We start from the raw sequence: 57,671 nt of genomic DNA on the forward strand, positions 1-57,671 counted from the left end.
GCTTGGATAGACATCCGACCTGCCACTTCTGACATTGGTGCTAACAGTGGCAAACGACCCATATTATCTGTTACAGTCTCATAGGCTATACAGACAGCTTTGCTCTTGATTAGCTCATCAGTTTGTGGAAAATCTGGTGCTAGGTGTAAATAAGTAAATAAAATTTGCCCTTCGCGGAGCATTGCTCTCTCTACTGCTTGGGGTTCTTTTACTTTTACAATCATGTCTGCTTGCGCAAATACGTCAGCAGCATGAGGGAGAATGGATGCGCCGACAGCGATGTAATCATCGTCTGAAAAACCAATGCCGGCACCTGCATTGGTCTCAACTAAAACTTGGTGACCATGTGAGATGAGTTCTCTCACGCTAGCTGGGATCATACCAACACGATATTCGTGATTCTTGATTTCCTTAGGTACGCCAATGATCATCCTGTATCCTCTTTCTATAATGGTTGTATTAACTGTTAGTAGGGTGTTATTGTCGAATTAATAACTAGTATAGTTATAGATTTGTAAAATTTGGCACCAAATATTAAAAAGTTGTAGTATATTTTTTTGCAAGGAAGTAATAAGGTGGAATAAAAAATGGCAGACAACTATAAAAAGCCGTCCAAGGAACTAGACCGTATCGACCGCAACATTCTTAATGAGCTGCAGAAAGACGGTCGTATTTCAAACGTTGAGCTTTCAAAACGTGTGGGACTTTCTCCAACGCCATGTTTGGAGCGTGTACGTCGCTTAGAGCGTCAGGGTTATATCACAGGGTATACTGCATTATTGAATCCGCAGTTCCTGGATGCATCACTATTAGTATTCGTTGAGATTACGCTAAACCGTGGTGCGCCGGATGTGTTTGAGCAGTTTAACTCAGCTGTTCAAAAGCTAGACGACATACAAGAGTGTCATCTTGTTTCAGGTGACTTTGACTATCTTCTTAAAACCCGTGTATCAGATATGGGTGCTTACCGCCGACTATTGGGCGATACGTTACTACGTCTACCTGGCGTAAATGACACTCGCACATACGTTGTTATGGAAGAAGTGAAACAATCTAACCAGCTTGTGATCAAAACTCGTTAATTTCTTGCAAAGAAAGCGGTATATGCTTCCGCTTTCGCCAGAGAGTAATTGGGTTTTTCTCCTTGATATGGTTAAATCAATTTACCGAGCGGCTTGATGCCGCTCGGAATGTTTTGCAATTTCCTATTTCATTTCCATATTCAAGTTGATTTATGTTCAAAGAGAACGCAAAGAAAGTCGAAACCATTATCAAAACCAGTGAAGAGCCCCAGTCTTCACGCTTAAATGGCTTCCAACGCTTAAAAGAGTGCTGCTTTATCGTTGGCGTTCTTAGCTCGGTATTGCTTGCGGTTGCACTATTTACCTTCAGTCCGGCCGATCCTTCTTGGTCCCAAACCGCATGGGGAGGGGATATCGATAATGCTGGTGGCTTTTTCGGCGCTTGGCTAGCCGATACTCTATTCTTCACATTTGGCTCTCTCGCTTACCCAATCCCTTTCTTGCTAGCGGCGGCTGCATGGGTGATTTGCCGTAAACGAGGAGAAGATGAGCCAATTGATTTCATGCTATGGGGTACAAGGCTGCTCGGTCTTGTCGTCCTTATTATGACCAGTTGCGGTCTTGCCGATATTAATTTTGATGACATTTGGTATTTTTCATCCGGAGGTGTGGTCGGGGATGTGTTGTCTAGCCTCGCTTTACCTACATTGAATGTACTCGGTACCACATTGGTACTGCTGTTCTTGTGGGGAGCGGGCTTTACGCTCTTCACTGGCATCTCATGGCTTAACATCGTGGAATGGCTTGGTGATCGTGCGTTAGCACTAATTGCCGCGCTTGCAAATAAGGCAAGAGGTTCAGAGCAGGAAGTTTTAGAACCTCAGCTTGATGAGTTTGTAGAAGATAAAGTCTCTACGCCTAAACATAATGTAGACCATGAAATTGATGATGAGCCGCTTCCTCATTTAACGGCGTACGATGTCGATGAACCGAAAGAGCCGGCGCCAGCGCATGAGTATCCTATTTATATGCCGCAAGCTAAACCTGATAAGCCTGCGGAACAGGCGATGGTAGAACCGACGCCACCACAACGCAAGGCTACGGTTAATGCTGCGCCAGTTTATTCTGAACCTGAGCCTCAAATACAACCTATCCATACGGTTAACACGGATAACGTTGATCCGCTCTTGGAACGCACCAAGCAACTGAATGTTACGATAGAAGAGCTTGAAGCAGCGGCGCAACAAGCAGATGACTGGGGAACTGAAGAACAGGCAGCCCCATCATTTGCAAACACTTACTCTTCCTATGTAGAGCCACATACAGCTACAGAAGAACCGATCAGTGTTGAACCAGATTATGCGGAGTACGAACAATTTGAAGCAGAGCAAGTACAGCAGCCAAGTATAGAGCATCCTGTACATGAAGAGCCTGCAATTGATTCTGCTGTATTAGATAGCATCACGGCTCAAACAGAGTCGAGCCAACATATTGAGCCTACGATCTCTGACTTTGATGTGTTAGATGATGAAGACGAAGTGGAGTCTCAGCCTGCACAGCAAGTACAGCCAACAACGCCTCATCAGCAAGCAGCAACACCTTCAACAACATTTGAACCTGCACCTCAAAAAGTGGAAGTAGAAGAGATCCAAGACAACGACCAAGACGTTACAGCATTCCAAGATATGGTTTCCAATGCGCAAGCCAAAGTCGCTGCAACACAGAACCCATTTTTGGTACAGAAAGAAGAAAACTTGCCAGTTCCGGAAGAGCCACTCCCAACGCTCGAGTTGCTTTATCATCCAGAAAAACGTGAAAACTTTATCGACCGTGATGCGCTAGAGCAGGTCGCTCGATTGGTAGAGAGCAAACTCGCTGACTACAAAATCAAAGCCGATGTGGTTGGTATTTATCCTGGTCCAGTGATCACTCGTTTTGAGCTTGATTTGGCGCCGGGGGTGAAAGTAAGTCGTATTTCTGGTCTTTCAACTGACTTAGCGCGTGCATTGTCTGCGATGGCGGTACGTGTTGTGGAAGTAATCCCTGGCAAGCCTTACATCGGTTTGGAACTGCCAAACATGAGTCGTCAGACGGTCTATTTATCTGATGTCATCAGTAGCCCTCAGTTTGAGCAAGCAACGTCACCAACAACGGTTGTGTTAGGTCAAGACATTGCGGGCGAAGCTGTGGTGGCAGATCTTGCGAAGATGCCACACGTGCTAGTAGCAGGTACAACAGGTTCTGGTAAGTCGGTAGGTGTGAACGTGATGATTTTGAGCATGCTGTATAAAGCAGGCCCAGAAGATGTACGCTTCATCATGATTGACCCGAAAATGCTAGAGCTTTCTATTTATGAAGGTATCCCTCATCTTCTTTCTGAAGTTGTGACTGATATGAAAGACGCATCAAATGCTCTACGTTGGTGTGTGGGCGAGATGGAACGTCGTTACAAATTGATGTCGGCATTAGGTGTACGTAATGTGAAGGGCTTCAACGAAAAACTGAAGATGGCAGCAGAAGCGGGCCACCCAATCCATGACCCGTTCTGGCAAGAAGGCGACAGCATGGATACTGAACCGCCATTGCTAGAAAAGCTGCCTTACATCGTCGTTGTTGTTGACGAATTTGCTGACCTAATGATGGTGGTCGGTAAGAAAGTTGAAGAACTGATTGCTCGCTTGGCGCAAAAAGCGCGTGCGGCAGGTATTCACTTAATTCTTGCGACTCAGCGTCCATCGGTTGATGTTATTACCGGTCTAATTAAAGCGAACATTCCAACTCGTGTTGCGTTTACGGTATCGACTAAAACGGACTCTCGTACAATCCTAGATCAAGGCGGCGCAGAATCACTACTTGGTATGGGTGATATGTTGTATCTACCGCCGGGGTCAAGTCATACAACTCGTGTTCACGGTGCATTTGCATCAGATGATGATGTTCATGCTGTTGTAAACAACTGGAAAGCGCGTGGTAAACCGAACTACATTGAAGAGATCATCAGTGGAGATCAAACTCCAGAAAGTCTATTGCCAGGTGAGCAAATGGAAGCGGATGAAGATGTAGACCCGCTCTTCGATCAAGTTGTTGAGCACGTGGTTCAATCACGTCGAGGTTCGGTTTCCGGTGTTCAGCGCCGATTTAAGATAGGTTACAACCGTGCCGCCCGTATTGTAGAGCAGCTTGAGGCGCAGGGCATCGTAAGTGCTCCGGGTCATAACGGTAACCGTGAAGTACTGGCACCTGCGCCACCAAAAGATTAATGAACTTGTGTTACTCACCTCAGTCCAACTGAGGTGAGTGGTTCTAATAATAGGTATCTGAATGAAAAAACTATTTTCAGCGAAACTTTTCTCCGCGCTTGTTTTAAGCTTTTCCCTCTTCTCTACTGCACACGCCGCGTCTCCCAAAGATGAACTAAACAAACGCCTTTCTATGAATGATGGCTTCAGTGCGGATTTCTCTCAGCAAGTTATCAGCCCAGAAGGCGAAACGGTGATGGAAGGAGAAGGTACGGTCGAAATCGTTCGCCCAAGCCTGTTCCGTTGGAGCACTACATTCCCAGATGAAAACCTTCTGGTTTCTGACGGTAAAACATTGTGGTACTACAGCCCATTCATCGAGCAAGTGAGTATCTACTGGCAAGAGCAAGCAACAGAGCAAACGCCATTTGTTTTGCTAACGCGTAATCGCGCAAGTGATTGGGATAACTACAAGATTTCTCAAAAAGGTGATGAGTTCATCCTCATTCCTACTGCAGTAGACTCCACACAAGGTCAATTCCAGATTAATATTGATGCTAAAGGTGTGGTGAAAGGCTTCAATGTGGTTGAGCAAGACGGTCAAAAAGGTTTGTTCACCTTTAATAACGTGAAGCTGGGTAAACCAAAAGCAGACAGATTCACATTCACAATTCCAAAAGGTGTGGAAGTGGATGACCAAAGGAATTAATTGGTAGTGAGTAATTACACATTAGATTTCTCGGGGGACGAAGATTTTCGTCCCCTTGCTGCTCGTATGAGACCGGAAACGATCGAGCAATACATCGGACAGCAACACATTTTAGGTCCCGGTAAGCCACTGCGCCGTGCGCTAGAGGCGGGTCACATTCACTCGATGATCCTTTGGGGACCACCAGGCACAGGCAAAACCACATTAGCAGAAGTGGCTGCAAACTATGCCAATGCTGAAGTTGAGCGCGTGTCTGCCGTGACGTCTGGTGTGAAAGAAATCCGTGCAGCAATCGAGAAAGCACGTGAGAATAAAATGGCGGGTCGCCGCACCATCTTATTTGTGGATGAGGTACATCGCTTTAACAAATCTCAACAAGACGCGTTTTTGCCGCATATTGAAGATGGCACGGTTACCTTTATTGGAGCGACGACAGAAAACCCATCGTTTGAGCTAAACAACGCATTGCTGTCACGTGCACGTGTATACAAGCTAACGTCTCTCGACAAAGATGAAATCTCGTTGGCGTTGAACCAAGCCATTAGCGATAAAGAACGTGGGCTGGGTAATACACCTGCACACTTCGCTGATAACGTATTAGACCGCCTAGCAGAACTGGTAAACGGTGATGCTCGTATGTCTCTCAATTACCTTGAGCTGCTCTACGACATGGCAGAAGACAATGCGCAGGGTGAAAAAGAGATCACGCTTAAGTTGCTTGCGGAAGTAGCAGGGGAGAAGGTCTCTCGCTTCGATAACAAAGGTGACATCTGGTACGACTTAATCTCTGCGGTTCACAAATCAATTCGTGGCTCAAACCCGGATGCTGCGCTGTATTGGTCTGCGCGTATGATTGCTGCTGGTTGTGACCCTTTGTATATTGCTCGACGCTTATTGGCGATCGCTTCTGAAGATGTAGGTAATGCTGACCCTCGCGCAATGCAAGTGGCGCTGTCTGCTTGGGATTGCTTTACCCGAGTTGGTCCAGCAGAAGGTGAACGTGCGATTGCACAGGCGATCGTGTATTTAGCGTGTGCGCCAAAAAGTAATGCGGTATACGTGGCGTGGAAACAAGCGCTCACTGACGCTCATAACTTACCTGAATATGAAGTGCCGCATCACCTTCGAAATGCACCAACCAGTTTGATGAATGACATGGGTTATGGGGCAGAGTATCGTTATGCTCACGATGAGCCTGGCGCTTACGCTGCGGGTGAGCAATATTTGCCACCTGAAATGGGCGCTCGTAGGTACTATGAGCCGACAAATCGTGGTCTAGAGACCAAAATCGGCGAAAAGTTAGATTACTTGGCTACTTTAGACGCAAATAGCCCACAAAAGCGCTATGAAAAGTAGGCGTTTTTGGATACATTTGTTCAGTAAATTTTTTTAACGCGTACGCTTGGAAAGTGCGCGTGATTTCACAACAAAAAGCATAGGATTAACAATGCTGGATTCTAAATTACTTCGTACAGAGCTGGATGAAACAGCTGCTAAACTGGCGCGTCGTGGCTTTAAGCTAGACGTAGATACTATTCGCAAACTTGAAGAACAACGTAAGTCCATTCAAGTAGAAGTAGAAAATTTACAATCCACGCGTAACTCCATCTCCAAGCAAATCGGCCAAAAAATGGCGGCTGGCGACAAAGAAGGCGCAGAAGAAATCAAGAAACAAATCGGTACTCTAGGTAGCGATCTTGATGCGAAGAAAGTTGAACTTGAGCAAGTAATGGCTCAACTAGACGAATTCACGCTTTCTGTACCAAACATCCCAGCAGATGAAGTGCCAGATGGCAAAGATGAAAACGACAACGTAGAAATCTCTCGTTGGGGTGAGCCAAAGTCTTACGACTTTGAATTGAAAGATCACGTTGACCTAGGCGAAATGGGTGACGGTCTAGACTTCGCAAGTGCTGTTAAGATCACTGGCGCACGTTTCATCGTGATGAAAGGCCAATTCGCTCGCCTACACCGTGCAATCGCTCAGTTCATGCTGGATCTTCACACTGAAGAGCACGGCTACACAGAAATGTACGTACCTTACCTAGTAAACTCTGACAGCCTATTCGGTACTGGTCAGCTTCCTAAGTTCGGTAAAGACCTTTTCCACACTGAGCCGCTAGTAGAAAAAGTAAACGACGAAGAGCCACGTAAACTGTCTCTAATCCCTACTGCAGAAGTGCCTGTAACGAACCTAGTTCGTGACACGATTTCTGACGAAGCGGATCTACCAATTAAGATGACAGCTCACACGCCATGTTTCCGTTCAGAAGCAGGTTCTTACGGTCGTGATACTCGTGGTCTGATTCGTATGCACCAGTTCGACAAAGTTGAGCTAGTACAAATTACTAAGCCAGAAGATTCAATGAACGCACTAGAAGAGCTAACAGGTCACGCTGAGAAAGTTCTACAGCTTCTGGAGCTTCCTTACCGTAAAGTGGTTCTATGTACAGGTGACATGGGCTTCGGCGCTCGTAAGACTTACGACCTAGAAGTTTGGGTTCCTGCTCAAGAAACTTACCGTGAAATCTCTTCATGTTCTAACATGTGGGACTTCCAAGCTCGTCGTATGCAAGCGCGTTTCCGTCGTAAAGGTGAGAAGAAACCTGAGCTTGTACACACGCTAAACGGTTCTGGTCTTGCTGTAGGTCGTACAATGGTTGCTATCCTAGAAAACAACCAAGAAGCAGACGGCCGCATTGCAATCCCTACAGTACTTCAGAAGTACATGGCGGGCGCAACGCACATCGGTTAATTCGTTAACCACTAGAACACCAAAACCCAGCCTTAGTGCTGGGTTTTTTGTTATCTGCGTCGAGTGAAAATACGTTGTTATGTAAATGTAGGATGAGGTATTGCATAGTTAGCCTAAATTATTAAAACCAGTCCCTAATGATATTTTTCTAAGCTTCATTGAGCATGACAAGCTCCTCCAAAATATAAAGAGGAGGTACTTTCATGGCTTCAATAAGAATAAGCGGCTCTGTTGGCTTGGGTGGTAAAAATGTGGATGCTGATATTCGTACGGTACAAAGGTCTATTAACCAATTGCTTGGTTCTTTAAAGGGAGTAAAGGAACTTAAAGTGGATGGGAAACTAGGCTCTAGACCGGAAAACTCCAAAACTGTCGGCGCAATTAAAGCTTTTCAGAAAAACCTTGTTGGGATGGCTCGGCCAGATGGAAGGATAGATGTGAATGGAAGAAGCCATCGTAAGCTGAATGATTACTTAAAACGAACACCTGAGACTGCGGTGGCATATACGTTACCTTTGGTTGGCTCAAGAGATGCGTTGACGGACTTGGATTATCGCAAAGTAGCTGAAACCCTTGAATGCGAAGTCGCTGCTATTAAAGCTGTAGCGGAAGTTGAGAGCCGAGGAGAAGCCTACTTTAGCAATGGTAAGCCAAAGATTTTGTTTGAGGCTCATATATTTTCGAGACTCACTTCAAGAGCCTACGATAACAGTCATCCAAGTATTTCAAGTCGGCATTGGAATCGAAGTCTGTATGTTGGTGGTATCTCAGAATACGTACGTTTAAATAAAGCGATTGAACTGAATTCAAATGCAGCAATCCGCTCCGCATCTTGGGGACGTTTCCAAATTATGGGCTTTAATTTCAAGTTAGCTGGTCATGTTACCGCTGAATCCTTTGTTAAAGCTGTATTCGAGTCAGAGAAGAAACAACTTGAGGCTTTTGTTACGTTTATCCAAAAGTCTGGCTTAGGTGAACATATAAGAGATAAAAATTGGGCTGCCTTTGCTCGTGGTTACAATGGTTCTGAGTATCAGAAAAATCAATACGACGTCAAATTAGAAAAGGCTTACAAAAAATATGCTTCGATTAAAAATGCTGCGTAACATTTCTTTGCTTGGACTTATTTTTAGTTCATCTGCTTGTGCTTCCAGCCACACTAATACTGCGCTATTTAAGTGTGATGCTTCACATCCTAACCGTCTAGAAATATCAATAGAAAATATAAACAGTCAGGTTCTACTGTCGGAGCTTAACTTAGGGGGGAGCAGTATTGAAAGAACCTTAGCTGTAAAGGACTTTAAATTAGACCAGTATCATCGAGCGTTGGTAGATGAGAAGTCACTGGAATTTAGTATTGGTGAGCGCGTCATATTAGTCAGTGAGTACTTTAGCGAGGAGTTTGGTGAGGTAGAGAAAATACTCAGTGTTACTTTGAGAGAGCCTGAGCAAACGCAGTACTTTGAATGTGAGGAAGGGAGTATGAGTAACCTTGCATTGCTTTTCCATGAGAGTGCCGAATAATCGATTACAGAGTAATTATTACTAAAACGTAATAGTGTTTTCGAATTTATCCTAATTATCTTGTTATTTGTAATCGATATAATCATCCACCTTACCACGGTAAGTAGATTTTCTCATTCAAGTAACGAGGAGGGCTTATGGCCGTAGGGTGGGCAAACGACGATAGCGTCAGCCAACAAATTCAAAACACAATAGACGACGAGATTTCCCGTGTTCGTGGCAGTATCATAAAGGGTGAGAGCGCCCATTACTGCGATGAGTGTGGTGATGAGATTCCAGAAGCGCGTCGTCTTGCAATGAAAGGCGTTCGTTTGTGTATCGAATGTCAGTCAACAATCGAATTGGTATCTCAACGCCAAGCATTGTTCAATCGACGAACGAGTAAAGACAGTCAACTTCGATAGCTTTACTGCTCAAATAAATAACGAGACGGTTTGAGTCTCATACTCAAACCGTTTTCGTATTGAATTGAACTATGAAGCGAAGCAGTCTCTACGTTGCAACGCCGCATCAATCGCGTTAACTAGCTTCTCAATATCTTCCGGCTTGCTGATGAACGGCGGCATCATATAAATCAGTTTGCCAAATGGACGAATCCACACTCCGTGTTCAACAAACAAGGCTTGGATGGTTTCCATATTCACAGGGCGATGCGTCTCCACTACGCCAATGGCACCTAACCAACGGGTGTTCTTCACCAACTCGTATTCTTCAAGTTTTGGTAGTAACTCAGAAAACATCGTTTCAATTTGTTGGGTTTGTTGTTGCCAGTTACCTTGCTCAATCAATTCCAAACTTGCAGTGGCAACAGCACAGGCAAGTGGGTTACCCATAAAGGTTGGGCCATGCATAAAACAACCTGCATCACCGCCACAAACGGTATCCGCAACGTGTTTGCTCGCCAGAGTTGCAGAGAGGGTCATGTAGCCGCCAGTGAGTGCTTTCCCGACACACAGAATGTCTGGTTGAATATCTGCATGTTCGCAGGCAAACAATTTGCCTGTGCGTCCAAAACCAGTAGCGATCTCATCTGCAATCAATAACAAACCGTATTTGTCACAAAGCCTACGCACGCCTTTGAGAAACTCTGGATGGTAGATACGCATGCCACCTGCGCCTTGAACGATAGGCTCTAGGATCACCGCAGCAAGTTCTTTATGGTGCGTCTCAATCTTGTGCTCGAAGTCAGTAAGATCTTCTGGATCCCATTCATCCCAATAACCACAAGTTGGTGACTCCGCAAAGATATGCTCAGGCAAAAAGCCTTTGTAAAGAGAGTGCATTGAGTTATCAGGATCGGTAACCGACATGGCCGCAAAGGTGTCGCCGTGATAACCGTGTCGCAAAGTAAGAAACTTCGGTCGACGTTCGCCTTTTGCATGCCAATATTGCAGCGCCATTTTTAAGCTGACTTCTACGGCAACGGAGCCTGAATCGGCAAGGAATACATGTTCAAGATTACTTGGTGCTAGGGACAGTAGCTTCTTACACAAACTGATTGCTGGCTGGTGGGTAATCCCGCCAAACATCACGTGAGAGACTTGATCGATTTGCTGGTGAGCGGCTTGATTTAAATGCGGATGGTTGTAGCCGTGGATCGTCGACCACCAAGAAGACATGCCGTCGACCAGCTCAGTACCATCTTCCAATTTAATGTGCACACCATTTGCCGATGCCACTGGGTAGCAGGTCAGAGGTGTCAATGTAGAAGTGTAAGGATGCCAGATATGCTGGCGGTCGAAGGCGAGATCCATGTGCGATTCCAATAGTAATTGAGGTTAAAAAATAAACAGGTGTAAACTTTGCTCTTTTGTGTTGTGTTGACAGTTTATCGAGACTCAGTAGACTGTCAACACAACAACAAAAGTGACTAAAGGAATACACGTGGAAGTTCGTCATAACTGGACGCATGCTGAAGTGCGCGATCTCATGGAAAAACCATTCATGGATCTCCTATTCGAAGCGCAGCTTGTACATCGTCAATATCAACAAACCAACCATGTTCAAGTAAGCACGCTTCTGTCGATTAAGACAGGTGCTTGTCCAGAAGATTGTAAGTACTGTCCTCAGAGTGCTCGTTACACCACAGACATCGAAAAAGAGCGTCTGATGGAAGTAGAACGCGTACTCGATGCTGCGCAAAAAGCCAAAAATGCTGGTTCTACTCGATTCTGTATGGGCGCAGCATGGAAAAACCCGAAAGAGCGTGACATGCCACATTTGACCGACATGATCAAAGGCGTGAAGGGCATGGGTTTAGAAACGTGTATGACATTAGGCATGTTGACGCCAGATCAAGCAAAGCAATTGGCAACCGCAGGTCTGGATTACTACAACCACAACCTAGATACCTCACCTGAATTTTACGGCAACATCATTACCACACGTACTTACCAAGACCGTTTAGATACTTTGTCTCACGTTCGTGATGCTGGCATGAAGATTTGTTCCGGTGGCATCATCGGCATGGGTGAAAGTGCTAACGACCGAGCTGGTTTGTTGGTTGAATTGGCTAACTTACCGGTACACCCTGAAAGCGTTCCAATCAACATGCTCGTGAAGGTAAAGGGGACACCACTGGAAGAAGTGGATGATGTTGAGCCTTTCGATTTCATTCGCCTGATTGCGATTGCACGAATCATGATGCCTCAATCAGCCGTTCGTTTATCCGCTGGCCGTGAAAACATGAACGAACAAATGCAAGCGTTGTGTTTTATGGCGGGTGCAAACTCCGTTTTCTATGGCTGCAAGCTTCTGACCACGCCAAACCCTTCTGAAGACAAAGACATGATGCTGTTCAACAAGCTCGGTATTAACAGCCAAGAGGTGTCTCAAAAGCCTGATGAAATCGAAGAAAACGAGTTACTCGATCGCGTCGTAGAGCGCGTTGCTGCCCGTCCGACAAAAGACGACCTTTTCTACGATGCCAGCGTTTAAATCTCGTATCGAGTCCGCCCTTGCTGAGCGTAAAACGCAAGGGTTGAATCGTTCTATGAATGTGGTGTTTGCCGGTAACCAGTCCGTTTTGGAACACGAAGGTAGACGCTACATTAATTTCTCAAGTAATGATTATTTGGGATTGGCTAATGACCAAGCGCTTGTTCGGGCTTGGCAGCAAGGTTTAAGCGTATATGGTAGTGGCAGTGGAGCATCACCGATGGTGACTGGCTTTAGTGCCGCGCACAGCAATTTAGAAGCCGCACTGACCGAATGGTTGGGTTACGACAGAGCAATTCTGTTTGGTTCTGGATTCAGTGCTAATCAAGCCTTGTTGTTCACCTTGTTGGAAAAATCAGACGTATTGATCCAAGACCGTTTGAATCATGCTTCATTGATGGAAGCGGGGGCGTTGTCACCAGCTAAGATGAAGCGCTTCAAACACAATGACATCGAGCACCTAAAGTCGCTGATTAATAGCGAAGACAACCATCTAGTTGTGACTGAAGGGGTATTCAGCATGGACGGCGACTGTGCGCCGCTTAGCGATATAGCTGAAGTCACTCGTAGTCATGATGCTTGGTTTGCTGTCGATGACGCTCATGGTATTGGCGTTCTTGGTCAATCCGGTGGTGGTTCTTGTGAGTTGGCAACGTTTAAACCCGAGATACTGATCGTTACTTTCGGCAAAGCGTTTGGTATGTCTGGCGCGGCTATTTTATGTGACCACGCAACGGGGGACTTTTTAACTCAGTTTGCTCGTCACCATGTGTATTCCACAGCGATGCCTCCGGCACAAGCCTATGCGCTAACGCATGCGGTTTCTATCGTTCAAGAGCAGTCTTGGCGACGTGAAAAGCTTTCAGAGCTTAGTGAAGTGTATCGAGACTGCCTCAGCGATCTGGAGGGCTTTGTTGAGACTCAGACTTCGATTAAGCCGTTTGTGATTGGTGAATCTGAACTGGCTTTGCAGGTTGCGAGCGCTTGTCGCCAAAACGGCATTTGGGTTACCGCTATTCGACCACCGACGGTGCCTAAAGGGACGTCTCGCCTTCGAATCACACTCACTGCCAATCACACCAACGAACAAGTTAAAACGCTTTCAATGGCATTGAAGCAAGCATTAGGAGCGCTGTAATGGATAATGCAACTACCGCATTAGCGCAAACGCTCGCGTTAGAGAGCTTCCATCAAGATAAAGACGCGATTGCCTCTTCGTTTGGTAAAGCAGCAGAAACATACGATAAACATGCGGCTTTTCAACGTGATGTCGGGCATCAGCTGCTTGATAAACTTCCTGAAAACTTGACGGGAAAACGTGTATTGGATTTAGGTTGTGGCACGGGTTATTTCTCCCAACTACTTCAACAACGCGGTGCGGAAGTAGTCTGCGGCGATATCTCTCAAGCCATGTTAGATAAAGCAGAGCAGCGTTGTGGTGCAGTACGAATGCATTACCAAGTTGCTGATGCTGAAAACTTACCATTTGACGATGATAGCTTCGATTACGTGTTTTCAAGTTTAGCGCTGCAATGGTGTACAGATTTAAGTTACCCACTAAAAGAAGTGCGCCGCGTGCTAAAAAATGGTGGGAAAGCGTGGTTCTCTACACTGGTTGATGGATCACTGTATGAGCTGCGTGCATCATGGGAAAAAATTGATGCATATCAACACGTCAATAACTTTCTAACGCTCAATCAGGTAAAAATTGCGTTAGCGCAATCTCGATGTGACAGCCATCAACTAGACTTGACCACCATCACAGTTTGGTACGACTCTGCATTTTCAGTTATGCGTGACCTCAAAGGTATAGGTGCAAATCACGTAAGCGGGCGCTCACACGGTTTAACTAGTCGCGAGACTTTGTTAAAAGTTGAGCATGCGTACCAAGCGTTTAAAAACGATCAAGGTCTTCTACCTGCAAGTTATCAGGTTTGTTTTGGAGTAATACATCTATGATTGATGCTTTTTTTATTGCTGGTACGGATACTGATGTTGGAAAGACGGTAGCGTCTAAAGCCATTTTGCAAGCGATCGCCGCAAAAGGACTAAACACTATTGGTTATAAGCCAGTGGCAGCAGGGAGTGACAAGACTGAAGCCGGATGGCGTAACTCTGATGCTTTACACTTACAAGACGTCGCAACACTCGATGTGGCCTATGATGATGTGAACCCATACGCTTTAGAGTTGCCTGCTTCTCCCCACATTGCAGCGAAGCATGAACATGTCGAAATAAGTTACGATGTTCTGAGTCAAAAACTGGCTCAACATAAGCAGCAAGCCGATGTTGTTCTCGTTGAAGGTGCTGGAGGCTGGCGTGTGCCAGTATCCGATACGGACTGTTTATCTACATGGGTAAAAGAAGAGCAGTTACCTGTTGTACTGGTGGTTGGCATTAAATTAGGCTGTTTGAGCCACGCTTTACTCACAGCGGAGAGTATTAAAGCGGATGGTTTGAATCTTGTTGGCTGGGTGGCAAACCGCGTCAACCCAGGCACAGAGCACTACGCTGACATTATCGAGATGCTAGAAGCACGTATCGATGCACCTAAGCTTGGGGAAATTCCATATATTCCAAGTGCTAAACGCAAAGAGCTAGGCAAGTACATTAATGTAGAGCCGTTGCTAAACACTGACTAATGGTGTTTAGGATAAAAGACTAAAAAACCCAAAGGGCTGCGCAATGCAGCCCTTTCTTGTTGGTGTAACCTAAAAAGTCAGATTACTTATCTTGGCTGAGCCCCATCAATGCTTGTTGTGTTTCTGCAACACGCTGAGACATATGATGATCGGTTGAAATACCAAGTTGTTGCTTTGCCTCGTCCTCTGAGATGCCTAGGTGACAACGTAGTAAATCAATAGCCATTTGATAGTCGTTAGTTTCTACCATGGTTTTTCCCTCAATACATGGAGTTTTTGAGCTCACCCAATGCACTTTTTGCAATGTACTTAGAGTGGCTCTGTTTTGTTCATCTCATTCGAATTTAGCATGTCCATGTAGCCGCACAATAAGACCAAAGTCTATAGCAGAGCTAACGTACTGTTTTTGGTCTATTAAAAAATTTCTAGCTAAGTTGCTAAGAGGTGATAGATTTAACACCAAGATCATCTATCAATAGATGATGGGTAGCTCAGAGCTTATTTTATCATTTTGATAAATGTATATGAACGGAGGTTCCAGCTCCTACCAAAGCATGTTTTGAAATCGCTTGAATCAAATATTTCAGTCCCGAAAACAAATGTTGCAATTTATTGCTTAACCTTGTTTTTATCGCGGATAGACTATATCTATAACGCACGGAACATGAAAATCAACGGAATTGGCTTTTATAGCGATTACCATTTGTTCCTTATAACAATCCGTTTTAAAAAAACGATAAGCTTCCTCGGAGAAAAGTAATGAAGCGAATTATGTTATTCCTAGCAACTAACCTAGCTGTCGTGCTAGTGCTTAGTGTTGTTCTGAATATTGTTTACGCTGTAACTGGAATGCAACCAGGCAGTCTGTCAGGTTTACTTGTAATGGCTGCTGTATTTGGTTTTGGTGGCGCATTTATTTCGTTGATGATGTCAAAGGGTATGGCGCTACGCTCGGTTGGTGGTATGGTCATTGAAAGCCCGCGCAACGAAACGGAGCATTGGTTAGTCGAAACTGTGGGTCGTCAAGCTCAACAAGTGGGTATTGGTATGCCAACGGTGGCTATTTATGATTCACCAGATATCAATGCATTTGCGACTGGTGCAAAACGAGATGACTCTCTTGTCGCAGTTTCTACTGGTCTTTTACACAATATGACTCGTGATGAGGCAGAGGCAGTACTTGCACACGAAGTGAGCCATATTGCAAATGGTGATATGGTCACGATGACGTTGATGCAAGGTGTCGTGAACACGTTTGTTATCTTCCTATCACGCTTTATTGCCAATATTGTGGCATCGAACGATGATGAAGAAGGCCAAGGTACAAATATGATGGTTTACTTTGGCGTATCCATGGTGCTTGAACTGGTATTTGGTTTCCTAGCTAGCTTCTTGACTATGTGGTACAGCCGTCATCGCGAATTCCACGCGGACGCAGGTGCTGCGTGCCTCGTTGGCAAAGAAAAAATGATTGCGGCTCTAGAGCGTTTGAAGGTGAGTCATGAATCTCAACTGGATGGCACCATGATGGCATTTGGTATCAACGGCAAGCAGTCGCTGACTGAGCTACTAATGAGCCACCCTCCGCTAGATAAACGTATTGCAGCGTTGCGAGGCCAGCAATACTAACTGTGTCTACTTAAATAATTGTTAATTTGCTGAAAAGGCTTGGTTTTGACCAAGCCTTTTTTTTCGCCGATTGATCGCGTGCGAACTTCATCACGTACTACTTACAGAAATAAAGTTATACAAAATTATTTTTGTACAACTTTGGTGGAATGAACTATCTTGTACATATAATAATTTTGTACAACTTAATGGGCGTGTAGGAGTAAAAAATGGACATACAGTCTGTTGGCAATATCTATCAAAAGCTCAACAAAGCAAACTTACATCTGCTTAAGGATATATATCACCAAGATGTAGTATTTGAGGACGCAGCGCATCGTTTAGAAGGATGGCCAGCACTTTCGGATTATTTCACCTCATTATATGCCAACGTCATCAGTTGTGATTTTGTAATCCATGAGCATCAACAAGTCGGAGATACAGGCTTCCTAACTTGGACAATGGACCTTCAGCATCCCAAACTTCAGAAGGGTGCGCCTATTCTCGTCAATGGTGTTTCGCACCTCAAATTTAGCGAAGGTCAGGTCATTTATCACCGGGACTATTTTGATCTCGGAGAGATGCTCTATGAGCATTTACCATTACTAGGTTCAGTCGTTAAAACCATCAAGCAGAGGTTAGGACAATGAACAACACCATCTTAATCACAGGCGCCACCTCCGGAATAGGAAGACAGCTTGCGCTAGATTACGCGAACTCAGAATGGAATGTGATTGCTTGTGGTCGGAATCAAGATGTTCTTGCAGAACTGGAGGCAGTTTCTTCCAAAATTCATACACTGCAGTTTGATGTGACAAATTATGAGGAAACTCAGCAGGCTCTCTCCAATTTGCCCTTTACGCCAAACACATGGGTTTTTAACGCAGGCGATTGTGAGTACATGGATGAGGGAGTGGTCGACGCGAAACTCATGGCGCGTGTGATGAACGTAAATGTTGTCGGTGTTGCCAACTGCGTTGAAGGCTGCCAAGTACATTTAGAGAGAGGGCACCGCATTGTTATTGTTGGCTCTATCGCATCAGAAGTGGCACTGCCTCGTGCAGAAGCTTACGGCGCATCCAAAGCGGCAGTCAGTTATTTTGCACGCACGCTCGCCGTCGACTTGAAAAAGAAAGGGATCAATGTGGTAACGGTGTTTCCTGGTTTTGTTGAAACGCCGTTGACTGACAAAAACGACTTCGAAATGCCAATGATCATTTCTACTCAGCAAGCGTCGGACTCTATCAGGAAGCAGTTAGCCGCCAACAAGACCCATATCTATTTCCCAGCGAGATTTACCAGTATTTTACGTTTTATCTCGTTACTTCCATACAGTTGGCAAGCTCGCCTAACTGCTAAACTCGTATCATAAGAAGGAATAAAAATGAAAACAGCAGGAAGAAAGAAGATAGCGATTGTGGGAACGGGAATCTCTGGCCTTACTTGTGGTTATTACTTGCATAAAGAACATGATGTAACGCTGTTTGAAGCGAACGATTACATCGGTGGCCATACTGCAACCGTTGATGTGATCCTTGATGGTAGAGAATACGCGATAGACACCGGGTTCATCGTCTATAACGATCGTACGTACCCTAATTTCATTAAAATGATGAGCGAGATTGGCGTTGAAGGTCTGCCTACTCAAATGAGCTTCAGTGTCAGAAACGATGGGAACGGACTAGAGTACAACGGCCACACAGTGTCGACATTGTTTGCTCAAAAACGCAACTGGGCAAACCCCAAATTTTATCGATTTATCTTCGAGATACTTCGTTTCAATAAACTTGCCAAGCGCTTCTCTAGCGAGCAATCCTCGCAATCTCAGACGTTAGGTGAGTTCCTTGACGAACACAAATTCAGTGCTTTCTTTACCGATAACTACATTTTACCGATGGGTGCTGCGATTTGGTCGTCGACTTTAGCTGACATGCGCGCATTCCCTCTTATGTTCTTCTTACGTTTCTTCCTCAACCACGGTCTGCTAGATGTGACTAACCGACCACAATGGTATGTGATTAAAGGTGGTTCACGTTCATACATTCCACCATTGACCAAAGGCTTTGCGGAGAATATTCGTCTTAATAGTCCTGTCGAAAAAGTGGTTCGCAACGAAAAAGGGGTTGGCGTTCAAGTTCGCGGAGAAACGCATTGGTTTGATGACGTTATCTTTGCTTGTCACAGTGATCAAGCAATGAGAATGCTAGAGGATATCAGCCCAATTGAGCAGGAAATCTTGGGGGATATGACATACCAAGCAAATGAAGTTGTTCTTCATACCGACTCTGCCGTACTACCAAAACGTAAGGCAGCATGGGCATCATGGAACTACCTATTGGAAGGCAGTGAAGAGGAACAGCAACGCCTCCCTTCGCTCACTTATAACATGAACATTCTTCAGCATATTCAATCAGAACACACGTTTTGTGTAACGTTGAATAGTACTGAGCAAATTAACTCAAATAAAGTCTTGCGTTCGTTCACTTATCATCATCCAGTATTCACCACTGAGTCTATTGCAGCGCAGCAGCGCAAAAATGAGATACAGGGTAAACAAAGTACCTGGTTCTGCGGCGCTTATTGGTACAACGGTTTTCATGAAGATGGCGTGCGTAGCGCGCTTGATGTTGTGAAAGAACTAGAAGAAAAGTACCGCGAACAAAATGTGGTTCGTTTCGAAAAAGGCGCAGCGTGATATGGATAGCCAAATGAACAGCCGATTGTTTATAGGCAACGTTCGTCACCGTCGATTCACGCCTGTGAATCATGAGTTGAACTACTCTTTATTTATGCCCGCCATCGATGTAGACGAGATCGATGCTTTAGAGAAAAAAGTATGGGGTTTTGGTTCGCGTTGGTGGCATTGGGCTCGCTTTAAGCGCAGTGATTACATTGGTGAAGGTAGCGTCAAGTCGGCAGTGCACAGCAAAATTGAAGAACTGACAGGTGTTCGCTGTACCGGCAAGGTAATCGCAGTCTGTCACTTGCGTTATTTAGGACTTTATTTCAGTCCCGTTAATTTCTACTACGTTTATAACACGGAAGGAGAATGGAAGTATCTCCTCGCAGAGGTGAGTAACACTCCTTGGAATGAACGACATTACTACGTGGTGTCAGCAGATAAAGAAGAAGAAAAGTTTGGTTGGGAACAAGATAAAGCATTCCATGTTTCACCATTCAACCCGATTGACCAACTCTACCGCTGGAGAATTAAACCTTTGACAGACAAGTTGAATATTCATCTTGAATGTCACAAAGGAGAGAAACACTTTGATGCCACCATGGTTATGAAAGCCAAGCCACTTTCAAGCAAAACCTTATTGAGGTGTTTGATCGTTACACCAATACAAACGGTAAAAGTAATGGTTGGTATTTATTGGCACGCATTAAAACTTTGGGTGAAAGGCGCACCTTTTTATTCTCATCCTAAATATTCAACGCATGAAGAAATAGAAGCCGATACTGAAAAAACAGACAAAAAAAATAAAAAGCACAAGGAGAATTCTGCATGTTAAATACTAGTTCTATGACATTGCCGCGTAAATTGACGACAACGCAAAAAGCGGCTCGCGGAGTTATTTTTCAATGTCTGCAAAAAATGGAAATCGGCTGCTTAACAGTTATTGAAAGTTTTAAGACGGAAACGACAGAGCGAAGCGAGCGTTTTAGTGCGCCAAATGGGGAGTACAGTGGTCAACCTGTTGTCGCTACTATAGAGGTAAAACATCCAGGCTTTTATTCACGGATCTTGCAGGGCGGCAGTATTGCTGCTGGTGAGGCTTATATGGATGGGTGGTGGGATAGCCCCGATTTAACCTCATTAATGAAACTGATGGCCCTTAACATGCGTGCTCTAGATAAACTCGAAGAGCAAGGCAGTTGGTTGACTAAAATACTGTACAAGTTCAGCCATTGGTCAAACAGAAACTCTGAAGAGAACTCACGTAAAAATATCCATGCGCATTACGACTTGGGTAACAACCTATACGAAGCGTTCCTTGACACCAATATGCTGTACTCGTCGGCGCTTTACAATCATGCGGATGACTCTCTAGAGCAGGCTCAAATCAACAAAATGGATCGTCTATGTCAGCAACTTGAGCTGAAATCTACCGATCATGTTGTTGAAATTGGCACTGGGTGGGGCGCTATGGCGATTTACATGGCTGAACAATACGGTTGTCAGGTCACCACAACAACGATATCTGAAGAGCAACACGCGTACGCGGAGCAAAAAATCAAAGAGCGTGGCTTAGAAGACAAAATCACTCTACTCAAAGAAGATTACCGAAACCTAACCGGCACTTATGACAAGCTCGTTTCTATAGAAATGATTGAAGCTGTGGGCAAACAATTCCTGCCTTCGTACATTAAGGTCTGTGAGTCTTTATTGAAGTCTGGTGGCTTGATGGCGATTCAAGCGATTACGATTGCCGATCAGCGTTACGATTACTACAGTAACAACGTCGACTTTATCCAAAAGTACATTTTCCCGGGTGGTTTTTTACCGTCGGTAACCTCACTAACCCAAGCAACAACAAAGTACAGTGACTTAGTGACGCGAGACTTGTTCGATATTGGTTTGGACTACGCCAAGACGCTGAACGAATGGCACCTTCGTTTTAATCGAGCAGAGAGTGAAGTGCGCTCGTTTGGCTACGACGACCGCTTTGTGCGTATGTGGCGCTACTATTTGAGCTACTGTGAAGGTGGCTTTTTGGCTCGCACGATCAGTGCCGTTCACATGACGTTTCAACGCCCGTAGTTCGTTATGAAGGTATTTCTTGCTTCGACATGGTTCCAACTCTGCTGGTTTGCAGCGGTGCTTGGAACCTATCAATGGCAATGGGTCACGTTATTCCTTACTTTGGCAACCCTACTATATTGTCTGAAAAGCGATGCATCTTCGCTCAAAAGTATTGGTGTGATCGTCACGAGCGGGCTCGTGCTTGATACGCTCAATCAACAACTCTCGGTCTTTGTCTTTCCAACCCCATGGCTGCCAGTCTGGTTATTATGCTTGTGGGTTTTGTTTTCTTGGTATGCCTATCAACTTAAGTCAATTTTGTACCGTTTCCCAAAAACCTACGTATCAATAGTAGGCGGACTCGGAGGAACAGCGAGCTACTTTGCTGGCTATAAGCTCCAAGCCGTTGAATTTGGATTTAGCACTGGCGCTACACTGGCAATGTTGTTTGTAGAATGGTGCGTCATGATGCTCTTGATACTCAAGGTGTACGGAAATGAAAAGCTTGAAGAGAGACTTAACTCAGAGCCTGACTAGGCTGCTTGCGTTGGTAATAGTAACTGGCTCTTTTGCTCTGCAAGCTCAACCTGTTGGAAACAGCGAAGCCGCAAGCAAAATTGCGAATTGGAAGGGATGGAAAACTGTTGGAGAAGCCCAACTTACTTGGTTCATCTTCGATATTTATCACTCAAGATTAAAAGCGCCTGATGGAAAGTTCATCGTAAGCGATGACATATCGCCACATCCCCTTGCATTGGAAATTAATTACAAGAGAGACATCAGTAAGCAACAGCTGCTTGATGTGACGGATGAGCAGTGGGCTAAACTGGGTTTTACTGACTCATATCGAAAAACTTGGATCAGCGAGCTCGATCGTATGTTTCCTGATATTCAAAAAGGTGACGAGCTTACTTATCTAACAGATGGAAAATCTGGTCAGCTGTTTTATAAGCAGGTTGGGGACGTGCAAGTAAAGAACGTTGGCATCATTGAAGACGAACGAATGAACGATGCATTTTTAGCTATATGGTTATCACCCAACACAGAATTCCCGAAACTCCGAAAACAATTGATAGGGCAGGTTAGATAGTGCTTAAACGAATTTTTAAATCAGCGACTTTAGTGGCAGCTGTTTTTCTTTCGGCATGTTCCGCAGACATTGATAATTACCGCTCTTCTACACCGACTTTTGACGTATTCGGTTATTTCGAAGGTGACATAAAGGCGTGGGGGATGGTGCAAGATTATACCGAACAGCAAACCCGTCGCTTTGAAGTCGATATAGTGGGTACTGTAGAGGGTGATACGCTGACGCTGGTGGAAGACTTCGTGTTTGATGATGGAGAGGTGGACCAGCGAATTTGGGTTATCACTAGATTAGAAGACGGTCGTTATGAAGGTAAGGCAGACGATATTATAGGTGTAGCAACAGGGGAAGAGCAGGGCAATGCGCTACAGTGGCAATATGACTTTGAGCTACAAATGGAGGATTCATCAGTGACGGTTGCTTTTGATGATTGGCTTTATCGTCAGGATGACAGACACGTTTTCAATCTAACGAAAATAAAAAAGTTTGGTGTGGAAGTAGGAACAATAACCTTGTTCTTCCAAAAGCAGCCATAACAAATGGGGCTGATCTTCAATTAATAATCCATTCCATATAACTAAGATTATTTTCTCCCGACCTAACTCTCCTAACTAAAAAAGGTTGACGCTTTCGCGTCAACCTTTTAAGTATCTGGTCGTTACAGGATGATTACAGCTTATCTGTCAGCTCGATTGCTTGACCGATATAGTTCGCTGGCGTCATCTCTTTCAGACGTGCTTTCTCGTGCTCAGGAAGCTCAAGACCGTCGATGAAGTTACGCATTGCTTCGCCGTCAACACGCTTACCACGAGTTAGCTCTTTTAGCTTCTCGTATGGCTTCTCGATGCCGTAACGACGCATTACCGTTTGTACTGGCTCTGCTAGTACTTCCCAGTTCTTGTCTAGTTCAGCAAGAAGCGCTTCACGGTTTACTTCTAGCTTGCTGATGCCTTTAAGCGTAGAAGTGTAAGCGATGATTGCGTAGCCAACACCAACACCAAGGTTACGTAGAACTGTTGAGTCAGTTAGGTCACGCTGCCAACGAGAGATAGGCAGTTTCTGTGCTAGGTGGCCGAATACAGCGTTCGCAAGACCTAGGTTACCTTCTGAGTTTTCAAAGTCGATTGGGTTAACTTTGTGAGGCATTGTTGAAGAACCGATCTCACCAGCAATAGTTTTTTGCTTGAAGTGGCCTAGTGCAATGTAACCCCAAACGTCACGGTCGAAGTCAATCAGGATAGTGTTGAAACGAGCGATAGCGTCGAACAGCTCAGCGATGTAATCGTGCGGTTCGATTTGAGTTGTGTAAGGGTTCCAAGTTACGCCTAGAGACTCTGTGATGAACTCTTCAGAGAACTTGTGCCAATCTAGCTCTGGGTAAGCAGAAAGGTGTGCGTTGTAGTTACCTACTGCACCGTTGATTTTCGCTAGGATCTCAACGTTTTCGATTTGCTTGAATTGACGCTCCATACGGTACGCCACGTTTGCCATTTCTTTACCCATAGTAGATGGAGAAGCAGGCTGACCGTGTGTACGAGATAGAAGAGGAATGTCGCGGTATTCCACTGCTAGTGCTTTGATAGCGTCGATTAGGTTACGGATTTCTGGAAGAATCACGTTCTCACGAGCTTCTTTAAGCATTAGAGCGTGTGATGTGTTGTTGATGTCTTCAGAAGTACATGCGAAGTGGAAGAACTCGTTTACTGCGTGCAGTTCAGGAACGTCTGCTACTTTCTCTTTTAGGAAGTACTCAACCGCTTTTACGTCGTGGTTAGTTGTACGCTCGATCTCTTTGATACGGCGTGCATCTTCTTCAGAGAAGTTTGCAGCAAGGTCGTCTAGGAATTGGTTTGCTTCTGCGCTAAACGCTGGCACTTCTGCAATTTCAGCAGTAGCAGCAAGCTTTTGTAGCCAGCGGATTTCAACGATAGTACGGTACTTTAGTAGACCGTATTCACTGAAAATTTCGCGTAACGCAATTGTCTTGCTTCCGTAACGGCCGTCTACTGGTGAAACAGCAGTCAATGCTGACAGTTCCATGATGTTCTCCTGAATTGGGTTTCTAAATTTCGTGAGCTTTATACCAATAACTGTGGCAATTGTCACGAATATTGCGCAAACGTTTGCGCGAGATTTGTTTTAGTCGAAAAAAATGAGCTCGCGATAAACGCGAGCTGCTTATTTGATATTTTACTACAGACGAGCAAGAAGGATTTGTGCTTGCTCTACCATCTTCTTGCGCCCGAAGATTAGGTGGCGACGCTTACCACCAACTTGACGCCAAAGAACTGCACTACGAATGCCAGATAACAACAGCGCACGAACTTTGTGTTGGCTTGCCGTCTGCTGCAGTACAGATGGCGTGCCTGTTACTTGAATGCGTGGGCCAATAGGGCTAACGACATCCAGATAGATGCTCGCTAAATTGCTGATCATTTGATCGTCTAGTAGCTCAAAGTGCTCTGACTGACGCTTGGCCATTTGAATACGATCACCAAGCTGAGACATAGCATCGTTACGAGAGCTTAACTTACGCTCTAACGCCATTAAACTAATAATGTAACGAGTAATTTCACTGCCTGATGGTGTGCTATCAATCCCTTTAACCAAGCATTCTAGGCCGAGCTTTAGATCGGCTTCGCGACCGAATACGCCAACTGTGTTAGCAGGGTTCGTGCTCAAAATAGCGTTGATTGATGTTTCAAAAGCATCTTGATCACAATGTCCGTTTCTCGCTACCTGTTGAACTAAAGCAACAGCTTGGCAAATCCCAGCGAAAGCGATAGTACGGTCATAAAGTGTATTCGCCACGTAACGACTCCTAAGCTTGAGAATATTTAATGCGTTGCTCGATGATGCCGCCACCTAGGCACACGTCACCTTCGTAGAACACTGCTGATTGACCTGGAGTTACAGCAATTTGTGGCTCGTCAAAGATAACTTTAATGTTTTCATCATCGATAGGGATGATTGTACAAGGAATATCTTCCTGACGGTAACGAGTTTTCACTGTGCACTTCATAACATCGCGAATTGGCTCACGATCTACCCAATGAAGTTGTGATGCAAGTAGACCTTCTGATTTCAACATTGGATGGTCTTTACCTTGAACAGCAATCAAAACGTTACGTTCTAGATCTTTCTCACCAACGAACCATGGGTCCTCGTTACCACCGCCGCCTTTACGGCCACCGATGTGTAGACCTTTACGCTGACCAAGTGTGTGGTACATCAGGCCTTGGTGTTGACCAATCACTTCGCCTTCTGGCGTCTCGATATTACCAGGCTGAGCTGGAAGGTAGCGACCGAGGAATTCTGTAAACTTGCGTTCACCGATGAAACAAATACCAGTTGAGTCTTTCTTCTTAGCGGTAATTAGATCTTGTTCTTCCGCAATGCGGCGCACTTCTGGCTTCTCTAGATCACCAACAGGGAATAGGCTACGTGCGATTTGCTCGTTGCTTAATGTGTACAGGAAGTAGCTTTGATCTTTGTTGCCATCTAGACCACGCAGCATCTGTGGTTTTTCACCATTTTCTGGGAAAGAGCGACGCACATAGTGGCCCATTGCAATGTAATCAGCATCAAGTACTTCATCAGCGAATTCTAGGAATGCTTTGAACTTGATTTCTTTGTTACAAAGAATGTCAGGGTTCGGAGTACGGCCAGCTTTGTATTCAGCAAGGAAGTACTCAAATACGTTATCCCAGTATTCGGCAGCAAAGTTGATAGTGTGTAGGTGGATGCCTAGCTTGTCACATACTGCCTGAGCGTCAGCAAGATCTTCTGCCGCTGTACAATATTCTTCGTTGTCATCTTCTTCCCAGTTCTTCATGAAAAGGCCTTCTACTTGGTAGCCTTGCTGCTTTAGAAGATACGCGGAAACAGATGAATCAACGCCGCCGGACATACCGACGATGACTTTCTTTTGGCTGTTATCAGACATTACTAAACACCACTTAAATAAACGGGATGCAGATTCTATCAGAATCCACAGACCGGTGACAGATCCGAGATCGAAATCACAATTCGTTTCGCTGGATTTTTCTTCAACAAAGATTCGAACGAGTAATTTCGCAAGTATAGAAGAGGTATATATGGCATAGTTGGCCAAAATCCAAGAGGAAACACCAAATGACAGAAGAAAACCAATTTATGCAAGAAAGTGAGTTGATTGAAATTGTTGAAAATCAGCTCGAAGATGGTAACCCGCTTAAAGTAAAAGAAACCCTTATGCGTTTAATGATGACTGGCACACCACGTGAAGATGCGGTTGCGATGATGGCATGTGCGATGTCAATTGAGATTTTTGATGTAATGAAGAATGAAGGTGAGTTCAACCTAAAGCGTTATAGCGAGCACCTTGAGCAACTACCAGATCTCAGCTTTATGGAAGGTGAATAAGCCACCTAAAAGAAAAAAGTAGTCAGCAAACGTTTGCTATAATCGCTTTTATTGCTGCTTTATTATTAGCGGTATAGAATCCGCTCTCCTTTTCATCCCCTTACTCAGACTGACAATATGAAATTTCCTGGACAACGCAAATCGAAGCACTATTTTCCTGTTCATGCTCGTGACCCGCTGGTGAGCCAAGCACAAGAAAGCAAGAAGATGACGCGCACTCACATCATTGGTATTGACCAAACCTTGGTTGATATTGAAGCAAAAGTTACAACGGATGTGATTGAAAAGTACGGTCTGAGTAAAGGTCACTCTCTGGTTATCGATGACGAAAGAGCAGAAGAGTTATACCAGCAACTGAAAGAAGAGAACTTGATTACCAATGAGTATGCGGGCGGTACAATTGGTAACACGCTACATAACTACTCCGTGCTAGCGGATGATCGCTCCACACTACTTGGAGTGATGAGCCAGGATATTAAGATTGGCAGCTACGGTTACCGTTATCTTTGTAATACATCAAGTCGCATGGATTTGAACTACCTACAAGGTGTAGATGGTGCAATTGGCCGTTGTTTTGCTCTTATCACAGAAGACGGTGAACGTACTTTTGCTATCAGCGAAGGGCAAATGAACCAACTCCATCCTGATAGCATTCCAGAGAAAATCTTTAAAAATGCATCAGCACTTGTACTGACGTCATATCTAGTACGTTGCAAAGACGGCGACCCAATGCCCGAAGCAACAATGAAAGCGATTGAGTACGCGAAAAAAAATGATGTGCCTGTTGTTCTGACTTTAGGCACAAAGTTTGTTATTCAAGATGACCCTAAATATTGGCAAGAATTCATTCGAGATAACGTTTCAGTCGTTGCGATGAATGAAGATGAAGCAGAAGCACTGACGGGGGAATCTGATCCACTTGCTGCGTCTGATAAAACATTGGAGTGGGCTGATCTAGTATTGTGCACGGCGGGTCCTGTAGGTCTATTTATGGCTGGGTATACGGAGGATAGCGCGAAGCGCGAAACTTCTTTGCCATTACTTCCAGGGTCAATTGCTGAATTTAATCGTTATGAATTCAGTCGTCCGGCGAAAAAAGACTCATGCGAGACGCCAATAAAAGTGTACTCGCATATCTCGCCATATATGGGTGGCCCAGAAAAAATTAAGAATACAAATGGCGCAGGTGATGCTGCGTTATCTGCTGTTCTTCATGATATGGCAGCAAATAAATACCATAAAGAAAATGTGCCTAATTCAAGCAAGCACAGTAACGAGTATTTAACTTACTCTTCTTTTTCTCAAGTCTGCAAATACGCAAACCGTGCTAGCTACGAAGTTCTCGTGCAACATTCACCACGATTGTCGCGCGGACTTCCTGAGCGAGAAGATAGCCTAGAAGAAGCATACTGGGAACGTTAATACGAAGCGATTTAATTAACTATTCTGTAACTAAAGTAAAAGGCACATTAAGAAATGTGCCTTTTTTATTTGTAATGGTTTAAATAAAAAAGGCTCCCTATGGGAGCCTTTTAAAAATAGCACGGATCTAGATTAGGAACTCATCCAGAGATTTACCTGCATCAAGTTGCTCTTGAATCGCCGAAGGTGTACGACCTTGGCCAGTCCAAGTTTTCTCATTACCGTTTGAATCTGTGTATTTGTATTTAGCAGGGCGAGGTGCGCGCTTCGCTTTGCCTTTCGTCTTAGTTTCGCCAGATAGCGCAGTAATAAGTGCTTCTACGTCAATACCGTCTTGAGCGATTTTCTCAGCAATCTCTGCAAGCTTAGCTTCTTGCTCTGCTTGTGCTGCGCGTTCTGCTTCTTCTGCTTCACGACGCTCATCTACGACAGTAGTGAGTTTATCTAGAGCTTCTTCCAATTGTTCTAGAGTCAGCTCACGAGAAAATGCACGAAGGCTACGGATATTTAGAAGGGTTTTAGTCAGCTCTGACATAACGATTCCTATTAAAAGGTTAATGTGTTGGGCACTTTTTATCGTTACGATTAAATAATGCCAATCTATAAATAAACAAAGAGTCCTTATATTTAACTTTATCTTTTCCTTATGTGCAAATGCTAAATCAAGATTTTGTTTAAATTTGACTATTTTTTAAAGCAATTAATATTATTACACTCGAAATAAATCATTATTAGATGAGAACTAAAATCAACAATCATTATTGTATAGAGAGAGTGACAGCTTGGTTTTTTATAAAAAAATTTGAGTTATTACTTAAAAATATGAAGCATCCATCTTTAATGCTGTGTCATATATCCTTAATTTATTGATATAAGATAAACCATGATATTTCTAAGGTAGTAATAATGTTTCATAAATAACATGATTGATGTGATTTCAGTTGCACAAAACTTATGGAAGTAGGCAAGGTTTATAAATTATCTCAGTCATTATTTATTTGTTTAATTTAGTTTGATGTGTTGCATTGACTCTCATCATAAGTACAATGGCTGCCACCTGATGCAATATTGCAGACAATTTGTTGTTAATTTGTACAGTTAGTGGTTAATTGTTTGTTGTTGCCGTAGAGGCGCGGTCTCGAAGAGTAGCTATTATTGGGGTGATGCCAATGAATAATAGTGGAAGGCGAAGATTGCCGAAGTAAGTAACTCATCAAAGTTACTTGCTGGGGTTGTATCTGAAAGGAACAACACTGCCATAGTATATATTCACATTAAACTATGGAGCGCTACTGTAGGGTTGGGTGGAGTGTTCGCTTCCCTGTCGCTAAGTTCAACATGAGCACGTATCGTATGCTACGTGACTTGTCTGCAGTAGATCTCTAGCCAAACTTTGGTTTTTGAAGATCATGAATTTAATAGATTTTTCTAGTTCTCCTGTTTCATTATTGCCACCTATTGTCGCTTTGACTTTGGCGATTTTGACTCGACGTGTATTAGTTTCCTTGGGTGTAGGTATCGTGCTAGGTGCGGTGCTACTTAATAGCTGGTCTATCAGCGACACCGCAGGTTACGTCAGTTCTCAAGTTTCTTCTGTCTTTATTGAAGATGGCGGAATTAACACTTGGAACATGAGCATTGTTGGTTTCCTAATCTTATTAGGTATGACAACAGCTTTATTAACGCTATCTGGCGGTACTCGTGCTTTTGCTGAATGGGCACAATCTCGAGTGAAGAGTAAACGCGGCTCCAAACTTCTTGCCGCCTTTTTAGGCGTATTCATTTTTGTCGATGATTACTTTAATAGCCTTGCTGTTGGTGCGATCTCTCGCCCAGTAACCGATCGCTTTTATGTGTCTCGCGCTAAGCTTGCGTACATTCTAGACTCAACCGCTGCTCCAATGTGTGTAATTATGCCTGCTTCTAGCTGGGGTGCTTACATTATTACTATTATTGGCGGGATCTTAGTCTCACATGGGATCACAGAGTATTCGGCTCTTGGCGCATATGTTCGTCTTATTCCAATGAACTTCTACGCCGTTTTTGCGCTGCTAATGGTGTTCGCTGTTGCGTGGTTTGGTCTTGATATTGGTAAAATGCGTGAGCATGAGATCTCTGCATCGCAAGGTCGTGGCTTTGATAAAGACAAAGAAAATGACTCGCAAGAAGCGCATGACCTAAACGAAGAGCTAGATATCCGTGAAAGTGAAAAGGGTAAAGTGTCAGATTTGATACTTCCTATCGTGACGCTGATTATCGCGACTATCGCTTCAATGCTTTACACGGGTGGCCAAGCATTGGCTGCTGATGGTAAGGAGTTTGCGCTTCTTGGTGCTTTTGAAAATACAGATGTAGGTACATCACTAATCTACGGTAGCTTGCTTGGCTTAGCAGTTGCACTGTTTACTGTTGTGAAGCAAGGTCTACCAATGGCTGAGATCGCACGTACACTTTGGATTGGTGCTAAGTCTATGTTTGGTGCGATTCTAATCTTAGTATTTGCCTGGACCATTGGTTCTGTTATCGGTGATATGAAGACTGGTACTTACCTTTCGACAATGGCGCAGGGCAATATCAACCCTCATTGGCTCCCAGTTATCCTATTCTTGTTGTCTGGCCTGATGGCGTTCTCAACAGGTACTTCATGGGGTACGTTCGGCATCATGCTTCCAATCGCTGGAGACATGGCTGGCGCAACAGACGTAGCGCTAATGCTACCGATGCTGAGTGCGGTTTTAGCTGGTGCGGTATTCGGTGACCATTGTTCACCAATCTCAGATACGACTATCTTGTCATCGACGGGTGCACGTTGTAACCACATTGATCACGTATCAACACAGCTACCTTATGCATTATCAGTCGCGCTTGTTTCATGCGTCGGCTTTATTGCCCTTGGTATGACTGCTTCAATAGCGTTCTCGTTCATTGCAGCGTCGATAACATTCATTATCGTTTGCGCTATTTTGTCATGGCTTTCAAAGTCTAAAATAGCGTCTTGCCAGAGTGCGTAATTCACTGATTTAAAAAGTAAATTTATAGGAGGCTTCGGCCTCCTTTTTTATTTGTATTATACAATTCGAATTTTTTTAAAATTAAGGGTTGAAAAAAGTAATCAGCTTGGTTAGTGTTGTTGGTAACAAAGCAAATGAGAAGAGCCTTGAAATAAGTATGCGTAATTTTGTAATGAACATTCATCACCATCATCACCCAATCTAGTCTTTCGGGCGATGTACGCATACCCGGGAGGCAGGAAACTCCCGGAGGTAAAATCAAAGTAAAAGCAGATTTTAAACCCTCGGGAGACTTCAATCTCCCGAGGGTTTTTTAGTTTTATTAGTTTGAAAAATACTTAGATATCAAAATCTTGCATAGGGACAAAGCAATGCAAACACAACGTTTAAGAATCGCAATTCAGAAAAAAGGTCGTCTTAGCAAAGAGAGTCAAGCTCTACTAAAACAGTGCGGCGTAAAGTTCAACGTAATGGGCGAGCGTTTAGTTGTCCATTCTGAAAATATGCCAATTGATTTACTCTTGGTTCGTGACGACGACATCCCAGGTTTAATTATGGATGGCGTGGTTGACCTTGGCTTTATTGGCGAAAATGAACTAGAAGAAGTTCGCCTTGACCGCAAAGCATTAGGTGAACCCTGCGAGTTTGTTCAGCTTCGTCGACTTGATTTTGGTGGCTGTCGTTTATCTATCGCAATCGACAAGGACGAAGAGTACAACGGTCCACAAGACTTAGCTGGCAAGCGTATTGCTACAACGTATCCTCAACTTCTAAAAGCGTACATGGATGAAGCCGGCGTTCCATTCTCTACATGTATGCTGACAGGCTCTGTAGAAGTTGCCCCTCGCGCGGGTCTCGCTGATGCTATCGCTGATTTGGTTTCTACAGGTGCAACACTGGAAGCGAACGGCCTTAAAGAAGCTGAAATTATCTTCAAATCAAAAGCGACATTGATTCAACGCACAGGTGAGTTCGACGCAGACAAAGTGGCGCTAATCGAAAAGCTGTTAACTCGCATGCAAGGCGTGCAGCAAGCGAAAGAATCTAAGTACATTATGCTTCACGCCCCAGCAGAGAAGTTAGATCAAATTAAAGCACTACTGCCAGGTGCTGAAGACCCAACTGTTCTTCCTCTTTCTGCAGATAAGCAGAAAATGGCTGTTCACTTAGTGAGTTCTGAAAACCTATTCTGGGAAACAATGGAACAGCTGAAAGAGTTGGGCGCAAGTTCAATTCTCGTTCTACCAATTGAAAAAATGATGGAGTAAGCATCATGAGAACAGTCGTTTGGCAATCATTAAGTGAGAATCAGCAAGACTCTATTTTGGAGCGCCCTGCTATTGCAGAAGGTGCCAATATCACCACTGCTGTGGCCGAAGTTATTGCTAAAGTTCGAGAAGAAGGTGACTCTGCTCTTATTGAGCTGACAGAAAAGTTTGACCGTGTTAAGCCTGAATCCATTCGTGTTTCTTCTCAGGAAATTAAGGCAGCGTCAGAGCGTTTGTCAGAGTCAATGAAGAGCGCACTAGAGCAAGCTTACGCCAATATTTCTAAGTTCCACAAAGCGCAAAAGCCGCAACCGATCAAGGTGGAAACCCAGCCAGGTGTCCTTTGTGAACAAGTAACACGCCCAATTCAAAAAGTGGGTTTGTACATTCCTGGTGGCAGTGCGCCTTTGCCATCGACTGTTTTGATGCTCGGCGTTCCTGCAAAAATTGCAGGTTGTCGTAAAGTCGTTCTTTGTTCTCCACCCCCAATCGCTGATGAGATCCTTTATGTCGCGAAACTGTGTGGCATTGATGAGGTGTATAACGTCGGTGGTGGCCAAGCAGTTGCTGCAATGGCTTATGGCACCGAGACTGTATCGAAAGTAGATAAGATCTTTGGTCCGGGCAACGCTTACGTGACCGAAGCAAAACGTCAGGTAAGTAATGATTTCCGTGGTGCTGCGATTGATATGCCAGCAGGTCCATCAGAAGTTCTTGTAATTGCCGATGAAACCGCAGATGCAGACTTTATCGCTGCGGATCTTTTGAGCCAAGCGGAACACGGTCCTGATTCTCAAGTGGTACTTGTGACTTCTTCTCCTGTGATTGCTGATCAAGTGACGGATGCGGTTCAACGTCAGCTTAAGGAGCTATCTCGTGAAGACATCGCAGAAAAGGCTCTGGCATCAAGCTTGATCATTATTTCCGAGTCGATGACGCAGTCAGTTTCTATTTCCAATTACTACGGTCCTGAGCACTTGATTGTTCAGACTAAGAACCCTCGTGAGCTTCTACCTCTACTTGATAATGCAGGCTCTATCTTCCTTGGGGATTGGTCGCCTGAATCTGCGGGAGATTACGCATCGGGGACTAACCACGTCCTTCCTACTTACGGTTACACACGTACTTATTCAAGCTTAGGTTTGGCGGATTTCTCTAAACGAATGACGGTTCAGGAGCTTTCTGCTGATGGTTTAAAGAACCTTGCACCAACGGTAGTCACGATGGCTGAAGCAGAAGGTCTGGACGCTCACAAACGTGCTGTTACTATCCGCGTAGAAAAATTAGCAAGTAAGAAAGAATAAGAGAGTAATGAGATGGAAAAGCTAGCGCGTAAACAAGTCCAACAGCTTACCCCTTATATGTCGGCTCGCCGAATCGGTGGTACGGGTGACGTATGGCTAAATGCCAACGAATCACCATTTAACAATGAATACAAAACAGACTTTGCTCGTCTTAATCGTTACAGCGAATGCCAACCGAAAGAACTGATTTCCGCTTACGCAGCGTATGCGGGTGTGAAGCCAGAACAAACACTGACTTCTCGCGGCGCAGACGAAGGTATTGAGTTATTAATTCGTGCATTCTGTGAGCCGGGTGAAGATGCGATTCTTTACTGCCCACCAACTTACGGCATGTACGCCATCAGTGCAGAAACCATCGGTGTAGAGCGCAAAACCGTGCCGCTAACGTCAGATTGGCAACTAGACCTTGCAGGCATCGAAGCTAATCTGGATAACGTGAAACTGGTTTTTGTATGTTCGCCAAACAACCCAACAGGTAACTTGGTTAAGCGTGAGGACATTGTGTCTCTGCTTGAGATGACAAAAGACCGAGCAATCGTGGTGATGGATGAAGCATACATCGATTTTTGTCCAGAAGCGTCAACGGTAGATTTACTGGCGCAATACCCGAATCTTGCGATTCTGCGTACTCTGTCGAAAGCTTTTGCGCTTGCAGGTCTGCGTTGTGGATTTACGCTTGCGAACGAAGAGCTGATTAATGTACTTCTTAAAGTTATCGCACCTTACCCAGTCCCAGTTCCAGTGGCAGAAATTGCGACTCAGGCACTTTCGGAAGCTGGTTTAGCGCGAGCGAAGTTTCAAGTTCTCGATTTGAATGCAAACCGTGCTTACTTGCAAGTTGGCCTTTCAATGATTCCGGGCTTGGAAGTGTTTGAAGGGTGGGGAAACTACCTATTGGTGAAATTCCCAGATGGCGATGACCTTTTCAAAGCTGCTTGGGATACGGGCATTATTTTGCGTAACTCGCCAATTGAAAACTGTGTGCGTATCAGTGTGGGTAACCGTGACGAGTGCGAAAAAACGCTTGGATTTATCAGAAACTACTACGCATAAATAGAGACAGAATTTATCGCTCTCGCTCAATAGCGGGAGCGCCAAAAGAATAGCAATAAGGAAGTTCGAGTGAGCAAACAACAAAAAATCCTTTTTATTGATCGTGATGGCACCTTAATTGTTGAGCCGCCGATTGATTTTCAAGTAGACCGTTTAGATAAACTAAAACTGGAGCCATTTGTTATCCCAAGCCTGTTGTCGTTGCAGGATGCAGGATACCGTCTAGTGATGGTCACGAACCAAGATGGTTTGGGTACCGACAGTTACCCACAAGCTGATTTTGATGCACCACACAACATGATGATGGAGATCTTTGAATCTCAAGGTGTGAAATTTGATGACGTGCTGATTTGTCCTCACTTTGATGAAGATAACTGCTCATGCCGTAAGCCTAAATTAGGCTTGGTAAAAGAGTATCTTCAAGGTGGCAAAGTGGATTTCCAAAACTCTGTTGTGATTGGCGATCGTCAAACCGATCTTCAACTTGCAGAAAACATGGCAATTCGTGGCATTCAATACAACCCGGAAACCATGGGTTGGAAACAGATCCTGAAAGATCTCACGGTGAAGGCGCGCGTTGCTGAAGTCGTTCGCACCACAAAAGAAACAGACATCAAAGTATTCGTTAATCTTGATGAACAAGGCGGCAATGACATCTCTACTGGTCTTGGCTTCTTCGACCACATGCTGGATCAAATTGCGACACACGGCGGGTTCCAGATGGTGTGCAAAGTAGAAGGTGACCTGCACATTGATGATCACCACACAGTGGAAGATACCGCTCTTGCGTTAGGTCAAGCGTTGAAAGAAGCACTGGGTGACAAGCGTGGTATTGGTCGCTTTGGCTTTAGCCTTCCAATGGATGAGTGTTTGGCACAATGCGCACTAGACCTGTCAGGTCGTCCTTACCTTAAGTTCGACGCGCAATTCAGTCGTGAGCAAGTGGGTGATCTTTCAACAGAGATGGTAGTTCACTTCTTCCGCTCTCTGACTGACACATTAGCATGTACGTTGCACCTTTCTTCTGCGGGCAACAATGATCACCACATCATTGAAAGTCTATTTAAAGCGTTTGGTCGTACGTTACGCCAAGCAATCAAAGTAGAAGGCACTGAGCTACCAAGTAGTAAAGGCGTGCTTTAAGGCTAACGTTAGCAAGGAGAAAAACAGTGACAGAACAGAAAGTTGTCATTATCGATACTGGCTGTGCCAACGTTTCTTCGGTGAAGTTTGCTATTGAACGCCTAGGCTATGACGTAACGATTTCAAAAGATCCGCAAGTTGTATTGTCGGCAGATAAGCTATTCCTACCGGGCGTGGGAACTGCTAGCGAAGCGATGAAGAACCTAGAAGAGCGCGATCTGATCAGCTTGGTAAAACAGGTAGAAAAGCCATTACTAGGTATCTGTTTAGGCATGCAACTGCTGGGCAAAGTGTCTCAAGAAAAAGGCCAGAAAGCCGACGAGTTGGTTGAGTGTCTCGGACTTTGTGAAGGCGAAGTGAAGTTGCTACAAACAGGAGACTTGCCGCTGCCGCATATGGGTTGGAACACAGTCTCTGCAAAAGCAGGTAATCCACTTTTCAAAGGTATTGAAGAAGGAGAGTATTTCTACTTCGTGCACAGCTTTGCGATGCCTGTTGGGGATTACACCATTGCCGAATGTGATTACGGAAATCCATTCACTGCTGCGGTTCAAAGCGGTAACTATTATGGTGTGCAATTCCACCCTGAGCGTTCTTCAAAAGCGGGCGCGAAGCTTATTCAAAACTTCTTAGAATTATAAAAGGGATTTAGTGTGATTATTCCAGCTCTTGATTTAATTGAAGGACAGGTGGTTCGCCTTTATCAAGGTGATTACGGCCAAGTAACTGAGTACAAAGTCGACCCAGCAGAGCAGTTCAACTTGTACCACCAAGCGGGTGCTAACTGGCTGCACTTAGTGGATTTAACTGGCGCGAAAGACACGACAGCACGTCAACTTGATTTAATTGCAAAGCTACTAGCAAGCACGCCAGCGAACATCCAAATCGGTGGCGGAGTGCGCACAGAGCAAGACGTGATTGATCTGCTAGAAGCGGGGGCTCAGCGTGTTGTCGTTGGCTCAACAGCAGTAAAACAGCCAGAGCTTGTGAAAGGTTGGATGGAAAAATACGGCGCAGAGAAAATCGTTCTCGCGCTAGACATCAACATCGATCAAGACGGTACGCGTAAAGTGGCGATCTCTGGTTGGCAAGAAGACTCAGGCGTGACCATCGAAGCTCTGATCAACGATTACTTAACGGTAGGTTTGCAGCACGTGCTTTGTACGGACATTTCTCGTGACGGTACGCTAGAAGGCTCAAACGTTGAGCTTTACATCGACTTATGTAAACAATACCCACAAGTGCAGTTCCAATCTTCAGGTGGCATCGGTTCATTAGCAGATATCGAAGCGCTAAAAGGCAGCGGTGTTGCTGGCGTGATTGTTGGTCGTGCGCTGTTAGATGGTAAGTTCACAGCAGAGGAGGCATTTGCATGCTGGCAAAGCGAATAATTCCATGTCTTGATGTTCGTGATGGACAAGTGGTGAAGGGCGTCCAGTTCCGCAACCACGAAATCATTGGCGACATCGTTCCTCTGGCGCAGCGTTATGCGGAAGAAGGCGCTGACGAGCTTGTGTTCTACGATATTACCGCTTCAAGTGATGGGCGTGTCGTTGATAAAAGTTGGGTCGCTCGCGTTGCAGAAGTGATTGATATTCCGTTCTGTGTGGCTGGTGGCATTAAATCAGCAGAGGACGCGGCGCGCATTCTTGAGTTTGGTGCAGATAAGGTATCTATTAACTCTCCTGCCTTGGCGAACCCTCAGTTGATTACTGACCTTGCTGATAAGTTTGGTGTGCAATGTATCGTCGTTGGTATCGATTCATACTACGACAAAGAGACGGGCAAGTATCAGGTTTACCAGTTTACTGGTGATGAAGAACGCACCAAAGCGACCCAATGGGAAACGCGTGATTGGGTGCAAGAAGTACAAAAACGCGGCGCTGGTGAAATCGTACTGAACATGATGAACCAAGACGGTGTGCGTAACGGCTACGATATCGAACAACTGAATATGGTGCGCGAAGTATGTAATGTACCGCTGATTGCATCGGGTGGCGCGGGTGCTATGGAGCACTTTGCGGAAGCATACCAAAAAGCCAATGTGGATGGCGCGCTTGCCGCATCGGTATTCCACAAACAAGTCATCAACATTGGTGAATTAAAGCAGTATTTGAAACAACAAGGCATTGAGGTACGACTATGAGTGTGAAAGCCGCCGAAGTAAGTTCGCTAGCTGAGCGAATCAACTGGGAAAAGGTGGATGGTCTGGTACCTGCCATCGTACAAGATTTCCAATCAAGCCAAGTGCTGATGATGGGTTACATGAACCAAGATGCGTTGGCAAAAACGGGCGAAACGGGTCAAGTGACGTTTTTCTCTCGTACCAAGCAACGTCTTTGGACGAAAGGTGAGACTTCTGGCAACGTATTGCAATTGGTGAACATGCAGCTCGATTGCGACAACGATACGCTACTGGTGAAAGTTAATCCCATTGGCCCTACGTGTCACCTGGGTAACACAACTTGCTGGGATGTGGACCCTCAAGAGGAGTCACAAATGGTGTGGCTTCATCAACTTGAGCAGTTACTGGCTGCCCGCAAGAGTGCCGACCCAGATTCCTCTTATACTGCCAGTCTTTATGCCCGTGGCACCAAGCGTATTTCGCAAAAAGTGGGCGAAGAAGGCGTTGAAGTCGCGCTTGCGGCGACGTCGGGCGATAAGGCGGAGTTAGTGTGTGAATCAGCAGATTTGATTTATCACTTAATGGTATTGCTTCAAGACCAAGGCTTATCGATGAATGACGTAGTGAACAAACTGAAAGAGCGTCATAAGTAAGCTTGCTATAGATAAGTGAAAGCCCCTATGCTCTCGAGCCTAGGGGCTTTTTTAATTTAGTGTTCTTGATTCGGGGTAAAACCGGCAACAGTGCTAGTAGCGATTAGATTCTGAATCACACTCGTTCCTCGCTGTTAAGAATGACGGTATATTTTCTAATGGTGCTTGCAGTAGAGTTATTTACTTCAAACAGGTACATATATTCACGTCACTCCAACGAGCCTAGACGAGATCAGGAATCTCATTAAAGAGAGCTCAATAAGCTAGGAGTGGATGATCTTACCCACAACACTTCTTAAATTTCTTACCGCTTCCACAGATACACGGGTCGTTGCGACCTACTTTTAGGCTACTCACTGGTTGGTTTAGGCGAGGATCTTGTTCTGGTTCTTCTTCTAGCTCTTTTTCTGGAAACGTGCCGTCAATGTAGTACCAAAGCCCATTTTCTTTCACGAAACGAGAACGCTCGGTCATGCAGTAGCGTTTGCCGTCTTCATCAAAATAAGCGCTAAACTCTACAAAGCCTTCATTGTTATTACTGCCAGCTTCTGTTTTTACAACTTCAAGTTTGCACCAATCGCTGTCGATAGATTGGGCAATGCCTTCACGTTGCTCTTCTGCATTACAGCTTGGATGATAAGTGTTGACCACGTAATCGACTAGACCTAACACATGCGCACTGTAACGAGAGCGCATTAACTGCTCTGGAGTGGTGACGTCAGCATGGTTGTTGTGGGCAATTTCACAACACTGTTGGTAGGTGCGGTTAGATCCGCAAGGGCAAGAAGAAGCCATAAAATGAAATCTCGATTAATTAAGCGGTAAAAACAAACAACCTCACAATTGCGAGGCTGGAGGTGAGGCATTATAGCGATTTAGGGCGTTTGAGACAGCAGTTCTTGAGCCCACTCGGTAGATTGATTAAAAGCGTCCGCTAATTGAGGTTCGGTTAATTTAAGAACGGTGCAATATCGCTCGGCTAACTCCCAGTCCGCTTGTTCATAGGCGATCGTCATCGAAAGTAAGTGACCAAGTACGCCTTTTCGACTGGTTAATGCGAGTTTTATATCTTCGTCAACGGGGATATCTTCAATGACATCCGAGAGCGGTTGATCGAGCAAAGAGCCGAGTAAAGAAAACATGCCTGTCAAAAAAGCCTGCCCAGGGTCATACCTAGTGTTCATTTGACTAAGTAACAGTTCACACATTCGTGCACGCTGAATCGCTAAAGAGTAAAGAGAGTCAGGTTTATCTTCTTGAACGGACGCAATTGCAACTAAGGAAATAAAGCGTCGTAGTCGCTCTTCACCCAGATAAATAAGCGCCTGTCTGAACGATTTGATCTTAGTCGTTAATGTATATCCTGAATTTACGTAAGTAAGCAGCTTGTATGACAGCGTCACATCAATCGAAAACAGACGTTCAACCTCATTGAAGTCGATGGGCTTATCTGCAATCTCTTTACAAAGTTGGATGACGGTAAGAAACGCGGGGTTCAACCGTTTTTTCTGGATCATCTCAGGTTTGCTAAAAAAATACCCTTGAAAATAGTTAAAACCGGCTTCTAGAGCTTGCTCAAACTCTTCATAGGTCTCTACCTTTTCCGCAAGAAAGTCGATTTTAAATGGGCTCAACGCCTGAATAAAAATGGCAGCTTTCTTGATCGGCACAAGTCTAATATCAAACTTGATCATGGAAACGTATGGAAGAAAACGCTTCCAAGCTTTCGTCGGAACAAAATCATCCAGAGCAATTTTGTATCCGCACTCATGAAGGTGCTTGATGGCTTCTAACAGTTCTTCTGTCGGTTCGCAGTCTTCAAGGACTTCAATGACGAGAGATTCTTTAGGGAACAAAGTTGGGACCAAGTTTACCAAGCTTTGATGCGGAAAGTTAACAAAGCCAAGTTTGTTTCCTAATGTGTTGTAATGCGTCGACAAAAAATGATCGGATAGCAGTCGACTAGTAGCCAGCTCTGGTTCTACTTCAGGGAAGGTATTTTTAGGGCCGTCTCGAAAGAGGAGTTCGTAACCTATGGTTCGTTTTTCTCTATCCAGAATCGGTTGGCGAGCTACGTAAGAATACTTCAATTAGGTACTTCGTTCTGTTTAACTTAGTATTATGATAATAGCGATTTTTTACAAAATATCTACGACTTGAGCGTGAATCTTCTACACGCTCTACATGCTTAACGCAAATTCTGTATGAACGGTCTCGTTTGTAGGTCAAAACTATCAGAATTTACTTTTAAAACTGAGCCTTGCGTATACCAATCCCCTAAAACAATTCGGGTCTTTTTAACGCCATCGACGTCAAAAAAATGTGTGTTCGGGCGATGTGTGTGACCATGAATCATTAAGTTGACGCAGTTCTGAGACATCACTTTCTCGACCTCATTTTGGTTGACGTCCATGATATCTAATGACTTGCTCATTTTATCATCACGAATATCGGATTGAACTTTTGAGACAATTTTCTTCTTAATGAACCAAGGAATACGGTTAAACAACCATTGTAGCCATGGTTTGTGAACGGTTTTTCTAAACTCTTGGTATTTCACATCGTCAATGCAGAGCGTATCGCCATGTAGGATTACGGCTTTTTGACCATAAAGATCAATCGTGCAGACATCGTCGAGTAATGTCATACCGGTTTCTTTGCAAAAGCGTTTGCCGAGTAAAAAATCTCGATTGCCTTGGATGAAAAAAGTTGGCACACCCGCATCCGTCAGTGCTTTAAATTCTGCACGGATTTGGTCTGCAAAAGGGGTGTTGTCATCGTCACCAATCCAGAACTCAAACAGATCGCCGAGTACATAAAGTGCATCAGCTTTTGTTGCTTCTGTTCGCATGAACGTCACAAAACATTCCGTGATATCAGGACGTGATGGGGTAAGGTGAAGATCGGAAATAAATAATGTCGTCATAGAAATAAGGGGAAGCTATGCCTCCCCATTAACTTATCTTTTAAAAATAATTCCTAAGAATTACTCTTCAATTGTTGTACCAGTGATTACTACGTCTTCTAGAGGTACGTCTTGGTGCATGCCGTAAGAACCAGTGCTAACGCCTTTGATCTTATTTACGATGTCCATGCCTTCGATTACTTCACCGAACACACAGTAACCCCAACCGTCTAGGCTTTCGCTACGGAAGTCTAGGAATGTGTTGTTGTTTACGTTGATGAAGAACTGAGAGCTTGCTGAATGCGGCTCCATAGTACGTGCCATAGCAAGTGTACCCACTTTGTTGCTTAGGCCGTTGTTTGCTTCGTTCTTGATAGGTGCACGAGTCGCTTTTTCACGTAGACCAGACTCCATACCACCACCTTGGATCATGAAGCCGTCAATAACACGGTGGAAAAGCGTGTTGTCGTAGAAACCGTCGCGGCAGTACTGAAGGAAGTTTGCGCTTGTCTCTGGCGCTTTCTCTTCGTTTAGTTGAATCTTGATGTCACCAAAATTAGTGTGAAGGGTGATCATGCTACTTTCCTTTACTGTGTTGTGTTGAGCCCGAGATTCTAGCCTAAGTTCTAGTGCTTTAAAAACTCAGGAAGAGGAAATTCTTCGTTTTGTGCTTGAAGTTTAGCCGATTATCGTTTTATCGGTTAATTGCTATTACCTAACTAGGTTGGAGTTGATATACTCATCTTCTTTTATTCATTCACAATCATAGATAGAGATCATGTTAAAGATATATAACACACTCACAAGACAGAAAGAGGAATTCAAACCAATTACAGCTGGCAAAGTCGGTATGTATGTCTGTGGAGTTACCATCTACGATCTCTGTCACATTGGTCACGGTCGTACTTTCGTCTCTTTTGACGTTGTATCACGTTACCTTCGCTACTTGGGCTATGATCTGACGTTTGTACGTAACATCACAGATATCGACGATAAGATCATCAAACGTGCCGCAGAAAATGGTGAGTCTTGCGATTCATTGACTGAGCGTTTGATTGGTGAAATGCACGCTGATTTTGATGCGCTGAACATGAAACGCCCGGACGTTGAACCTCGTGCGACACAGTTTATTGCTGAAATCATCGAATTGGTTGAGAAGCTAATCGAGCGCGGTTTTGCATACGTTGCAGATAACGGTGACGTAATGTTTGAAGTGGGTAAGTTCAACGAATACGGCAAGCTTTCTAAGCAAGACCTTGATCAGCTTCAAGCTGGCGCGCGCGTTGATATCGAAACAGCAAAACGCAGCCCTCTAGACTTTGTACTTTGGAAGATGTCTAAGCCGGGTGAACCAACGTGGGAGTCACCATGGGGTCCTGGTCGTCCAGGTTGGCACATTGAGTGTTCAGCAATGAACTCTTCAATCCTAGGTAACCACTTCGACATTCACGGCGGCGGTTCTGATCTTCAGTTCCCACACCATGAAAATGAAATCGCACAATCATGCTGTGCACACGATACACAATACGTGAACACATGGATGCACAGCGGCATGGTAATGGTAGACCGTGAGAAGATGTCTAAATCTCTAGGTAACTTCTTTACTATCCGTGACGTTCTTGGTCACTACGATGCTGAAACAGTGCGTTACTTCCTAATGTCTGGTCACTACCGTAGCCAGTTAAACTACAGCGAAGATAACCTAAACCAAGCACGTGCTTCGCTTGAGCGCCTGTACACATCTCTACGTGGTTTGGATCTAAATGCTGCTCCTGCTGGTGGTGAAGAGTACGTATCTCGCTTTACAGCAGCGATGAACGATGACTTCAATACACCAGAAGCGTACTCAGTTCTGTTCGACATGGCGCGCGAAGTTAACCGCCTGAAGACAGAAAACCTAGAGAAAGCGAGCGAGCTAGGTGCGCTAATGCGTGAACTAGCTGACGTGATAGGTATTCTTCACCAAGATCCTGAAGCCTTCCTAAAAGGTGATGCGGGTAACGATGATGAAGTGGCTGAAATCGAAGCTCTGATCAAGCTGCGTAACGACTCTCGTGCTGCGAAAGATTGGGCGAATGCAGATATGGCTCGTGACAAGCTGACCGAAATGGGCATTGTTCTGGAAGATGGTCCAGAAGGCACAACGTGGCGTCGTAAGTAATTGAATTTTCATTTTTAAAGGGCTGATAATTCAGCCCTTTTATTTTCCATTTCCATAAATTAAAACTTTAACTTTAGGTAATGCTCTGTGGCTCAGATGTATTTCTATTACTCAGCAATGAATGCGGGTAAATCAACAACGCTTCTTCAATCCTCTTTCAACTATCAAGAACGCGGCATGACGCCAGTTATTTTTACGGCTGCGCTAGATGATCGTTTTGGTGTCGGTAAAGTGAGCTCTCGTATTGGTCTTCAATCTGACGCACATTTATTTCGTCAGGATACCAATTTGTATCAGGAGATCGCAGCTCTGAATGAGGTTGAAAAACGTCACTGTATTCTTGTTGATGAGTGTCAGTTCTTGTCGAAAGAACAAGTTTATCAACTTACTGAAGTCGTTGATAAGTTGCATATTCCAGTATTGTGTTACGGCCTTCGCACCGATTTTCTAGGCGAACTTTTTGAAGGCAGTAAGTATCTATTATCTTGGGCAGACAAGCTGGTTGAGCTCAAAACAATCTGCCATTGCGGCCGCAAAGCGAATATGGTTATTCGTACCGATGAACACGGCGTGGCAATTAAAGAAGGCGATCAAGTTGCGATCGGCGGTAACGATAAGTATGTCTCCGTATGCCGCCAACATTACAAAGAAGCGCTCGGTAAATAAGCCGTATTGATACAGAAAAGCCACCGAACTTGGTGGCTTTTTGTTGTCGGTTAGAAAAAGTTAGACTAAGTCAAAACCAAACCGCTCGAGTAAAACCTGGTAAGAAGATTCGACTTGCTGAGGGATGTTCTGCTCGGTTTGAAATCCTTTCTCTGGATAGCTTTTTACGCGAGAGAAATCTTCCATTAGTGCTTCTAGCACCATCATTAATGGCATGTCTTCATTAATGTATTCAAAAAATGGAAGAGCCGCAGAGCTTACTTGGAGCTGAGTGTAGGGTGACTGCCACTGTTTTTCAAATGTCGCGATTGCTCTACGCTCCATAAACGGTTTTTGTACCAGAATAAACGAGGAACACTGTTTTCCTTCCTCTTTTAATCGTTGCTCAGTAAAGCGAACATTTTCTCCACTGTTTGTGGATTCAGTTTCGAGCAAAATTGCTTCACTTGGAACGCCCGACATCTTTGCAATCTCGGCAAAGGTTTCTGCTTCGCTTTTTTCAAACAGTCCATCTGTGAAGCGACCTTCACCCCCTGAAAATACAATCAAAGGTGCCAACTTTTGGTGGTAGAGCTTGGCAGCGTGCTCCGCTACACGCACATCATTACTGCACATCACAAACAAACAGTCCGCAGGTTTCAGTTCATGTTTGAGTTGCATGTAATCCCAAAGCGTTTCTATATGTCTATAGAGTCTCATAGCGCATCCAAAGTTGAATTGAAGTGAAATCGATAACCAAGTGAGAGTAGTTTGTCAGCAAGAATACGCTTGTCAGCTTGCTCTGTGACGGGTGGAAGAGGTATCTCACTTCCGATTTTGTTTATGGCAGCTTGGTAGAACTCAGCCTTGCTGACAGTATGAGGTGTCGTAACGTTAATGACTTGGTTGCTTAAATTGCCTAAGGCAAATTTCGCAGCCGAGACAGCATCATCTTGATGAAGCATATTAGCTGGTGCTTTACGACTAACTTGTTGAAGCCTTGCTGCAAAGCGAGATGGGTGTCTATCTGGCCCGATTAATCCGCTACAACGTAGAATAACAAAGTTAATATTCGAGTCGATAACATGCTGCTCTGCTTGAAGCATAATACGTGCATTGTCAGAGAAATAAGGGCTTTCGGCTGCTAAAGAGAGTGACGCGTCAGCTTCTTCCATATCGGAAGCAAGGTTAGGGTAAACCGTGGTAGAGCTGATCATGAGAAGTTTTTCAACGTTGTTTTGCTTAGCTGCGTTGGCAAGTATTTGCCATTGCTGTGCATATTCTTGACCGCGTCCTTTACGAAATCCTGGAGGAAAAGCACCGATAACGTGCGTAATTTGATGCTGTTTGAGCAGCTCATCTAGCCGTGCTGTGGCGTTCAATTGATTGAAATCGAACAATGCGGAGTGAGTTAATGAAGTGGGTAACTCTTTTAATCGAGTTTGGCTACGACGAGTGACGACAACATAGTGTCCATCTTTCATCAATGTTTCTGCTAGCGGAGTTCCGAGCCAGCCTGCACCTACGATCAATGTATTTGCCATTTGGGTCTTCCTACTTACTTATGTCTGCCCGAATAGGTTGAGCAGTTCTGCTTTGGCTTGTTGATGGAGGGGATCTGAATGCCATTTCTGGTGCTGAATAAGGTCAACATTGACTTGCCAAGCCAGTTTTGTGAAATCATCCCCAACTTTTTTTAATGTATTAGGTGAATACGCGACTAAATGCTGTGGTAGAAAGCACCAACCAAACCCTTTATTCGCCAATTCCAACAAAATATAGTAGTTATCAGCGTACCAGATATCTGGGCTAAATGCTTGATTGAGACCACATGGCTCTGCACTTTTGGATCGTATGACCAATTGACGATGTTGTTTTAGTTGATCAATGTGAGTGATTTGCTGCTTTGCTAAAGGATGCGTTGAAGAGACATAGACATCAAATGCAATATTGCCAAGATTGGTGAAATCGATGTGCCTTGGCATTTGTAAATCACTCAAAATAATCCCAGTCGTGGCGCGTTCCGACTTAACCAATTCAATGATATCAGGGCTTGATGCCGTTAAGCATTCAACTTGTAAGTGTGGAAAGCGTTGCTCTAACTTCTTTAGCACATCCGGCAAGCGAGTCAGAGGAATCCCTTCATCAATAGCTAAGACTAATTTGTTCGTTGGCGTGGAAAAGAGCTGCGATGCCCTATTGTTTAGGCGGTCGAGTTGGCTGATTGTTGCTTGTGCATAGGGTACGAGAGCGAGGCCATTCTCAGTTAATTTAGGGTACCTGCCTGATCGATCAAAAAGCTCAACGCCACAGTCGATCTCCATATTCATGATGTGCTGGCTCACTACAGATTGAGCTCGCCCCAGTTTTCTAGCTGCTCCTGAAAATGATCCTGCTTCTGATGTAGCAATAAAAGCTTGCAGTTGTTCGATGGTAAACATATCGCTTAAACCGATGGTATCTAACTTTTGGTTATCTAAATAATAGATAAAATTCTAAGCATTGAGTAGAACTATTTGGACAGAGAAATATGACTCGTAACGAACGAATTTTTCATGCAGTACTTTTTGAGTTAATCGCACTCGCGATTATTGTACCAGCGGCTTCATTGATCACTGGAAAGGGCTCTAGTGATCTTGCGTTGGTTGGGGTCGGGTTGAGCATGTATACCGTGCTATGGAACTACATCTACAACTTGTACTTTGATAAGTGGTTTGGTGACAATCGAGCTGAGCGAAGTTTAGCGATGCGGCTTGGACACACTATTGGTTTCGAGGGAGGATTAATCTTTATCTCTCTACCTGTGATTGCCTGGTTCTTAGAAATTACGCTTCTTCAAGCTCTAATGCTGGAAGCCGGCTTCCTCGTTTTCTTCCTATTTTATGCCACTGGTTTTAACTGGTTGTATGACAAGGTTCAACCATTTAGCAAAATGAAAAAGCGATTATTGCCACAGGCATCGACAGGAAAAATATAGGACTAAAAAACGCCACCGAGTTCGGTGGCGTTTTTTGTTCAAATTACACAGACAAAACTCTTAAAATCTTATCTGCATGTTCTGCAACTTCAATGCCTTCGTCTGTTAGATAACCACCGTCAGGCTGTGTACAAAGTTGCTTCTCATATAGACGAGCAACGGCTGCCTGCATTTCTTCTGACGCGTCTGTATGAACTTTAATACCAGTTGCAGCACTACTTAGGTCGAACTGAAGAAGTAGATTCAATTCGGCGATATGTTCAGCTGAATATTTCATAAATGATTCCTTTGCGCTTTTTTTACCAAGCTAGTCTGAAAAGTAGCGTTGGGCAACATTCAACGACAAGAAGTGTTAAGTATGGCGCTATCAGGCTGATATAACGCAGGATCTTTGTTCGAAAGGCCGAATACTTGTTAAGTATCAATGATACTTACGGTAGCGAATGATAGGCGCTATTTATTGCTTGATCTCCCAATAACAACGATTTTAGTAAACACGCCAAATAGCACTTGAAAAAATAGGGAAATAGAGCGATTATCCGCGCCTCTTTAAATGTTTCTAAATGTTACACCAGAATGAACTTTAATCAGTTTGACTCACTATTACCGCCACAAGCTGCGGAACGCGCGGCTGAAGTGGGGGTAGGCAAAGCAACGAAAGCTCCAATCAAATCTTTTCTGCTCGCCATTTCTGCGGGGCTTCATATTGGTATTGCTTTCATCTTCTATACCACAGTAACGACAGGCGCAGGCGAGCTGCCTTGGGGCATTACACGACTCATTGGTGGTCTGGCATTTAGCCTTGGTTTGATTTTGGTGGTGGTTACTGGCGGCGAGCTTTTCACTAGCTCTGTGCTGACACTAGTTGCGCGTGCGAGTGGAAAAATCTCTTGGCAAGCACTTATCAAAAACTGGTTGGTGGTTTACTTTGGCAATATGGTTGGGGCCATTTTGCTCGTGGCCTGTATGCTAGTTACCGAGCAATATATGTTTGATCATGGCCAAGTTGGTCTCAACGCGATGGCGATCTCCCAACACAAATTACATCATGGTTTCTTTGCCGCTGTTGCGCTTGGCATTATGTGTAACGTATTAGTTTGTATTGCAGTTTGGATGACGTTTAGTGGGCGAACATTGACAGATAAAATAGCGGTCATGATTTTGCCTGTGGCTATGTTCGTGTCGGCAGGTTTTGAGCACTGTATTGCGAATATGTTCCAAGTACCTATGGCGATTGGTATTAAGTACTTTGCGCCAGAAGCGTTTTGGCAAATGACAGGGGCAGATATTGCAAACTACGCGGACTTAAACATGATGGGGTTCATCGTAAACAACCTAATTCCAGTTACGATAGGAAACATTATTGGTGGTGGCGTATTTGTTGGCATGTGGTATTGGATGATTTATCTACGCGATGAAGATAACCATTTGCGATAAGTTTAGAAGATCACAAGAAAGGCGAACCAGATGGTTCGCCTTTCTTTTTATTTGTCTCTGCAAATGTCAAATAAGTCGAGTCATGCTAAATCAACTCTTCGTTGATGCCAAAATCGGTTGGGAGCCAATGAGAAGTTACTTCCTTTGGTTCTTGAACTAGCCAATCCAGAGGTGCATCGGACAGGAGTTCATCGTAATTTTCTTTGATCATTAAGACATCCATGTACGTCTCTCCAAGTTTGTGGTCACTGCCTTTACTTTAAAATTAGAACATGTCAGTCACGTGATCAATGCATGACGATTCGATTGATCACTTATGTTGCTATGTTTCTGGTTGCGTATAGGTTTTGGGGGCTTATCCACATTTTCTGTGGATAACCTGTATCAAAGGTCGTGCGTATCTAAACTTACAAAGAAAATTTCATAAAATTAGAGGCTTATATCAAAAAGAATTCTACCTGACTTTTCATCTGAAAGCGTCTTGATGAGTGCTCGAAGAATAGTTGAGTTATTCAGTTATAAGTACGTTCGACTTGGCAACATGAGTTGTTTAACGGGCTTTACCCACAAGCGCCAACTAACCGTGAGTTTTGGTCGATTCGGGTTGCTCGATTTTTATCTTGATTCGGCCTTCTTTGGTTTGTACCCAGCGCAATGTCATTTCTAACGTTATGGTTACGGAGGCACTCAACATGACGAAAATAGCCAGCATAATTACTAACTGGTATTTAATCGCAACCATCGGGCTCGCGCCACCTAGAATTTGACCGGTCATCATACCCGGTAAGGTAACCAGCCCTGTAGTGGCCATAGAAGCTAAAGTCGGGGCAAGGGACTTTCTAAGAGCATCCTGAATGAAGGGGAAGGATGCGTAGCGAGGAGAGGCTCCAAGTGAGATTGCAGCCTCATATTCTGCTTGTCTCTGCTCAAAAGCCGTAAACAAATTCTGAAGAGCGATGATATTACTACTCAAGCTGTTACCCAATAACATACCAGCAAGTGGGATCATGTACTGCGCATTGTAAATAGGGGATGGTTGCACTAAGCCTGCTGTAATTGCTATCAGAAGTGGTATTAGACCACAGGTAAGGCCCGTTAGTAGCGGAAGCATAAGTGGCTTTTTAGGTAAGCGAGCTTTTCCCGCAATTGAGCTGGCACCAATCAGTAGCATGATGGCAAGCCAAAGTATATTGACAAGTAAGCTGTTTAATTGAAAAAGATATTCTAAATACACGCCAATCAATATGAGCTGAAGTGTCATTCGGATAACACTGATTATGGTGTCTTTTGCTATCCCTAATTTGTAGCGGGCATTGATAAAGAAGGGGACCAATAAAATCAAACCAAACAGTGCCAGTTTGACCCAGCTTATATCCACCACGTTATCCATAATCGCTCCTTGAAAATACGCGAATAATTGTATCTAAGCCTCCCCTTTATATGAACCACTATGTGCACTTTTTGCTGTTCTTAAAGTAAACCTTGAGTGCTATTTTAGACATTAATACGCAGCATTCTGTTTACAAGTGGTTATCTTTTTCGGAGTTTTTAAGTCGATTTATGGCATGGTAATTACGATTTAAATGTGATCGATGTTTCTTAAATGTTGGTTATTTAACAACTCCTTAAAAGACTTATTTTGTCACATCTGTTCATGTTTTTTAATAAATAACATCAATCCATCATATCTCTGGATGAGCTCAAAAAAGTGTTGAATTACAAGGTCTGAGGTCGCTTATTTGATTGAACCCTACTATTAGTATGGTCTAACATTTTCCATTAGAGATTGTAAAAAACTTAAGCTTGGTTACGCGGGCTTTTCAATAACACTAGATACAAAATAGGCAAATGTATGAGTGATGTTAATAAAATTGAGAGTGGTGAAAAACGCTCCCTGGAGTGGAAGTCGTTCCTCTTCATTGCAGTTGTTCTCTTCCCAATTCTGAGTGTGGCCTTTGTTGGCGGCTACGGGTTCATCGTTTGGATGTTGCAAGTCTTCTTCTTTGGGCCTCCAGGCGCGCACGGCATGTAAGCCAGTGAGCTCATAACCACACTTTTGAAAAGATTTTAAGAGAGCAAATAATGAAATCATTAATCATTAAACTGTGGCGTACCATGACGCGCCCAGCTGTACATATCAGCCTAGGTGTGCTGACTATGGGCGGCTTTATTGCTGGTGTTATCTTTTGGGGTGGCTTTAACACCGCTCTAGAAGCAACCAACACAGAAGAATTCTGTATTAGTTGTCACACAATGCGTGACAACGTGTACGTTGAGCTACAAGAAACGGTGCACTGGAAAAACCACTCTGGTGTTCGTGCTACCTGTCCTGATTGTCACGTTCCACATAACTGGACAGATAAGATCGCTCGTAAGATGCAAGCTTCTAAAGAAGTATTTGCACAAGTATTTGGCAACTACGACGAACCGGGTGTGTTCGAAGAGCGTCGTATCGAACTTGCTAAACACGAATGGGATCGTTTCTCGGCAAACAAATCTCTGGAGTGTAAAAACTGTCACAACTACGAATCGATGGATTTCGAGCAAATGTCTCCTACGGCTCGTATCCAAATGAAGCAAGCCGCTGAGAAAGATCAAAGCTGTGTTGACTGTCACAAGGGTATTGCGCACAACCTACCAGCAGGCATGGACAGCATTGGCGGTATCGTGGGTGATCTAGAGGGTATGACTTCTAACACAGATTACGGCGTTGGTCAGCAACTCGTGAGCGTTCGTCACCTACCAATTTACTTTGATGCGCAAGGCAGTAAAGAAGCTGGTCTTCTTAATCCTGCATCGACCGTTAAAGTTCTTGAAGACAAAGGCGAGTTTGTTGAGATCGAAATTGACGGTTGGCGCAAAGCAAAAGGTTTTGGTCGTGTAATTCAAGAAGACTTCGGTAAGAACATTGCGACTGCGTCTCTGATGAAAGAAGCAGCAACAGACAGCAACATTGTGACGACTGGTGAGAAAAAAGTGGATGAGTTAACAGGCCTTCCTTGGGAAAAAGTAGCGGCGAAAGTATGGATTAAGAAAGAGTCTATGCTGAACGACATCAATCCTGTTTGGGAAAAATCTCGTGAAGCCTACAAGACCAATTGTTCTGTATGTCACACTCAACCTGCGGAAGCGCACTTCGACGCGAACACCTGGCCAGGTATGTTCGACGGTATGTTGGCGTTCGTTAACCTAGATACAGACAGTGAAGCACTGATCTTGAAGTATCTACAGAAACACTCTTCAGATTATGCTGAAGGTCACCACTAATAAGCGTCGGATTGGAGTAATTTTAAATGGCTATTACACGAAGAAGTTTTCTTAAAGGTGTAGCAACCACAAGTGCAGCGTCAGTAATTGGTCCTAGCTTATTGGCGTCCGCCTCTGCAAATGCCGTTGAGACGACAGGTACTTGGAAAGTAACCGGTTCTCATTGGGGCGCGTTCCGCGCCCACATCTACGCGGGTAAAGTTCAAGAGATCAAGCCGCTAGAGCTAGACAAAAACCCAACAGAAATGTTGAACGGCATTAAGGGTATTATCTACAGCCCTTCACGTGTTCGTTACCCAATGGTTCGTCTAGATTGGTTGAAGAAACATAAATACAGCGCGGATACTCGCGGTAACAACCGTTTCATCCGAGTAACTTGGGATGAAGCGCTAGACTTGTTCTACCGTGAGCTAGAACGTATTCAAAAAGACTACGGCCCATGGGCGCTGCATGCAGGTCAAACAGGTTGGAACCAAACGGGTTCATTTAACAACTGTACTGCGCACATGCAACGTGCAGTAGGTATGCATGGCAACTTCATCACTAAAGTAGGTGACTACTCGACGGGTGCAGGTCAAACCATTATGCCGTACGTGCTAGGTTCAACCGAAGTGTACGCACAAGGTACGTCTTGGTCTGAGATCCTAGAAAACTCTGACAACATCGTTCTTTGGGCTAACGACCCAGTGAAAAACCTTCAAGTAGGTTGGAACTGTGAAACGCATGAGTCGTTTAAGTACCTTGCACAACTAAAAGAAAAAGTGGCGAAAGGTGAGATCAACGTTCTATCTGTAGACCCAGTGAAGAACAAAACTCAGCGCTACTTAGAGAACGATCACTTGTACATCAACCCGCTGACAGACGTAGCGTTCATGCTCGCTGTGGCACACGTGTTGTACAACGAAAACCTGTACGATAAGAAATTCATTGATACTTACTGTCTCGGCTTTGAAGAGTTCATTCAATACGTTCAAGGTAAGACAAAAGACAAAGTAGAGAAGACGCCTGAATGGGCAGCAGCGATTTGTGGTGTGAAAGCGGACAAGATCCGTGAATTCGCACGCATGCTAGTCAGCGGTCGTACACAGATCCTGATGGGTTGGTGTATCCAGCGTCAAGAGCACGGTGAGCAGCCATACTGGGCAGCGGCTGTGGTTGCTGCAATGGTTGGTCAAATCGGTCTACCTGGCGGTGGTATCTCTTACGGTCACCACTATTCAAGTATCGGTGTGCCTTCTACTGGTTTCGCGGGCCCTGGTGGTTTCCCTCGTAACCTTGATCAAGGTATGAAACCGAAGTGGGACAACAACGACTTTAACGGTTACAGTCGTACTATCCCAGTTGCACGTTGGATCGACTGTCTGCTAGAACCTGGCAAAGAGATCAACTACAACGGCGGTAAAGTGAAACTGCCAGACTTCAAGATGATGGTTATCTCGGGTTGTAACCCATGGCACCACCATCAAGATCGTAACCGCATGAAGAAAGCGTTCCGCAAACTTCAAACGGTTGTAACGATCGAGTTTGCTTGGACTGCGACATGTCGTTTCTCAGATATCGTTCTACCGGCGTGTACGCAATGGGAACGTAACGACATCGACGTATACGGTTCATACTCGAACAAAGGTCTGATTGCGATGCATCGCCTCGTTGATCCATTGTTCCAATCTAAGCCTGATTTCCAAATCATGAGTGAACTCACTCAGCGTTTTGGTCGCCGCGAAGAATACACTCGTGGTATGAGCGAGATGGAATGGATCGAAAGCCTTTACAACGATTGTAAAAAAGCGAACGAAGGTAAGTTTGAAATGCCAGAATTCAACGAGTTCTGGGAGAAGAGCGTACTAGACTTCGGTGAAGGTAAACCTTGGGTTCGTCATGCGGACTTCCGTAAAGACCCTGAGCTGAATCCACTAGGTACGCCGTCTGGCTTCATCGAGATCACGTCTCGTAAGATCGGCCGTTACGGTTACGAACACTGTCAAGAGCACCCAATGTGGTTCGAAAAATCAGAGCGTTCACACGGTGGTCCTGGTTCAGATAAATACCCATTCTGGTTGCAGTCTTGCCACCCTGATAAGCGTCTTCACTCTCAGATGTGTGAGTCTGAAGAGTTCCGCGCGACTTACGCGGTACAAGGTCGTGAGCCGGTTTACATCAACCCAGCGGATGCCAAAGCAAAAGGTATCAAAGATGGTGATTTGGTACGTGTATTCAACGGTCGTGGTCAGCTGTTAGCTGGTGCTGTTTTGACTGACAGCTACCCACGTGGCGTTATTCGTATCGAAGAAGGTGCATGGTACGGTCCTCTAAACGAGAAAGAAGGCGCAATCTGTACCTACGGTGATCCTAACACGCTAACGCAAGACATCGGTTCTTCTGAGCTTGCACAGGCGACTTCTGCGAACACATGTATCGTAGACTTCGAGAAGTTCACAGGTAAAGTGCCACCAGTCACTTCATTTGGTGGTCCGATCGAAGTTGCTTAATTAGTGCAGTTTGCATAAATCGAAATACCAGCCTCAGGGTTGGTATTTTTTTATCAAAATTTCAGTGAGCGTCGTCTCAATAGTAACTTCATAACGTTAAACGAGACTGGTATTCGTGATGATGGTAACGAATTGGGTGAGACAAGCAGGAGATAATGCGCCAAGCTAAACAATAATAATTAAGTGAGTAGACCCATTATGGCTCAGAGCATTCAATTAGCAAATCACACTGAGATCACTGTGAATAACAATGACTTCCAAGTTGAAGTCGAGGGTAATCAATTACATTTTTCTTTTGCTGGTCTCCACAATAAAACCTTTACCGACCGTGAAGTGTTGCTCGAAATGCCGTTTTTGTACGAGCACGAGGCCAACGTAATTGGGGATGGTTTTCAAATGTTGGCGCAAACGGCGGGAACGATCAATCACCCCGTTGATATTGGTCGCTGTCCAGACAATAATCCTTCTTATCGAATCTACCCTAAAGATGCCCCTAAGCGTTATTACAACTATTTAGTGGTGGAAGGTTCAGCGGGCTACACATTATTTGGCTTCACATCATGTCATCGCTTTGCTGGCTATTTTGATGTTGTACTGCGTGATGGGCATTGGGTTTTATCAGCCGCAATTGATGGTGAGTTGACTCAAGTGGCGGATTGGGAAAGTAATCAACTTGAATCCGTGGCGGTACTCTGTGGTCAATCGCTGTCCGAGCTTTATCAAACCTATGGCGAGATGATTGCAAAGCATCATCCTGTTCGCCAAGGTGTGACACAAGATGCGCCTGTTGGTTGGTGTTCGTGGTACGCGTACTACGCAGACGTGACAGAGCAAAACATCATGCAGAACGTTGATTGCATGCAAGATAAGCTCGAAGACCTTGAGTGGGTACTTCTGGATGATGGCTATCAAGCCTTTATGGGCGATTGGTTAACCCCATCAGATAAGTTTTCTGGTGGCGTAAAAGAGCTCATTCATAACATCCGTGCAAAAGGAAAAAAGCCGGCAATTTGGATGGCGCCTTTCATTGCACAGCCTGAGTCGGAGCTCTTCAAACAGCATCCAGAGTGGTTTGTTCGCCACAAGGATGGTGGCTTACTTAAAGCAGAAGATGTCACATACGGTGGTTGGCGATGCACGCCTTGGTACATACTCGATACCTCAAACCCAGAAGTACAAGACCATCTGACGAATGTAGTCTCTGTCATGAGACAAGAGTGGGGCGTTGAGTTGTTCAAGCTAGACGCGAACTATTGGGGCACCTTAAAAGGTGTTCGTAAACAATCTGGTATTACAGGCGTTGAGGCGTATCGCTTAGGAATGGAAGCGATTGCCAAAGGCGCTGGTGATGCGTGGCTTTTAGGTTGCAACGCGCCAATGTGGCCATCTCTGGGGCTTGTGGATGCAATGCGTGTTTCTGACGATGTAGAGCGTCATAGTCGTCGATTCGAGCAGATAGCCAGAGAAACCTTTTACCGTAGTTGGCAGCACCGAAAACTGTGGCAAATTGACCCGGATTGCGCGACATTCACTTCATTAGCTAATCAATCTGCATCCAGAGAAGAGTATGAATTTCATCGCACGGTGTTATTAGCGAGTGGTGGTTTGCTGCTGTCTGGCGACCCACTCCCTGAGATTACGCCGTTTGCTAAGAAGACACTGGCTAAGCTCATGTTACGTCAACAACGTAACCAGCAATCTGCAAAGTTTACCGCTTTGAGTTTAAATCACGCGTTTTTAAAACTAACGACGAAGAATGACCTCCATTGTTTGTTTAATTATGCGAGTTACGGAGCGATGGAATTTACGCTGACGTCTGATCAACCGGTGGACTGGTATGATTACTGGACAGGGGAAAAGCTAAACCAAGAACCTTGCCAGTTGTTAATGGTGAGCGTGGATAAAGGGCTCAATGCGAAAGCGATCGTTACAGCATAACGTGAAGTAAATCGCCTAATACCAAGATCAAGAAAGGAGCCTATTGCGGCTCCTTTCTCGTTTTGATGCTCTGGGCGTTAGAACTCGAATAAAAAGTAATACCCGTATCCAACAATAAACGCAGGAATGGACGAATAAATAGTCGCGACCAAAGCAGCTTTCGGTGCCATAGCAATGGCGGGGAATAGGGCGTCACCATCGTTAGAAATCGCATTTGCCAATTGCGCCGAAAGTGGCGCTGCACCAGAGATGTACAGGCTAGTGACTAAAATTTGCGGACCACAACCAGGTAGCATACCAATGGCTAAGCCAGCTAATGGCATCCATATCCCCCAATGAGAAAAGGTTTCTACGAGGTCGATTCCAGAAAAATAGGTCGTCAGTTCAAACGCCAGAAAAGCCACGATCACCCAAGCACTGACGAAGTTTGTGTCTTGAGCCGCTTTTTGAATTGGGTGCGAGTCCACAATTTTTTCATCTTCAGAGACTGTTGACTGATAATCGCCTAGCTCTTTTGTCATCGCCCACAACGACATTGTGATCACCGCGAAGATAGCGCCCAGCCATTCAATGGTGTTGGCTTTCAAAGATAGCAACTGATTAATATCTATTTGGAAAGACATTAACACAGCAACGACACTAGCAGGCACAATAAGCCATTTCCAAAATGCGCCTTGTAGATTGATTGCACGTTGTTCAAGAGGCGTGTGTCGGTCTGTCTGGTGTTGGCAACAAGCATGTGTCTGAGGTGCTTCTTTTGGTTCTGGTCGCAGAAAGTTATCAGCATGAAAAGCATTAACGACTAACCCTGAAAGAGTACCCACGATAATGCCTAATCCAACCACGCCTAATCCAACACTTGGTTTGGCGGCAAGAAGTAAAAAGGCAGCGTCACCCATTGTTGAAGTAAGTACCGCGACAATCGCACCAAATCCCACTCGGCCACTAATAAATTGCGTTGTCACAACAATAGCGCCACCACAGCCAGGCAAAGCACCCAATAAAGAAGCAAAGAAAACCTGATGATTACGCGAGCGATGATATAGCTCGGTAATTCGATTGGTTTTCGACATAAAGTTTGAAAGATAATGATAAATAGCCAATGTGGCAGCAACATAGCATGACACTGCCCAGAATGAGTCGGATAGCGTCTGTACGGCTACGTCACGTGTATTTTCATTGCCTAGCAAAATGAGCAT

Annotated in this window: 58 protein-coding genes, 1 riboswitch and 1 other annotated feature (1 of these 60 running past the window's edge); of the genes, 40 read left to right on the top strand and 18 right to left on the bottom strand. The window is 44.5% G+C overall.

Features of this window, described 5'->3' with window-relative positions:
* On the bottom strand, positions 1-431 hold a 431-nt coding region (locus tag R7M72_RS14625), incomplete at its 3' end, for an alanine dehydrogenase (RefSeq protein WP_411913719.1).
* Positions 432-587: 156 nt separating this feature from the next.
* On the opposite strand from R7M72_RS14625, the gene lrp reads away from it, so the two are divergent.
* The 8 genes from lrp (at position 588) to R7M72_RS14665 (ending at position 9,653) form a co-directional block, all read left to right on the top strand.
* Positions 588-1,082 carry a leucine-responsive transcriptional regulator Lrp gene (lrp, locus tag R7M72_RS14630; protein ID WP_005378234.1) on the top strand — a complete coding sequence of 165 codons (495 nt, stop codon included), beginning with the start codon at positions 588-590 and terminating at the stop codon, positions 1,080-1,082.
* Positions 1,083-1,234: 152 nt separating this feature from the next.
* The gene (locus R7M72_RS14635) at positions 1,235-4,282 is read left to right on the top strand and encodes a DNA translocase FtsK 4TM domain-containing protein (RefSeq protein WP_315956942.1); all 3,048 of its coding nucleotides are present in this window, start codon (positions 1,235-1,237) and stop codon (positions 4,280-4,282) included.
* Positions 4,283-4,343: 61 nt separating this feature from the next.
* Positions 4,344-4,970 (top strand): outer membrane lipoprotein chaperone LolA, encoded by a 627-nt coding sequence (gene lolA, locus R7M72_RS14640; protein ID WP_315956943.1) that lies wholly within the window; start codon positions 4,344-4,346, stop codon positions 4,968-4,970.
* The gene (locus R7M72_RS14645) at positions 4,971-6,326 is read left to right on the top strand and encodes a replication-associated recombination protein A (protein WP_315956944.1); all 1,356 of its coding nucleotides are present in this window, start codon (positions 4,971-4,973) and stop codon (positions 6,324-6,326) included.
* Between the two features lie 91 nt (positions 6,327-6,417).
* The gene (gene serS / locus R7M72_RS14650; protein ID WP_005437179.1) at positions 6,418-7,725 is read left to right on the top strand and encodes a serine--tRNA ligase; all 1,308 of its coding nucleotides are present in this window, start codon (positions 6,418-6,420) and stop codon (positions 7,723-7,725) included.
* A 203-nt stretch (positions 7,726-7,928) separates the two neighbouring features.
* Positions 7,929-8,831: an N-acetylmuramidase domain-containing protein gene (locus R7M72_RS14655; RefSeq protein ID WP_315956946.1), complete on the top strand. Its 903-nt coding sequence runs from the start codon at positions 7,929-7,931 to the stop codon at positions 8,829-8,831.
* The gene (locus tag R7M72_RS14660) at positions 8,821-9,249 is read left to right on the top strand and encodes a hypothetical protein (protein WP_115386395.1); all 429 of its coding nucleotides are present in this window, start codon (positions 8,821-8,823) and stop codon (positions 9,247-9,249) included. Before R7M72_RS14655 ends, R7M72_RS14660 begins: the two co-directional genes overlap by 11 nt.
* Before the next feature lie 137 nt (positions 9,250-9,386).
* The gene (locus R7M72_RS14665) at positions 9,387-9,653 is read left to right on the top strand and encodes a DksA/TraR family C4-type zinc finger protein (RefSeq protein ID WP_318056235.1); all 267 of its coding nucleotides are present in this window, start codon (positions 9,387-9,389) and stop codon (positions 9,651-9,653) included.
* 69 nt (positions 9,654-9,722) lie between these two features.
* On the opposite strand, the gene bioA is transcribed toward R7M72_RS14665, so the two are convergent.
* On the bottom strand, positions 9,723-11,003 hold the full coding sequence (bioA, locus tag R7M72_RS14670; RefSeq protein WP_318056236.1) for an adenosylmethionine--8-amino-7-oxononanoate transaminase: 1,281 nt from the start codon (positions 11,001-11,003) through the stop codon (positions 9,723-9,725).
* A gap of 130 nt (positions 11,004-11,133) precedes the next feature.
* Here bioA and bioB point away from each other — a divergent pair, with 130 nt between their 5' ends.
* From bioB to bioD, 4 genes are read left to right on the top strand one after another with little or no spacing between them, the layout of a single operon-like run.
* Positions 11,134-12,186 (top strand): biotin synthase BioB, encoded by a 1,053-nt coding sequence (gene bioB / locus R7M72_RS14675; RefSeq protein ID WP_005378222.1) that lies wholly within the window; start codon positions 11,134-11,136, stop codon positions 12,184-12,186.
* Positions 12,173-13,324 (top strand): 8-amino-7-oxononanoate synthase, encoded by a 1,152-nt coding sequence (gene bioF, locus R7M72_RS14680; protein WP_054576395.1) that lies wholly within the window; start codon positions 12,173-12,175, stop codon positions 13,322-13,324. The genes bioB and bioF overlap by 14 nt, the downstream gene beginning before the upstream one ends.
* Entirely contained in the window at positions 13,324-14,145 is an 822-nt protein-coding gene (bioC, locus tag R7M72_RS14685; RefSeq protein ID WP_005388087.1) for a malonyl-ACP O-methyltransferase BioC, read from the top strand. The genes bioF and bioC overlap by 1 nt, the downstream gene beginning before the upstream one ends.
* Positions 14,142-14,828: a dethiobiotin synthase gene (gene bioD / locus R7M72_RS14690; RefSeq protein ID WP_005388086.1), complete on the top strand. Its 687-nt coding sequence runs from the start codon at positions 14,142-14,144 to the stop codon at positions 14,826-14,828. Before bioC ends, bioD begins: the two co-directional genes overlap by 4 nt.
* An 82-nt stretch (positions 14,829-14,910) precedes the next feature.
* Here the strand turns inward: bioD and R7M72_RS14695 are convergent, their stop codons facing one another.
* Entirely contained in the window at positions 14,911-15,078 is a 168-nt protein-coding gene (locus R7M72_RS14695) for a hypothetical protein (protein ID WP_005378215.1), read from the bottom strand.
* A 509-nt stretch (positions 15,079-15,587) separates the two neighbouring features.
* Here R7M72_RS14695 and htpX point away from each other — a divergent pair.
* The 9 genes from htpX to R7M72_RS14740 all read left to right on the top strand — a co-directional run bounded on the left by htpX (position 15,588) and on the right by R7M72_RS14740 (position 22,806).
* Positions 15,588-16,457: a protease HtpX gene (gene htpX / locus R7M72_RS14700; RefSeq protein ID WP_318056237.1), complete on the top strand. Its 870-nt coding sequence runs from the start codon at positions 15,588-15,590 to the stop codon at positions 16,455-16,457.
* A 209-nt stretch (positions 16,458-16,666) separates the two neighbouring features.
* The gene (locus R7M72_RS14705) at positions 16,667-17,086 is read left to right on the top strand and encodes a nuclear transport factor 2 family protein (RefSeq protein ID WP_005378211.1); all 420 of its coding nucleotides are present in this window, start codon (positions 16,667-16,669) and stop codon (positions 17,084-17,086) included.
* Positions 17,083-17,808: an SDR family oxidoreductase gene (locus R7M72_RS14710; RefSeq protein WP_213893731.1), complete on the top strand. Its 726-nt coding sequence runs from the start codon at positions 17,083-17,085 to the stop codon at positions 17,806-17,808. Before R7M72_RS14705 ends, R7M72_RS14710 begins: the two co-directional genes overlap by 4 nt.
* Before the next feature lie 12 nt (positions 17,809-17,820).
* On the top strand, positions 17,821-19,131 hold the full coding sequence (locus tag R7M72_RS14715) for an NAD(P)/FAD-dependent oxidoreductase (protein WP_315956949.1): 1,311 nt from the start codon (positions 17,821-17,823) through the stop codon (positions 19,129-19,131).
* A 1-nt stretch (position 19,132) separates the two neighbouring features.
* Positions 19,133-19,951 (top strand): DUF1365 domain-containing protein, encoded by an 819-nt coding sequence (locus R7M72_RS14720; protein ID WP_154204701.1) that lies wholly within the window; start codon positions 19,133-19,135, stop codon positions 19,949-19,951.
* Positions 19,945-21,201, top strand: coding sequence for an SAM-dependent methyltransferase (locus R7M72_RS14725; RefSeq protein WP_132936558.1), 1,257 nt, complete (start codon positions 19,945-19,947; stop codon positions 21,199-21,201). The genes R7M72_RS14720 and R7M72_RS14725 overlap by 7 nt, the downstream gene beginning before the upstream one ends.
* 6 nt (positions 21,202-21,207) lie before the next feature.
* Positions 21,208-21,720, top strand: coding sequence for a DUF2878 domain-containing protein (locus R7M72_RS14730; protein WP_315956950.1), 513 nt, complete (start codon positions 21,208-21,210; stop codon positions 21,718-21,720).
* On the top strand, positions 21,680-22,273 hold the full coding sequence (locus R7M72_RS14735; RefSeq protein WP_315956951.1) for a chalcone isomerase family protein: 594 nt from the start codon (positions 21,680-21,682) through the stop codon (positions 22,271-22,273). Before R7M72_RS14730 ends, R7M72_RS14735 begins: the two co-directional genes overlap by 41 nt.
* Entirely contained in the window at positions 22,273-22,806 is a 534-nt protein-coding gene (locus tag R7M72_RS14740) for a DUF3833 domain-containing protein (RefSeq protein ID WP_285386190.1), read from the top strand. Before R7M72_RS14735 ends, R7M72_RS14740 begins: the two co-directional genes overlap by 1 nt.
* Positions 22,807-22,939: 133 nt before the next feature.
* On the opposite strand, the gene purB is transcribed toward R7M72_RS14740, so the two are convergent.
* The 3 genes from purB to mnmA all read right to left on the bottom strand — a co-directional run bounded on the left by purB (position 22,940) and on the right by mnmA (position 26,216).
* Positions 22,940-24,310, bottom strand: a complete 1,371-nt coding sequence (purB, locus tag R7M72_RS14745) for an adenylosuccinate lyase (RefSeq protein WP_005378198.1) — start codon at positions 24,308-24,310, stop codon at positions 22,940-22,942.
* Between the two features lie 153 nt (positions 24,311-24,463).
* Positions 24,464-25,081, bottom strand: coding sequence for a high frequency lysogenization protein HflD (gene hflD / locus R7M72_RS14750; RefSeq protein ID WP_005378194.1), 618 nt, complete (start codon positions 25,079-25,081; stop codon positions 24,464-24,466).
* A 10-nt stretch (positions 25,082-25,091) separates the two neighbouring features.
* Positions 25,092-26,216 carry a tRNA 2-thiouridine(34) synthase MnmA gene (mnmA, locus tag R7M72_RS14755; protein WP_315956952.1) on the bottom strand — a complete coding sequence of 375 codons (1,125 nt, stop codon included), beginning with the start codon at positions 26,214-26,216 and terminating at the stop codon, positions 25,092-25,094.
* A gap of 188 nt (positions 26,217-26,404) precedes the next feature.
* Here mnmA and R7M72_RS14760 point away from each other — a divergent pair, with 188 nt between their 5' ends.
* A complete protein-coding gene (locus tag R7M72_RS14760) occupies positions 26,405-26,674 on the top strand; it encodes a hypothetical protein (RefSeq protein WP_005378190.1) in 270 nt (89 codons plus the stop codon).
* A gap of 117 nt (positions 26,675-26,791) precedes the next feature.
* Positions 26,792-28,096, top strand: coding sequence for an inosine/guanosine kinase (locus tag R7M72_RS14765; protein WP_005378187.1), 1,305 nt, complete (start codon positions 26,792-26,794; stop codon positions 28,094-28,096).
* Between the two features lie 127 nt (positions 28,097-28,223).
* On the opposite strand, the gene R7M72_RS14770 is transcribed toward R7M72_RS14765, so the two are convergent.
* A complete protein-coding gene (locus R7M72_RS14770) occupies positions 28,224-28,631 on the bottom strand; it encodes an H-NS family nucleoid-associated regulatory protein (RefSeq protein ID WP_005378185.1) in 408 nt (135 codons plus the stop codon).
* 582 nt (positions 28,632-29,213) lie between these two features.
* Positions 29,214-29,396, top strand: a riboswitch (Lysine riboswitch).
* A gap of 109 nt (positions 29,397-29,505) precedes the next feature.
* Here R7M72_RS14770 and tet(35) point away from each other — a divergent pair.
* From tet(35) to hisIE, 9 genes are all read left to right on the top strand, one after another.
* Entirely contained in the window at positions 29,506-31,107 is a 1,602-nt protein-coding gene (gene tet(35), locus R7M72_RS14775; RefSeq protein WP_017634691.1) for a tetracycline efflux Na+/H+ antiporter family transporter Tet(35), read from the top strand.
* A 180-nt stretch (positions 31,108-31,287) separates the two neighbouring features.
* Positions 31,288-31,425, top strand: a sequence feature (His leader region).
* A gap of 53 nt (positions 31,426-31,478) precedes the next feature.
* Positions 31,479-32,375 carry an ATP phosphoribosyltransferase gene (hisG, locus tag R7M72_RS14780; protein ID WP_005378180.1) on the top strand — a complete coding sequence of 299 codons (897 nt, stop codon included), beginning with the start codon at positions 31,479-31,481 and terminating at the stop codon, positions 32,373-32,375.
* Between the two features lie 5 nt (positions 32,376-32,380).
* Positions 32,381-33,679 (top strand): histidinol dehydrogenase, encoded by a 1,299-nt coding sequence (gene hisD, locus R7M72_RS14785; protein WP_025766878.1) that lies wholly within the window; start codon positions 32,381-32,383, stop codon positions 33,677-33,679.
* A 12-nt stretch (positions 33,680-33,691) separates the two neighbouring features.
* Positions 33,692-34,732: a histidinol-phosphate transaminase gene (gene hisC / locus R7M72_RS14790; RefSeq protein WP_017634689.1), complete on the top strand. Its 1,041-nt coding sequence runs from the start codon at positions 33,692-33,694 to the stop codon at positions 34,730-34,732.
* 69 nt (positions 34,733-34,801) lie between these two features.
* Complete coding sequence (gene hisB, locus R7M72_RS14795; protein ID WP_005389832.1) at positions 34,802-35,875, top strand: bifunctional histidinol-phosphatase/imidazoleglycerol-phosphate dehydratase HisB; 1,074 nt, start codon at positions 34,802-34,804, stop codon at positions 35,873-35,875.
* A gap of 26 nt (positions 35,876-35,901) precedes the next feature.
* Positions 35,902-36,516, top strand: coding sequence for an imidazole glycerol phosphate synthase subunit HisH (hisH, locus tag R7M72_RS14800; protein ID WP_315956953.1), 615 nt, complete (start codon positions 35,902-35,904; stop codon positions 36,514-36,516).
* A gap of 12 nt (positions 36,517-36,528) precedes the next feature.
* Positions 36,529-37,266 carry a 1-(5-phosphoribosyl)-5-[(5-phosphoribosylamino)methylideneamino]imidazole-4-carboxamide isomerase gene (gene hisA, locus R7M72_RS14805; RefSeq protein WP_025766876.1) on the top strand — a complete coding sequence of 246 codons (738 nt, stop codon included), beginning with the start codon at positions 36,529-36,531 and terminating at the stop codon, positions 37,264-37,266.
* On the top strand, positions 37,248-38,021 hold the full coding sequence (gene hisF, locus R7M72_RS14810; RefSeq protein WP_004749837.1) for an imidazole glycerol phosphate synthase subunit HisF: 774 nt from the start codon (positions 37,248-37,250) through the stop codon (positions 38,019-38,021). Before hisA ends, hisF begins: the two co-directional genes overlap by 19 nt.
* Positions 38,018-38,653: a bifunctional phosphoribosyl-AMP cyclohydrolase/phosphoribosyl-ATP diphosphatase HisIE gene (gene hisIE, locus R7M72_RS14815; protein ID WP_005533681.1), complete on the top strand. Its 636-nt coding sequence runs from the start codon at positions 38,018-38,020 to the stop codon at positions 38,651-38,653. The genes hisF and hisIE overlap by 4 nt, the downstream gene beginning before the upstream one ends.
* A gap of 279 nt (positions 38,654-38,932) precedes the next feature.
* Here hisIE and R7M72_RS14820 read toward each other — a convergent pair whose 3' ends face one another.
* The 4 genes from R7M72_RS14820 to R7M72_RS14835 form a co-directional block, all read right to left on the bottom strand.
* Positions 38,933-39,448 carry a YchJ family protein gene (locus tag R7M72_RS14820; RefSeq protein ID WP_171344584.1) on the bottom strand — a complete coding sequence of 172 codons (516 nt, stop codon included), beginning with the start codon at positions 39,446-39,448 and terminating at the stop codon, positions 38,933-38,935.
* 80 nt (positions 39,449-39,528) lie between these two features.
* The gene (locus tag R7M72_RS14825) at positions 39,529-40,743 is read right to left on the bottom strand and encodes an EAL and HDOD domain-containing protein (protein WP_005378158.1); all 1,215 of its coding nucleotides are present in this window, start codon (positions 40,741-40,743) and stop codon (positions 39,529-39,531) included.
* A 98-nt stretch (positions 40,744-40,841) separates the two neighbouring features.
* Positions 40,842-41,579, bottom strand: coding sequence for a UDP-2,3-diacylglucosamine diphosphatase (gene lpxH / locus R7M72_RS14830; protein ID WP_005389817.1), 738 nt, complete (start codon positions 41,577-41,579; stop codon positions 40,842-40,844).
* Between the two features lie 60 nt (positions 41,580-41,639).
* On the bottom strand, positions 41,640-42,134 hold the full coding sequence (locus R7M72_RS14835; RefSeq protein WP_005378156.1) for a peptidylprolyl isomerase: 495 nt from the start codon (positions 42,132-42,134) through the stop codon (positions 41,640-41,642).
* Between the two features lie 202 nt (positions 42,135-42,336).
* On the opposite strand from R7M72_RS14835, the gene cysS reads away from it, so the two are divergent.
* Positions 42,337-43,719, top strand: a complete 1,383-nt coding sequence (gene cysS / locus R7M72_RS14840) for a cysteine--tRNA ligase (protein WP_005378155.1) — start codon at positions 42,337-42,339, stop codon at positions 43,717-43,719.
* Between the two features lie 87 nt (positions 43,720-43,806).
* Positions 43,807-44,385 (top strand): thymidine kinase, encoded by a 579-nt coding sequence (locus R7M72_RS14845; RefSeq protein WP_005378154.1) that lies wholly within the window; start codon positions 43,807-43,809, stop codon positions 44,383-44,385.
* Positions 44,386-44,445: 60 nt separating this feature from the next.
* On the opposite strand, the gene R7M72_RS14850 is transcribed toward R7M72_RS14845, so the two are convergent.
* The 3 genes from R7M72_RS14850 to R7M72_RS14860 are packed head-to-tail and all read right to left on the bottom strand — an operon-like array spanning position 44,446 to position 46,805.
* The gene (locus R7M72_RS14850; protein WP_025766874.1) at positions 44,446-45,084 is read right to left on the bottom strand and encodes a YdcF family protein; all 639 of its coding nucleotides are present in this window, start codon (positions 45,082-45,084) and stop codon (positions 44,446-44,448) included.
* Positions 45,081-45,908: an NAD-dependent epimerase/dehydratase family protein gene (locus R7M72_RS14855; protein ID WP_025766873.1), complete on the bottom strand. Its 828-nt coding sequence runs from the start codon at positions 45,906-45,908 to the stop codon at positions 45,081-45,083. The genes R7M72_RS14850 and R7M72_RS14855 overlap by 4 nt, the downstream gene beginning before the upstream one ends.
* Before the next feature lie 18 nt (positions 45,909-45,926).
* The gene (locus tag R7M72_RS14860) at positions 45,927-46,805 is read right to left on the bottom strand and encodes a LysR family transcriptional regulator (RefSeq protein ID WP_005378151.1); all 879 of its coding nucleotides are present in this window, start codon (positions 46,803-46,805) and stop codon (positions 45,927-45,929) included.
* 89 nt (positions 46,806-46,894) lie between these two features.
* On the opposite strand from R7M72_RS14860, the gene R7M72_RS14865 reads away from it, so the two are divergent.
* Positions 46,895-47,341, top strand: coding sequence for a PACE efflux transporter (locus R7M72_RS14865; RefSeq protein ID WP_025766871.1), 447 nt, complete (start codon positions 46,895-46,897; stop codon positions 47,339-47,341).
* Between the two features lie 43 nt (positions 47,342-47,384).
* Here R7M72_RS14865 and R7M72_RS14870 read toward each other — a convergent pair whose 3' ends face one another.
* Positions 47,385-47,618 (bottom strand): TIGR02647 family protein, encoded by a 234-nt coding sequence (locus R7M72_RS14870; protein ID WP_005378148.1) that lies wholly within the window; start codon positions 47,616-47,618, stop codon positions 47,385-47,387.
* Positions 47,619-47,917: 299 nt separating this feature from the next.
* Here R7M72_RS14870 and focA point away from each other — a divergent pair, with 299 nt between their 5' ends.
* On the top strand, positions 47,918-48,778 hold the full coding sequence (gene focA / locus R7M72_RS14875; RefSeq protein WP_054575138.1) for a formate transporter FocA: 861 nt from the start codon (positions 47,918-47,920) through the stop codon (positions 48,776-48,778).
* Between the two features lie 85 nt (positions 48,779-48,863).
* Here focA and R7M72_RS14880 read toward each other — a convergent pair whose 3' ends face one another.
* On the bottom strand, positions 48,864-49,001 hold the full coding sequence (locus tag R7M72_RS14880) for a hypothetical protein (RefSeq protein ID WP_005378145.1): 138 nt from the start codon (positions 48,999-49,001) through the stop codon (positions 48,864-48,866).
* Between the two features lie 354 nt (positions 49,002-49,355).
* Positions 49,356-50,168 (bottom strand): ABC transporter permease, encoded by an 813-nt coding sequence (locus R7M72_RS14885; RefSeq protein WP_054574026.1) that lies wholly within the window; start codon positions 50,166-50,168, stop codon positions 49,356-49,358.
* A gap of 462 nt (positions 50,169-50,630) precedes the next feature.
* On the opposite strand from R7M72_RS14885, the gene torE reads away from it, so the two are divergent.
* The 4 genes from torE to R7M72_RS14905 all read left to right on the top strand — a co-directional run bounded on the left by torE (position 50,631) and on the right by R7M72_RS14905 (position 56,472).
* A complete protein-coding gene (gene torE / locus R7M72_RS14890) occupies positions 50,631-50,810 on the top strand; it encodes a trimethylamine N-oxide reductase system protein TorE (RefSeq protein ID WP_005378141.1) in 180 nt (59 codons plus the stop codon).
* A gap of 50 nt (positions 50,811-50,860) precedes the next feature.
* Positions 50,861-52,045: a pentaheme c-type cytochrome TorC gene (gene torC / locus R7M72_RS14895; RefSeq protein ID WP_005378139.1), complete on the top strand. Its 1,185-nt coding sequence runs from the start codon at positions 50,861-50,863 to the stop codon at positions 52,043-52,045.
* Positions 52,046-52,071: 26 nt separating this feature from the next.
* Positions 52,072-54,534 (top strand): trimethylamine-N-oxide reductase TorA, encoded by a 2,463-nt coding sequence (torA, locus tag R7M72_RS14900; RefSeq protein ID WP_005378138.1) that lies wholly within the window; start codon positions 52,072-52,074, stop codon positions 54,532-54,534.
* A gap of 198 nt (positions 54,535-54,732) precedes the next feature.
* Entirely contained in the window at positions 54,733-56,472 is a 1,740-nt protein-coding gene (locus tag R7M72_RS14905) for a glycoside hydrolase family 36 protein (protein WP_315956954.1), read from the top strand.
* A 77-nt stretch (positions 56,473-56,549) separates the two neighbouring features.
* On the opposite strand, the gene R7M72_RS14910 is transcribed toward R7M72_RS14905, so the two are convergent.
* A protein-coding gene (locus R7M72_RS14910) for a putative manganese transporter (RefSeq protein ID WP_025766868.1) crosses the window boundary here: on the bottom strand, positions 56,550-57,671 show its 3' portion. Its footprint extends 93 nt past the window's final position; the window shows 1,122 of its 1,215 coding nt (coding positions 94-1,215); the start codon falls outside the window, past its right edge — the gene reads right to left on this strand; the stop codon is at positions 56,550-56,552.

The organism is Vibrio sp. YT-18, assembly GCF_033337345.1.
GTDB classification, from domain to species: Bacteria; Pseudomonadota; Gammaproteobacteria; order Enterobacterales; family Vibrionaceae; genus Vibrio; species Vibrio alginolyticus.

Coding starts and splice junctions, on each gene's coding strand:
- lrp (WP_005378234.1), top strand. CDS start 588: ATGGCAGACAACTATAAAAAGCCGTCCAAGGAACTAGACCGTATCGAC.
- R7M72_RS14635 (WP_315956942.1), top strand. CDS start 1,235: ATGTTCAAAGAGAACGCAAAGAAAGTCGAAACCATTATCAAAACCAGT.
- lolA (WP_315956943.1), top strand. CDS start 4,344: ATGAAAAAACTATTTTCAGCGAAACTTTTCTCCGCGCTTGTTTTAAGC.
- serS (WP_005437179.1), top strand. CDS start 6,418: ATGCTGGATTCTAAATTACTTCGTACAGAGCTGGATGAAACAGCTGCT.
- R7M72_RS14655 (WP_315956946.1), top strand. CDS start 7,929: ATGGCTTCAATAAGAATAAGCGGCTCTGTTGGCTTGGGTGGTAAAAAT.
- R7M72_RS14660 (WP_115386395.1), top strand. CDS start 8,821: ATGCTGCGTAACATTTCTTTGCTTGGACTTATTTTTAGTTCATCTGCT.
- R7M72_RS14665 (WP_318056235.1), top strand. CDS start 9,387: ATGGCCGTAGGGTGGGCAAACGACGATAGCGTCAGCCAACAAATTCAA.
- bioA (WP_318056236.1), bottom strand. CDS start 11,003: ATGGATCTCGCCTTCGACCGCCAGCATATCTGGCATCCTTACACTTCT.
- bioF (WP_054576395.1), top strand. CDS start 12,173: ATGCCAGCGTTTAAATCTCGTATCGAGTCCGCCCTTGCTGAGCGTAAA.
- bioC (WP_005388087.1), top strand. CDS start 13,324: ATGGATAATGCAACTACCGCATTAGCGCAAACGCTCGCGTTAGAGAGC.
- bioD (WP_005388086.1), top strand. CDS start 14,142: ATGATTGATGCTTTTTTTATTGCTGGTACGGATACTGATGTTGGAAAG.
- R7M72_RS14695 (WP_005378215.1), bottom strand. CDS start 15,078: ATGGTAGAAACTAACGACTATCAAATGGCTATTGATTTACTACGTTGT.
- htpX (WP_318056237.1), top strand. CDS start 15,588: ATGAAGCGAATTATGTTATTCCTAGCAACTAACCTAGCTGTCGTGCTA.
- R7M72_RS14705 (WP_005378211.1), top strand. CDS start 16,667: ATGGACATACAGTCTGTTGGCAATATCTATCAAAAGCTCAACAAAGCA.
- R7M72_RS14710 (WP_213893731.1), top strand. CDS start 17,083: ATGAACAACACCATCTTAATCACAGGCGCCACCTCCGGAATAGGAAGA.
- R7M72_RS14715 (WP_315956949.1), top strand. CDS start 17,821: ATGAAAACAGCAGGAAGAAAGAAGATAGCGATTGTGGGAACGGGAATC.
- R7M72_RS14720 (WP_154204701.1), top strand. CDS start 19,133: ATGGATAGCCAAATGAACAGCCGATTGTTTATAGGCAACGTTCGTCAC.
- R7M72_RS14725 (WP_132936558.1), top strand. CDS start 19,945: ATGTTAAATACTAGTTCTATGACATTGCCGCGTAAATTGACGACAACG.
- R7M72_RS14730 (WP_315956950.1), top strand. CDS start 21,208: ATGAAGGTATTTCTTGCTTCGACATGGTTCCAACTCTGCTGGTTTGCA.
- R7M72_RS14735 (WP_315956951.1), top strand. CDS start 21,680: ATGAAAAGCTTGAAGAGAGACTTAACTCAGAGCCTGACTAGGCTGCTT.
- purB (WP_005378198.1), bottom strand. CDS start 24,310: ATGGAACTGTCAGCATTGACTGCTGTTTCACCAGTAGACGGCCGTTAC.
- mnmA (WP_315956952.1), bottom strand. CDS start 26,216: ATGTCTGATAACAGCCAAAAGAAAGTCATCGTCGGTATGTCCGGCGGC.
- R7M72_RS14760 (WP_005378190.1), top strand. CDS start 26,405: ATGACAGAAGAAAACCAATTTATGCAAGAAAGTGAGTTGATTGAAATT.
- R7M72_RS14765 (WP_005378187.1), top strand. CDS start 26,792: ATGAAATTTCCTGGACAACGCAAATCGAAGCACTATTTTCCTGTTCAT.
- R7M72_RS14770 (WP_005378185.1), bottom strand. CDS start 28,631: ATGTCAGAGCTGACTAAAACCCTTCTAAATATCCGTAGCCTTCGTGCA.
- hisG (WP_005378180.1), top strand. CDS start 31,479: ATGCAAACACAACGTTTAAGAATCGCAATTCAGAAAAAAGGTCGTCTT.
- hisD (WP_025766878.1), top strand. CDS start 32,381: ATGAGAACAGTCGTTTGGCAATCATTAAGTGAGAATCAGCAAGACTCT.
- hisC (WP_017634689.1), top strand. CDS start 33,692: ATGGAAAAGCTAGCGCGTAAACAAGTCCAACAGCTTACCCCTTATATG.
- hisF (WP_004749837.1), top strand. CDS start 37,248: ATGCTGGCAAAGCGAATAATTCCATGTCTTGATGTTCGTGATGGACAA.
- hisIE (WP_005533681.1), top strand. CDS start 38,018: ATGAGTGTGAAAGCCGCCGAAGTAAGTTCGCTAGCTGAGCGAATCAAC.
- R7M72_RS14820 (WP_171344584.1), bottom strand. CDS start 39,448: ATGGCTTCTTCTTGCCCTTGCGGATCTAACCGCACCTACCAACAGTGT.
- lpxH (WP_005389817.1), bottom strand. CDS start 41,579: ATGACGACATTATTTATTTCCGATCTTCACCTTACCCCATCACGTCCT.
- R7M72_RS14835 (WP_005378156.1), bottom strand. CDS start 42,134: ATGATCACCCTTCACACTAATTTTGGTGACATCAAGATTCAACTAAAC.
- cysS (WP_005378155.1), top strand. CDS start 42,337: ATGTTAAAGATATATAACACACTCACAAGACAGAAAGAGGAATTCAAA.
- R7M72_RS14850 (WP_025766874.1), bottom strand. CDS start 45,084: ATGAGACTCTATAGACATATAGAAACGCTTTGGGATTACATGCAACTC.
- R7M72_RS14855 (WP_025766873.1), bottom strand. CDS start 45,908: ATGGCAAATACATTGATCGTAGGTGCAGGCTGGCTCGGAACTCCGCTA.
- R7M72_RS14860 (WP_005378151.1), bottom strand. CDS start 46,805: ATGTTTACCATCGAACAACTGCAAGCTTTTATTGCTACATCAGAAGCA.
- R7M72_RS14865 (WP_025766871.1), top strand. CDS start 46,895: ATGACTCGTAACGAACGAATTTTTCATGCAGTACTTTTTGAGTTAATC.
- R7M72_RS14870 (WP_005378148.1), bottom strand. CDS start 47,618: ATGAAATATTCAGCTGAACATATCGCCGAATTGAATCTACTTCTTCAG.
- focA (WP_054575138.1), top strand. CDS start 47,918: ATGAACTTTAATCAGTTTGACTCACTATTACCGCCACAAGCTGCGGAA.
- R7M72_RS14880 (WP_005378145.1), bottom strand. CDS start 49,001: ATGGATGTCTTAATGATCAAAGAAAATTACGATGAACTCCTGTCCGAT.
- R7M72_RS14885 (WP_054574026.1), bottom strand. CDS start 50,168: ATGGATAACGTGGTGGATATAAGCTGGGTCAAACTGGCACTGTTTGGT.
- torE (WP_005378141.1), top strand. CDS start 50,631: ATGAGTGATGTTAATAAAATTGAGAGTGGTGAAAAACGCTCCCTGGAG.
- torC (WP_005378139.1), top strand. CDS start 50,861: ATGAAATCATTAATCATTAAACTGTGGCGTACCATGACGCGCCCAGCT.
- torA (WP_005378138.1), top strand. CDS start 52,072: ATGGCTATTACACGAAGAAGTTTTCTTAAAGGTGTAGCAACCACAAGT.
- R7M72_RS14905 (WP_315956954.1), top strand. CDS start 54,733: ATGGCTCAGAGCATTCAATTAGCAAATCACACTGAGATCACTGTGAAT.